The sequence below is a fragment of the Ruegeria sp. YTSA064 genome (genome assembly GCF_059610325.1).
This window is the reverse complement of the sequence record NZ_JBXWNK010000010.1, coordinates 56,126-113,486: the sequence shown is the minus strand read 5'-3', so window position 1 is coordinate 113,486 and position 57,361 is coordinate 56,126. Positions and strand designations below refer to the sequence as shown.

Below are 57,361 nucleotides of genomic sequence, written 5' to 3'. Positions count from 1 at the left end.
TCAGCCGCGATGAACTATGACGACCCGCACCAAGTCGAAGAGGTGCTTGAAAAACGGATGGAGGCAAATTTCCATCATGCCATGCACTCGAGCCATGCCTTGCAAACCGTTGCCGACGGCCTGCCCGCCCTTGGTATCGTTGCTGCGGTTCTGGGCGTTATCAAAACCATGGGTTCGATCGACCAGCCGCCAGAGGTGCTGGGAAAACTCATCGGCGGAGCGTTGGTCGGCACTTTTCTGGGCGTTTTCCTCGCTTATGGTTTGGTCGGTCCATTTGCTGGCAAACTGAAAGCTGTGGTTGAAGAAGACAACCATTTTTATCAACTCATCAAGGAGGTTCTGGTCGCGAATCTGCACAATCACAACGCTGCGATGTGCATCGAGGTCGGACGCCAAAACACGCCAACCCACAACCGCCCCAATTTTTCAGAGCTTGAAGAGGCCTTGAAAGAAATCAAACAGGCGGTCGCATGATACGGGCTTTGACATTAATTTTATTGGCCCTTGGCACCAGTGTGTCAGCGCAGGTTCTGCGTGTTCGCTCGGGCGAACACGATGGATACACGCGTCTGGTGATACAAGTGCCCGCCGGCACCGATTGGGTTATGACTCCAAACGAACGCGGTGCTGATCTGAATATTGCTATCAAAGGCGCCACATTCGATACCGGAACCGTATTTGACCGGCTGACCAGCAAAAGACTTCAATCTCTAACTCAGGCTAGTTCAGGTGGAGCTCTGAAGATGGTCTTTGGATGTGAATGTGTCGCCACCGCATTTCTGCATCAACAAACTATGGTGGTCGTGGACATCTCGCCCGGTAAATTCATTCCGGTTGCAGTTCCGAAAATCGACGTGGTGACAGACCTTCACCCGGACATCGCAAAGCAAGCTCCGCCTCCAGTACAAATCCCTGCAACTGCGCTGGCGTTACCCTTGTTGCAAATGAGTCATCGAAACTTTGAGGACGAGCTGATATCCCGCATATTACAAAGCGCAGATCGTGAGGTTATTGACCTCACACTTGCTGGTGTTGGGCGCAGACAATCCGCTCGTTTTGGACCTTTAAGAACTTCAAGCGCACAAGCGCCCAACTTACGATTGTCTTCGGTTCTGGACGACGCCCGGGGTCTCGAAAATCTGGCACTTCCGGATTTCGATGCAAAATTTGAATGTATCACCGATGCTGAGATGGATTTCGACTCTTGGGCAGGCCCCGAACCATTTGTGGAGCAGGTAGCGCAACTGCGAACGGGGCTATTCCAGGAAATTGATCGACTCGATCAGGAAAAGGCCCTGAATCTGGCCAAGCTGTACACATATTATGGATTCGGAGCCGAAGCGCTGCAGGTGTTAGATCTGCTGCCAGGACCGACAGCAGAGCAACAACGTATTTCGGCGATGGCGTCTACTCTCGATGGTTTGACTGCGTCTGAACCGCACTCATTCGAAGGTCAACAAAGCTGCGAAAGCGCTGCAGCGCTATGGGCACTTCTGGCCGAGGAGAAATTGGCACCGGAGGCACAGCTGAACATAATCGAGCAAGCATTCAACCGGCTTCCCGAACACCTTAGGCGGCAACTCGGGTCGACTCTGGCAGACTTGCTGGCAACAACCGGGCGGCTGGAAGCAGCGCGGCGTATTTTGCGTTCGGTCGACAGAGTGATGACCGCTGAAACGGCCGACGTGACCCTGACCAAGGCCACGATCGCCGATGCCGAAGGCAATGCACATACCGCGAGTGCTCACTTGACTGAAGTCATAGCCACCCCAAGTGCTTCTAGGGAAGCGCCTCTGGCGCTGGCGCGTTTGATCGAAAAAAGATGGGCCGATCGGGGTTCGATACCACCCAAAGATCTCGATTTAGCGGCAGGTTACGCACGTGAATTCAGAAACTCTGAACTCGGGCCCATGATGGCGCGCACTCATGTGCTTGCGTTGTCGATGTCGCAGGAGTTCGATGGTGCCATGCATCATATCCAAAAAGCACCTGACGATAAGGATTGGCGCCGCACGCGAGATCAGGTGCTGCAACTGCTTGCTGAGCGGGCGGATGACATCACCTTCCTGCGCTACATATTCGGACTGAAGGAGAAAACTCGCATTAACCTGAGCCTGGATACGGCCACATCAGTGGCGCAAAGGTTGATCAATCTTGGATTTGCGAGCGCTGCCCGGGAATGGACAGACCCATTGGGCGATCAGAACCATGCTATCGAGCGTGCCCGGATTAGGGCACGTTCAGCTCTACTAAGCGACCATCCTCGCCAAGCTTTGCTGGAATTGTCTGAAGATCCCTCAGACGACGCGCGAGTATTGCGGGCTCAAGCTTTGGCGCGGGTGCAAAACTTCTACGCCGCGGCGGAATTGTTGAGAGAAACTGGTCAGATCGAGGCTGCCGACCGCCTATCCTGGTTGGCGGGCACGAATGAGATTGATGCCGAGGATTCGAATGTCTTCAGCGATCTAAATCGAATCAAAATATCGTTAGATCAACCGATTGAACGGCAATCTGACAAACCTCTGGCAGATGCCAAAACGCTTATTAAGGAGAGCGCCAATGCCCGCGCGCAAATTTCTGATATGCTTGAAATCGTGCAAACAGGCGGATTGAATTGATCGGACCCGCAGTGCCCAGTGGTTATGCTGTTTCAGAGTTGGTCATTCGCTTAACACCTTGGATCAGTCTCTAACATGGCGAATCTCGATCATTTATTTAATTCGGCGTGGCGCCGTATCAACGTGCGGGTGGGTCGTATATCAGGGCAGACAGATTGGAAAAGCTTGACCCGGGTTGGGTCAACTTCAATGTGGCCGCAAGGATCTGGGCGGCCCGATTGCGCCCCACAGCTGGCGCTGCAAATTCGGTGAATTTATCGGTGATCTCCTGTTTGCTCAGGGGATTTTCCTGACCACCGCGCGCGTTGATATCACCTGAATGATAAACAGATCCGTCCAAGGTTTCGATCTCGACATCTGCCCATCGTCCTGCTGGGAAACGGGCAGAGTGACGTGGGCTCTCTTTGACCTTAATCAGCTTTGTAATCTCTGCGACCGTTGGATCAGACAGGCCTTTGCCCAAGATATGTTCTACACCAATGCGACCGTGAACTGCCTGAACCGCTACAGCAAATGGCAACGAGTATTGAGCCTGTGAGGTAGTCAGAGGGTGGTCAGAATACAGACAAGCTGCTTCTTTAAAGCTGTTGATGCGGATGGCTGCGATCTGTTGATGTGTCAGCTTGTGTACCTGCATCAGCATCCGAACACCGTCGATTGATGCATGTGCCCAACGGCAGATTGGATAGGGTTTGATATATTGCTGCTCAACTTGCCAGACCCGGCCAAGATCGTCCCAGAATGGAACAGCCTCTTTCGCCTCGATCGTGATTGCAGGTGCTCCGGTAAATCCGCGCTCGGCCAGGATGGCAGATGACAGCCCCACCAGGGCACCCCAACCGGAACCGTCGTGCAACATTGTTGGATTTGCAATCTCGCGCATCATTTGGCTGCGTGGCCCGTGGAATTCCGCAATCCCCAACGCCTGTCGCAGTTGATCTGGGGCATGACGGCGTAAACGCGCCGCCAAAGCAGCCACGCCCAACGCATTCCAGGCACCGGAAGTGTGATAATCACTGACCGTTGCGTGTAGGGTCAGGCCAGCCCGACCCGCGATTTCATACCCGATGATCATAGCCGCCAGAGCCTCACGACCCGACAGATCCGGGCATTGTTCGGCCAACGCAGCAAGCGCCGGAACAATGGCAACTCCGATGTGGCCTTTGACGGGATTGAACCCGTCATGGGCATCCAGATTATCGGTTTGGCTGGCAGTTGCATAAGCTGCACCTGCAAGACTGGCGCGCCGCCCGTCGAACAGCAACCGAGCGCTAAAATCAGGCTCTGAACTTGCAAAAAGCAACGCTGCTGTATCCCGGGCGATCCCACCGGCCTGCATCGATCCTGCAGCGATCAGAACACCCATCGTATCCAGCAACAAATACGCAGCTGTCTCGCGGGCTGTGTCGGGAATGTCTTCGGCGGTACAGTTCAGAGCAAACTCGGCAACCCGGTCAAAAACGTTGGTCATTTCACTGGCTCCGCAACGGTTTTCGTATCGCGTAATCTGTTTCCGGCGGGGTCGAACGGCGGCTTTGAAAGGAATTTGGCTTTGTGTGGTTTTCCGAGGATGAAGATGTCGACCGTGTCGCCAGGTTTTGCGGCTTTGGGGTTGGCGTAGCCCAGGGCCAGGGATTTGCCGACCGTATACCCATATGCGCCTGAAGTTACCCGGCCAACCGGGGTACCGTCGGGGGTGAAGATCGGTTCACCGCCAGTGGCGTCGGCTTCGTCCGCATCGACCTCGAATATCGAGAGTACCTCGCGCGGGGCGTTATCCTTGACCCGTAGATAAGCATCTTTGTGCAGAAATTCTTTGTCCAACTTGATCAGACCTGACAGGCCAACCTCTTGTGGCCAGTATTCCTGAGAATACTCTCGCCCCCACGAGCCATACCCCTTTTCGATGCGCAACGATCCCAACGCGCGACCGCCAACCGGGCCACCGCCTAGGTCTTTTGCAGCCTCTAATAGCGCTGAATAGAGGCTGGTTTGATCTGATTCCGCGCAATGCAGCTCCCACCCCAGATCGCCAGTAAAGCTGACACGGATGGCCAGGCAAGCGATACCGGCCACCTTGATTGTGCGCGAGCGCATAAAGCGGAACGTGTCGTTTGAAAGGTTCGCATTGGTCAGACGCTGTAACAATTCGCGCGACTTGGGCCCAGCCACGTTGAAGCCTGCGATGCGATCGGTGGCGACCTCGAACGTGGTGCCTTCGGGCAAGTCGATCATGTTGAAAAACCGCTGATGATAACGCTCGGCCATACCCGAGCCGATCATCATATATTCTTCATCAGCTATCTTGGTGATGGTAAAGTCACCAGCCACGCCACCGCGAACCGAAATCAGGGGCGTCAGACACGAACGACCAACCTCGGCCGGGACCTTGTTGGCCACCAGACGATCCAGCCAGTCATAAGCACCTGGACCTTTCACGACGTAATTGGCGAAGTTGGAGATGTCGATCACACCCACATGATCGCGCAGCATCTGCACCTCGCGGCCCACCGGTTCCCACCAGTTCTGACGAGTGAACCCATTGGTTTCCTGCAAACCGGGCTGATCTGCAAACCACAGCGGATGTTCCCAGCCGCAGTTCAAGCCAAAGACCGCACCCATATCCTTTTGCATTTCATAGGTGAGGCGGACACGCGCGGGGCGTCCCGCGCTGCGCTCCTCATTGGGGAAATGGATGGCGAAACGGTGAGTATATACATCCTCAACCCGCGCCTTGGTAAAGGCCTTGTCGGCCCAGTCACCGAACCGAGCTAGATCCCAGGCGAACATGTCGTATTGCGGCTCGCCTTCTATCATCCATTGCGCAGACAGCAGACCCAGCCCGCCCGATTGCGAGAAGCCGGGAATGATGCCGGTGCAGCAGAAATAGTTCTGCAGCTCGGGCACGGGGCCCCAGATTGCGTTTGAATCAGGAGACCAGATCATCGGCCCGTTGATCACCCGTTTGACACCCGCCGTGGCAGCGACCGGTACCCGTTCTGTGGCGCGGATGACATTTTCCATGATCCGGTCCAGATCGTCTGGGAACAGGTCATGGGCAAAATCCAGCGGCGTGCCGCTTTCGGCCCAAAACCGCATGTCTTTCTCGTAGGCGCCGATCAGAAGGCCGTTGCCTTCCTGGCGGAAGTAATATTCTCCATCCCGGTCAGCGATCGACGGTAGGCGGCGCCCCAGATTAGCCACTTCGTCGATGGCTTCAGTGACGAAATACTGATGCTCGGTCGGTTGCAGTGGCAGTTCGATGCCCGCCATTGCAGCCACTTCGCGCCCCCACAGGCCCCCCGCATTCACAACCCATCGAGTGTGAATGTCCCCCTTATCCGTGCGCACGATCCAAGAGCCATCGGATTGCTGTTCAGTCCCTATTACAGGGCAAAACCGCTCAATTGTGGCCCCCATTGCCCGCGCACCCGCAGCGTAGGCGTGGGTAACCCCGGACGGATCGACATTGCCGCCATCGGGTTCGAACATGATGCAACGGATGTCGTCAAACTGCGCCAACGGGTGAAGTTCACTCGCCTGTTCGCGGCTGATCTCATAAAAGTTCAAACCGTAGAACCGGGCTTTTGCCTCCTGCAGACGTAGCTGATGTTCGCGATCTTCGGTTTGCGCCAGATACAACGAACCAGATTGGAAAACCCCGCAGCCCTGCCCGGTTTCCTTCTCCAGCTCTTTGTACAGGTTCATCGTATAGTGCTGGATGCGGGTGATGTTGTTGTTGTCATGCAGGCCGTGGATGTTCGCTGCCGCATGCCAAGTCGAGCCCGAGGTCAGCTCATCGCGTTCCAACAGAACCACGTCGGTCCAACCAAGCTTGGCCAAATGATAGAGGATTGAGCAGCCAACCAATCCTCCTCCGATCACGACGGCCTGAGCGTGGGTCTTCATGGTCTGATCTCCTGTCTGCGAACCTAGTGCTCTCAGGAAAGTCAGCCACAGCCATATGTCAGGTTATGCTCTGTTCCCGACGCGAAATGTCGGGAACAGAACCTGAATGACCGGTTTTGATCAATAAGGGGCCTCGACATCGTTCATCGAAACGTAAACTGTCTTCATCTCGCTGAAGTGATTGATCGCCAGTTTCGAGTTCTCGCGCCCCACGCCCGACATCTTGGACCCACCGAACGGAGCCTCAACCGGGGCGAGGTTATAGGTGTTGATATAGCAAGTGCCAGCTTCGAACCCCGCCACAATTCTATGGGCGCGGGTCAGGTCATTGGTGAAGACACCGGCAGCCAGACCGAATTCGGTATCATTGGCACGCGCCAGCACCTCTTCTTCGGTTTCAAAATCCAGCACCGACATCACAGGTCCAAAAATCTCTTCTCGTGCGATTGTCATATCGTCGGTGACGTCGGCAAAAACTGTGGGCTGCATGTAGAACCCGTCACCTGCGATCCTGACGCCGCCGTAGACCAACCTCGCACCCTCGGCTTTACCTTTTTCGACATAGCCCAGCGCAATATTCATCTGGTTTTCGCTGACCATCGGGCCAAAATTGACCTCCTCATCCAGCGGATCACCAATTTTCGCGGTGGCCAGACGATCGGACAAACGCGAAAGAAATGCTTCCTTGATACCCTTTTGTACAAAGACGCGCGTGCCGTTGGAACAAACCTGCCCCGAAGAATAGAAATTGCCCAAGATCGCACCCGAGACCGCATTGTCGAGATCTGCATCATCGAAAACGATCATCGGGGACTTCCCGCCCAGCTCCATGGTGACGTGTTTCATGCCATCGGCTGCCGCCGCATAGACTTTGCGGCCTGTTGGAACCGACCCTGTCAACGAGACCTTGGCTACGCGCGGATCGGTAACCAGGCTGGCCCCGACATCTCCATAGCCTTGCACCACGTTGTAGATACCTTTTGGCGCGCCCGCCTCGATCAAGATTTCGGCCACCTGTAAGGCCGACAGAGGCGTGGTCTCGGACGGTTTGAAAACCATCGCATTGCCACAAGCCAGCGCTGGGGCACCTTTCCAACAGGCGATCTGGGTCGGGTAGTTCCATGCGCCAATGCCGACACAGACACCCAATGCCTCGCGGATCGTATAAACGAAATCCCCACCCCCTAGTGGGATATGTTCGCCGGTCAGAGACGCTGCCAAGCTACCGAAATATTCCAAAGCATCTGCGCCGCTGGTCGCGTCCGCCACAAGTGTTTCCTGCAGTGGTTTGCCGGTGTCGTGGGTTTCGAGAATAGAAAGCGCCCGATTGCGATCCCGCATGATGTCTGACGCACGCCGTAGGACCCGGCCCCGTTCCGTGCCCGACATGGCGGCCCAGCTTGCCTGAGCCGATTTTGCACTGTTTAGAGCCTGTTCTACGATTTCAGGTGTTGCAGAATGCAACCGCGCGATAACTTCACCGGTGGCTGGATAGATAACGTCGATTGGGGTGCCTCTGGTATCTTCAACATATTCGCCGTTGATGAAATGGCTGGCCTTGGGCTGAAATTTCATGCCGAATCCTTCTCTTTTCGGATCACCCCTGTGCAAGGGGAGGTGTGTGTTGCCGACAGAATTAGCTTTCATTGATTGACCAGTCAATAAATCCAGTGATTGGCAGGTTCTCGCCGAATCCAAATGGCCTTCTCTTGAAATGAAAGGCTAATGTTCTATTTATGTTCTACACAGTCAGAGGATAACCCCGATGGCCCAGAACATGCGAAAAGCCGCACTTGGCGGCACGTCAAACGATTATCACCTGTTGCCTGTGACAGATCGGCAGATGCGCTATGCCCGCGCGATTGCACAAAAGTCCGCGCTTGAGATTCCTGTCGAAGCGCAACACGACCGTAAATCACTATCAGACTGGATATCGGCCCATAAGCCGCATGACCCGTCGCCTTTCGCAAACTACCCAACGGGCAAGCAGGTTGCGTTTGCGGAGCGTATTTCGCGCACTAAACAGCGTCCGATCCCATCCGAGTGTTTCCGCGACAGACAATTGATGTCTCGATGGATCGATCACAACAAATAAGCTGGTCTACTTGCTATGGCTGCGCGCGTATAGCGCCACGGCTGCGGCTACAAACATGCCCAACAGGATATAGCCCGTAACCGCCTCGGCCACGGCCAACCCACGGCATAGGCCTGTTGGGGACATGTCGCCATATCCGACCGTGGTGAAGGTAACGTACGAAAAATACAGAATATCTGCCGGTCCTTTGGCGCCGACAACACAATGATCCTCATAGCCAAAGGCACCGTAGACCGCGGCAAATAGGAACGGCACGACCTGAATGAAGGACACCCCCATCAAAAACAGTATCCTGCGCGGGGATTTCACCTGGGTTATGTAGTAGTAGGATTGAGAAACCATCCAGACCACTAGCCCAACCGATGCAATCGTACCGATCGTGTCACCTGCGGTGGTTTCATTCAGACGCGACAAACCGTACCAAGCGAGGAAACTAGCCAGAACCAACCCTAAGGCTGCCAATAGGGTGGATTTCCATTCTTCCAGGGTTCTGGGTTCGTGAGTCACATTCCGCTCCATCAGGCAGGCCCAAAGGCATCATCCGTTTTTCGACATAGCCTGCAAGATGAATTCAATCTGACCCCAGATGTTCCTCACCTCGCGTGCGGGCCAGCTGGATTTGTCTCTGCCGTTCGCGAAACCGTGCCTTGTCCTGTTGGGACGTCTCATCGACACACCGGTGGCAAGAGACACCATGTTCGTATTCAGGGCGCTTTACATCTTCAGGCAGGATTGGGCGGCGGCAGCCATGGCAAAGCTTGTGTGGGCCTTCGACCAGCCCATGACCAACTGAAACGCGATTGTCGAAGACAAAACACTCACCCTGCCACGTGCTGTCTTCGCGTGGCATCTCCTCGAGATAGCGCAAGATGCCACCTTTCAGGTGGTAGACATCCTCGACGCCCTGTCCCAGCAGATAATTAGTGGACTTCTCACATCGAATTCCGCCGGTGCAGAACATGGCGACACGCTTGTTGTGAAATCTCTCTTTGTTTTCTTCCCACCAAGCTGGGAAATCGCGGAAACTTGCCGTGTTTGGATCTATTGCGCCTTCGAACGTGCCGATTGCAACTTCATAGTCATTGCGCGTATCGATCACCACCACATCGTCCGAGCGGATCAGATCGTTCCAGTCCTCGGGCTCAACATAGTTTCCGACACTGGCACGTGGGTCGACATCGGGCTGCCCCATCGTCACGATCTCTTTTTTCAGACGCACCTTCATCTTACCAAATGGTGGGTGGTCCGCGGTTGCCTCTTTCCATTCCAGATTGTTGCAACCCGGAAGCGCGCGGATATGCGCCAGCACCGCATCAATCCCAGCGCGGGGGCCGGCTATGGTGCCGTTAATCCCCTCTTGCGCCAGCAACAGGGTACCTTTGACCGATTGCGCTCGGCAAAGCTCGTGCAAGGCAGGGCGCAACGCGTCAGGATCAGGGAAGCGTGTGAAATGGTATAGGGCAGCGATTGTGTACATGTGCGCGATCTAATGCGCCTGATGAAAACACACAAGAGACAGCATTGACGATCCCTGCTGCGCGCCATACCGATTATGTAACTGAAGGAGACCAACATGTCCCACGCGCTGCTCGTTATCGATGTTCAGAATGATTTCTGCCCGGGAGGTGCACTCGCCGTTGCGGGTGGCGATGAAATCGTCGCTCCGATCAACGCGATCATGGACGATTTCGATGCGGTGATCCTGACGCAAGATTGGCATCCGGCGGGGCATTCGTCTTTCGCCAGCTCACATGACGACAAATCCCTGTTCGAAATGATCCAGATGCCCTACGGCGCACAAGTCCTGTGGCCTGATCACTGCGTTCAAGGCTCGGATGGCGCGGCCTTTCACCCGGACCTGCGTACCGATGGCGACCTGATCATCCGAAAAGGCTTTCGCCGCGACATCGACAGTTATTCGGCATTCTTCGAAAATGATCATTCCACTCCGACTGGTCTGAAAGGCTATCTTGAGACGCGCGGGATCGAACAGTTGACGATGGTTGGACTGGCGACAGATTTCTGCGTCCATTATTCGGCGGTAGATGCGGCACATCTTGGATTTGACGTTACTATCAGAACCGGTCTGTGCCGTGCGATAGATATGGATGGATCATTATCAGCCGCCGAGAAATCAATGCGCGAAGCGGGTGTCAACTTGGCCTGAGGATCAATTCGCTGCGCCGTACTCCGCCAGGAGCTTCAGCAACACAAACAAAATCACAGCCAGCCCCAACGCAAATCCCAATCGCCCAACCAGGGTGCGCCGTTCCGGTCGTACCGACTCGGGGCTTTGGGCTTGTAAAGGTCGCGCAGGTGCCGGGCGGAGAACATGACCGGGCTTAGCTGCTCTGATGTGCGCCAGGAAGTGATGAAAATCAAACTCGCCGCAATATTCGCCCTGAACACCCATGTTCCGAATGTTTGCAAAAAGCCGTTTCAGAATTACGACGCGATTCTCGGAATCCTCGGGCCGGTAATATCCGGTGGACCGGTTGTCACTCACCGTATCCAGACTGAAGCCAGATTCCAGAAATATGCGACGTATTTTAGGTGAAGCCGCCCGCAAGGCATCTGCAGTCTTGATATTCCTGAACTGCGCGCGCACCGGGGGTCGCCCTGTTACCGCTGTGTGTCCATGTTCCGGATCAACCTCATCCGGAGCAATCGCTACTATGTCAAAGTCGTACTCGAGACTCATTCACCAAATTCAACCTCTCAACCATCCCCACCCCCTCACTAAAGCGTGAGGGATACTCACAATATGCCCGCAATGTGACTTGTCATGGGCATTGTTACCAATCCAGCGACTCTTGCCAATCAGCGCGCTGATTGATCTAACAACGGAAATCGCAGGAGGTCCCCATGGTCGACATCGCGACGCGGGTCTACAATCACAAATGGAAAATCGACCCAATTGTGCGGTCATTAATAGACACAGACTTCTACAAACTGCTGATGTGCCAGTCAGTGTTTCGTAATAAGCCCCAAACAGACGTGGTTTTTTCGCTCATTAACCGGTCGAATCACATTCCATTGGCCAAATTGATCGATGAAGGTGAGTTGCGTGAACAGCTGGATCATATCCGTTCCCTCAGTCTCAGCCGGGGCGAAAGCACCTGGCTGCGCGGCAATACGTTCTATGGCAAACGGCAGATGTTCCGCCCTGATTTCATGGAGTGGTTCGAAAATCTGCGTCTGCCGCCTTATCATCTGGAACGCAAAGGCGATCAGTATGAACTGACCTTCGAAGGCAAGTGGCACGAGGTCATGTTGTGGGAAATCCCAGCATTGGCTGTGCTGATGGAGCTCCGCTCGCGCGCAGTTCTAAACGGGATGCGCCGGTTCGAGCTTCAGGTGCTGTATGCCCGCGCAATGACACGCGTTTGGGAAAAAATCGCCCAGCTTCGCAACATTGAGGGGCTGGGAATTGCGGATTTCGGTACACGACGGCGGCATTCGTTTCTGTGGCAGGACTGGTGCGTGCAGGCGATGATCGAAGGTTTGGGACCATCCTTCACCGGTACGTCCAACTGCCTGATTGCAATGCGCCGCGAAGTAGAGGCTATCGGCACCAATGCACATGAATTACCAATGGTCTATTCGGCTCTGGCTGAAGATAACGCTGCGCTCGCCCAAGCGCCATATGATGTGCTTAGCGACTGGCATGAAGAACATGACGGTAATCTGCGTATTATTCTACCTGATACCTATGGCACCAAAGGGTTTTTGGACCGCGCTCCCGACTGGCTGGCAGGCTGGACAGGAATACGTATCGACAGCGGCGATCCTGCAACCGGTGCCGAGATTGCAATTGATTGGTGGAAATCTCGAGATGAAGACCCCACTCAGAAACGCATTATATTCTCGGACGGATTGGACGTGGACAAGATTCGCGAGCTGCACGCCCAGTTTGCTGATCAGACTAACGTATCGTTTGGCTGGGGCACTCTGCTGACCAACGATTTTCGCGGGCTTGTTCCAAATGACGCGCTGGCCCCCTTCTCGTTGGTCTGTAAGGCAGTGTCCGCCAATGGCAGACCAACCGTGAAGCTGTCTGACAACCCGGAAAAGGCAATGGGGCCAACAGATCAGATTGAGCGGTACAAGCGGGTTTTTGGCGTCGGAGCGCAGAAAGCGATCGAGGTGATCGTTTAGCCGTGATAGGCGGCAACCGTCTTGAGCTGTGAGAACCCGTACAGCGCCTCGAAGCCTTTTTCGCGGCCGTGGCCGGATTTACCGACACCTCCAAAAGGCAGCTCAACACCGCCACCCGCACCATAGTTGTTGATGAAGACTTGCCCCGACTGCAGCCCCTTGGCCAGTCGCATCTGGCGTGCCCCATCCCGCGTCCAGACGCTGGCGACAAGGCCATAGTCGGTGCTATTCGCTATGCTTAGAGCCTCTTCCGCAGTTTCAAACGGTATCAAAACCTGAACCGGGCCAAATATTTCATCGCGCGCAAGCACATGGTCCGGAGGGACGTCAGCAAAGAGTGTGGGCAGGACATAAGCCCCATTTTCTGGGGCGTTCTCCACGATTTGCCCCTGTCCGGCGACGGTCAAATCTGCGCCCTTCTCAAGAAAACCGTTTACGATCTGTTTTTGCCGTTCCGAGATCAACGGCCCGACGCGCGGATCGTTCATCGCCGGTCCCACGGATAGCTCGCTATATGCCTCCGACATACGGGACTTGATCTGTTGATAAACGCCCCGCTGAACCAGAATGCGAGACGAGGCCGAGCAGGTTTGGCCCGCATTCTGAATGCCCGCATTCACCAGAAACGGAAGGGCCGCATCCAGATCGGCATCATCGAAGACCAGTTGCGGAGACTTGCCGCCCAATTCCAGCGTCACCGGCACCACGTTCCTTCCCGCCGCTTGCTGCACTAACGCGCCCGTCGCGACCGAACCTGTGAATGAGATGTGATCCACACCCGGATGCGCCGAAAGGGCCTCGCCCGCCTCGCCTCCCAGTCCGGGCACCACATTCAAGGCCCCGGGCGGCAAGCCCGCTTGAATAGCCAGATGAGCGAAGGCCAACGCGGTCAGGCAGGCTTCTTCCGCCGGTTTCAGAACGCAGGCGTTGCCCATCGCCAGCGCCGCCCCGACCGAGCGGCCAATGATCTGCATCGGATAGTTCCACGGCACGATATGGCCGGTCACACCATGCGGTTCACGAAGCGTATAGACCGTATAGCCATCAAGATAGGGAATGGTCTCGCCCATCACTTTATCAGCAGCACCGCCGTAAAACTCGCAATACCGCGCCAAGGCAACGGCATCCGCCCGCGCCTGGGTCAGCGGTTTGCCGACATCCATCGCCTCAAGCTGTGCCAGATCATCGACCCGTTCCAGAACCAGTTGCCCCAACCGGGTGAGAACACGCCCCCTTTCCAGCGCGGTCATGCGACCCCATTCATCATCGCGCGCAGATCGGGCGGCCTGCACCGCAGAATCTATATCGCGTTCGTTACCCCTTGCGATCTGGCAGATTTCAGAACCGTCCGAGGGATTAACAAGCGTCAAGCATTGCCCTGACGCAGGTTTTTTCCATTCACCACCAATCAGACACAGGCTGGGATCGAACCAGAGGGGGTTAGACATCAGAAACTCCTAAAGTAGGCTCTAATAAGGCGCTTATGGATCATGCAGCCCCCTGTCCGATCTCTGGCAGACTGGGCGCTGCATCGATTAGCGTTCGCGTGGAGGGGTGCTGTGGCTGGGTAAAGACCTGCTCGGTTTCACCCTGCTCGACAATCTTGCCGGCCTGCATCACCAGCACGCGGTCGGTGATCGTGCGAACCACACTCAGATCATGGCTGATGAACAGATAGGTCAGATCGTAGGTCTCACAAAGCTCGACCAGAAGATCGAGGATCTGGGCGCGTACCGAGACATCGAGGGCCGAGACAGCCTCATCGAACAGGATCAGCTCGGGCTGGATGATCAGCGCACGGGCGATGGCGATCCGTTGGCGTTGCCCGCCCGAAAACTCGTGGATATACCTGCTTGAGTCATCCGGGCTGAGGCCAACCGCAGTAAGCAGTTCGGCAATGCGATCCTGCCGTTCGGACCCGGTTGGCGGGGTTTCGAGCAGGTGAAATGGTTCGGTGATCAGGCGCGCAACCCTGTGGCGCGGATTGAAACTGCCGTAGGGGTCCTGAAACACCACCTGCATCTTGCGACGTACTGCCAGATTGGGTTTATGGCCTGTAAATACAGGCTGACCATCCAGAGATATTCGGCCTTGTTGCACCTCTTCGAGACCCAATATAGCCCGTGTTAGGGTCGATTTTCCGCAGCCGGACTCACCAACCAACCCCAATCGTTCCCCTCGGTTCAGCGTAAAGCTAACCTGATCGACGGCCCGGTGATGGCCAGGTGCATCGAACAAGCGCTTTCTGGGCAGGCGGTAATCGCGCACAACATTCTCGACTTCCAGCAATGGCCGTGGCTCTGGGGCTACCGGCAGGTTGACCTGATGCCCCGAAGCCTCGAACAGCATGCGGGTATAGGGGTGTTGCATATGGCGTAGCAGATGTTCGGTTGCGCCGGTTTCGACCACCTCGCCATGCCGCATAACCACGATCTGATCCGCCATGCCAGCAACCACTGCCAAATCATGGGTGATCATCAGCAGCCCCATGCCGTATTCCGTCACCAGCCCTTTGAGCAAGTCGAGGATTTGTGCCTGCGTCGTCACGTCCAGCGCCGTTGTCGGCTCATCTGCGATCAGTAGCCGGGGGCGCAACGCAATCGCCATGGCGATAACCACACGCTGACGCTGTCCACCCGACAGCTCGTGCGGAAAGCGTGTCATAGGGAACCGGTCGGTGGGCAATCCGACCCGCGCCAAAACCTCTTCGGCTCGTGCGCGCGCCTGGGCGGGGGGCACGGCCCTGTGGATCAGGATGGTCTCCATCACCTGATCGCCGATGGTTTTCACAGGGTTTAGGGCGGTCATCGGTTCTTGGAACACCATTCCGATCGCGGCACCCCGCAGGGCGCACATCTCTGCTTCTGACTGATTCAGCAGGTTCTGACCGTCAAGCTGCAGCAGCCCTTCCGCATCGGCCCCGTTGGGTAGCAACTGCATCACGGCAAGGGCGGTCATAGACTTGCCTGAACCGCTCTCGCCCGTCACAGCCACAATCTTCCCCGGCGCAAGTGATAGGTTGATCCGTTTCAGGATTTGAGTGCCGTGAATGGTTAGCGAAAGGTCCTTGATCTCAAGTAAGCTCATGCGCGGGCCACCCGTATCCGAGGGTCTAACCAGTCGCGCAAGCCATCACCCAGAAGGTTCAGACCTAGAACCGTCACGATGATCGCCAAACCTGGAATCAGAGCCAAATGCGGGGCAAAACTGACCATTGTTTGCGCGTCGGCCAGCATTCTGCCCCAGCTTGGTGTGGGCGGTTGCGCGCCCAGGCCGACATAAGACAGCCCGGCCTCGGCCAGAATACCCAGAGAGAATTGAATCGTTCCCTGAACGATCAGCAGATTGGCGACATTGGGCAGGATGTGTTCAGCCGATATGCGTGCCGCCCCTTTGCCTGACACGCGGGCGGCGAGGATGAACTCGCGCTCCCACAGCGACAGGGCCGCACCTCGGGTGATGCGCGCAAAGACAGGGATGTTGAAGATACCAATGGCGATGATCGCGTTGATGGCCCCGGCACCAAAGACAGCGGTGATCAGAATGGCGATGACAAGAGAGGGAAATGCAAAGACCAGATCATTGCCGCGCATGATGACTTCGTCCAGCCACGATCCTTTGCGCGCGGCAGCGGTCAGGCCCAAGGGGACGCCCAGCGCCATGCCGATCCCGACGGCCACCAACGCCACCGCAATCGAGGTACGCGCGCCGACCATGATCATCGAGAACATGTCGCGCCCGAAATGATCGGTGCCGAACCAGTGTTGTGTGTTTGGCGGTTGCAGCTTGGCCGGAATATTGAGCGCGGCATGGTCATATGGCGTCCAGACAAACGATACGAGCGCTGCCAAAAGCACCAGTGAGGACAGCGCGGCACCGAGGATTAGGTTGCGGCTCATGTCCTGCTCCTCAGTCTTGGATCGACAGCGGCATAGGCCAAATCGACCAAAAAGTTCACCATGATGACGGCGAAGACCAGCAACATGACGACCGATTCCACTACGATCAGGTCACGTGCAGAAATCGCCTGAAACACCAGCCGTCCGAGGCCTGGCAGATAGAAAACCTGTTCGATGATGATTGAGCCTGCCAGCAGGAAGGAAAATTGGAGCCCGATGATCGTCAGCACAGGAATCAGAGCATTCCGCACCCCGTGTCGCCACAGTGCCTGACGGCGTGACAGGCCCTTGGCGCGGGCAGTACGCATAAAATCCTCGGCCAGAATGTCCAGCAATGCCGATCGCATGACCCGCGCAAGAATAGCCGCCTGCGGCAGGGCTAGGGCGATCGCAGGCAGGGTCAGAGAATGCAGGCCGGTCCAGAAGCCGTTTTCCCAACCCGCGAACCCGCCGGCATTGAACCAGCGCAGATTGATCGCAAAGATCAGCACCAGCATCATTGCAAACCAGAAGTTCGGCACTGCTATCCCGAGTTGCGTTGCGCCCATTACAGCCAAGTCACCCGGTTTGCCACGCCGTGCCGCTGCATAGATACCAGCGGGAAACGCAATAAGCGTGGACAGGGTCAGTGCGTACAACGCCAGCGGCAACGACACCCATAGTCGATCCGTAATCATCTGCGACACCGGCGTGCGATAAGTGTAGGATGTGCCGAAATCCCCAACCAGCATCCCGCCGACCCAGTTGAAATACCGTTCGACTTTGGAGACATCGAGACCCAATTCAGCCCGCAGGGCGGCCAAAGTGTCTGCCTGCGCGTTCACACCCAGCATGAACGACGCCGGATCACCGGGCGCAATCTCGATCACCGCGAAGATGACAACCGATGCGACGGCCAGACTCAGGATCAGCGACAACAGGCGTTTGAGGGCATAACGTAGCATTGGTAACAGGTTAAGTGTCTGGATTGCGCGGGTCCAGCACCTACTCGTAGGCCTGTCGTTCGTCATTGACCAGTTTGATCGCACAGGCCGAGAGATTGGCGGCGGGCTCGGTCTCTGACAGCCATTCAAGATTGGTTTCAGTGCGAGCCAGCGCCGCGCGTCGCAGGACCATCAGCCGGGCGCGCGGGCTATCCAGAAATTCATTTTGCGGGATCACCGTTTCAAGCGGGCTGTCGATACGGATGACCTCGAAGTACCCGCCCGTCAGTGCCAAAAACGCAAAAGCGCAGGCCGGTGCGTCATCGGCACATTGCTGATTGCAAAGTTGCGCAATGGGGTGTGTTGCTTCAGAAGACATCAGCCAGTTCTCTACCGATTGACGCCACGGGTTGTCCGGGGAGATATCGCCGTACCCTAACCCAAGCGCCAGCAGACCCGCCATACCCAGCGCCTGGTCCGAACTTGCGTCGACCGGATCAGGTTGAATGTGGCGCAATGCGGCCAGCCCGTCTCCGCGTGGTTCTGGAGTTTGGGACAGATAGGCCAAGTAGGGTTTCAAGGCCTGCATGACTTGATCGTTGGCCTGCAGCGTCTCACGCATGCTGGCGCTACCATACAGAGCCACGATGCGTGTTGGATAATCCGTGGCCTGATGCTCACCAAGCGCGTTGAGTTTTGCGATCAGGTCAAGATTGGGGTTCGGATGCTTGGCCTGGAGTAAAGTTTGCGCCAACTCGTTTCCAGCGCGTGCCTCGACCGTTAACCACGACTGCCCAAAAGCCGACCAATCTTTCTGGCGAAAAAGCTTTCGCGACTGTTTGGGTCCCAGCGATTGACGATATGGCGACGGCCCCAGATCCGATGTTTCGATCCGACCCAGTAACAGGCGCGCTTCTACGTCACCTTCAACGGCAAGCTCTGCCAACATGGGCAGGGCCTGCTCATCGTCGCCTTGCAGCCACAACTCAACCGCCTGGCTAAGCGATGATTCGGCCCGAGCAACAGATGTAATAGCGATCTGCGCCGCGACGGTAAGAGCGACGAAGATTGACTTGACCATGCACGGACCTCCCTAGGGTCTATTCGTCCCAGCTGATGGCAGTCAGGTCGATCGCTGCGGTGGGCGCGTTTTCCCACAGACCCTGAACACCCGCCTTGGCAACCCCGAGCTTGGCAAGCTGAAACAGATACCCGTTGACGTAATCGGTTGCGATCAGGCGCTGCGCCTCTCCCAACAGACGAGTGCGTTCATCAGGGTCGGTGGTAGAATTCAGAGTTTCCATCAAAGCCTGAAAATCGGTGCTGTCATATTGGAAGTAATATTCAGGACGCGCATAGATACCGATATCCATCGGCTCGGTGTGACTGACGATGGTCAGGCCGAACTCCTTGCCTTTGAACACGCTTTCCAGCCATTGCGCCCATTCCACATTAATGATCTCGGCTTTGATGCCAATCTCGGCCAGCTGAGCAGCGATGATCTCACCCCCGCGCCGAGCGTAAGAGGGCGGCGGCAGGTGCAGAGTGGTCTCAAACCCGTCGGGATATCCGGCCTCGGCGAGAAGTGCCTTAGCTTTCTCAGGGTCGTAGGCCGAATTACCAATCAGATCGACATAAGCCGGGTTGTGCGGCGCGAAATGAGTGCCGATGGGCGTGCCATAACCGAACATCGCGCCGTCGATGATGGCTTGCCGGTCGATGGCATGGGCTAGGGCCTGCCGCACGAGTACATCGTCGAAGGGTTCTTGTTTATTGTTGGTCGATAGGATTGTCTCACCCTCAGTCGAGCCGACAAGAACCTGAAAGCGCGGATCGGCCTCGAACTGAGGCAGGTTCTCGGGAGCAGGGAAATTGTCGAACACGTCCACATCCTCGGCCATCATGGCAGCGAAGGCGGCGGTCGGGTCCGAAATAAATTTGAACGTTGCAGTCTCTAACGCGGGCTGATCGCCCCAATAGTCGGGATTTCGATTCAGGGTGATGCTGTCTCCTTGCACCCAATCGGCAAAGGTGAACGCACCCGTGCCAACCGGGTTGGTCTTAATATTCTCGATACTTTCCGGCGCAACGATGACCGCGTCACCCCAGGCAAGGTTGAAGAGGAAATTACCGTTCGGTTCCTTCAACGTCACCTGAACGGTCAGAGGATCTACAACTTCGACAGTCTCAATCCCAGCAAACAGAGCCTTTTGTGCATTGGCGCTGTCTTCTGCTGTCGCCCGGTCGAGGCTGAATTTGACGTCCTCGGCATCCATCGTAGTGCCGTCATGAAAAGTCACGCCATCGCGCAGTTTGAATGTGTAAACGGTGCCGTCATCCGAAATCTCCCAGCTTTCAGCCAACCCGGGAACAACCGATCCATCGCCCATAAAGCGGGTCAGACCTTCGAAGATGTTGGTGTAGACAACCGAATCGATTGCCTGAGCGGCGGCGCTGGTTGGGTCCAGATGCGGCGGCTCTAGTTGCATGGCGATGGTGATGTCGGATTTAGCCAGAGCCTGCGTGGCAAACAGGCTGGAACCTAGGGCCAAGGCCGACGCGAATGAGCGAAAGCGCTGCTTTGTCATGAAAATCTCTCCCCACATTATACGACTATTCCGCTGACTACGGATCGTTCTGAGACCGATCCTGCCAGAAACCCCGGGTCAATCAAGGGATTGTTGGCGCAACCGGGGTTTCTTTGCATCTGCCGCATCTGCTATGCCGCACTGCAACATGAACCCTGCGAGGAGTGATCATGAGCGCCACCGCCCGCAAGAAAGCCCCGAACGCCGAGGATATCCGCGCCCGGAAAGGCACTGAACCTCTGGTCTCGCTGACTGCCTACACGACGCCGATGGCGCGGTTGATGGACGCGCATTGTGATTTCGTCCTGGTCGGTGACAGCGTCGGAATGGTGCTGCACGGGCTGACCTCGACCCTCGGGGTGACGATGGACATGATGATCATGCACGGTCAGGCCGTCGCCCGCGGGCTGGACAGAGCCATGATGGTGATCGACATGCCCTTCGCAAGTTACGAGCACGACCCGGCACAGGCCTTCCGAAACGCGGCCCGCTTAATGTCCGAAACCGGTGCAGGCGCGGTCAAGCTGGAAGGCGGTGTGGAGATGGCCGAAACCATTCGTTTTCTCGTCAAACGCGGCATCCCGGTGATGGCGCATATCGGTTTGACACCGCAATCAATCAACACGCTGGGCGGCTACAAGGTACAGGGGCGCGACAAACAGGCCGATGCCGTACTGGCCGACGCCCGTGCCGTTGCCGAGGCCGGTGCGTTTTCCGTCGTGTTAGAGAAGGTTCCGCAAAGCTTGGCTGACCGGATCACGTCCCAGATTGCGATCCCCACCATCGGCATTGGTGCTTCGGCCGGGTGTGATGGGCAAATTCTAGTGGTAGACGACATGCTGGGCTTTTTCACTGCTTTCAAACCAAAATTCGTTAAACGCTATGCCGACCTTGGCCCGCTGGCCGAAGCAGCAATTGCAGAATACGCAACCGAGGTTCGAGCTCGAAGCTTTCCGGCAGACGAACATGTCTTTGCAGATCAGACCCCTTCAAATCAGACCCCTTCAAAAGGGTCCAAGTCATGACCGCGCCTATTCTGCGTCGGTTGGCGGATTTGCAGGCACTGACCCGTGAATGGCGCCAAAAGGGCGAGGTGATCGGAGTCGTCCCGACCATGGGCGCGCTGCATCAAGGACATCTGTCACTGGCCGCAGCCGCCAAGGCGGATTGCGACCGGGTGGTCGTGACAATCTTCGTGAACCCCAAACAGTTCAACAACCCAGAAGACCTTGCCAACTATCCACGCACCGAACAGGAAGACGCCGAGAAGCTGGCCCCTTATGACGTTGATGCGATTTACGTACCCGAACCTCAAGAGATCTATCCCGAGGGGTTCGCCACCACAGTATCGGTTTCGGGCCTGACTGACACAATGGAGGGTGAATTTCGCCCGGGCCATTTCAATGGCGTGGCGACCGTTGTCGCCAAACTGTTCCTGCAATCGCAGGCGGATCGAGCCTATTTCGGGGAAAAAGACTATCAGCAGCTTATGATCGTCCGACGGATGGCCCGCGATCTGGATATTCCGATCGAGGTGATTGGTTGTCCGACGGTACGAGAGCCCTCGGGTCTTGCCATGTCTTCGCGCAACCAGAGGCTATCGGATCAGGGTCTGGTAATTGCGGCTAAAAAACACCGCATCATGCGCGCACTTGTTCAGGCCCAGGAGAATGGTGAGGCGTTCAACTCGCTGGTGACGCAAGCGCAGGCTGAACTGCTGACCGCCGGTTTCGCTGAGGTGGAATATCTCCAACTCCGCTGTGCCGAAACGCTGGACCCGCTAACCTACGCCGACCGCCCGGCGCGCTTGTTCGCGGCGACCATGCTTGAAGGCGTGCGGCTGATCGATAATCTGCCGGTGTCAAAGGTCTGATTTCCCCTCTGGCACGTTTAGCATTGTTTGCGCTAAAGTCCCGCAAAACCATAGCGGGAGGGGCGCAGGCATGACCTATATTCTGGCAATCGATCAGGGCACTACATCGTCTCGTGCGATCCTTTTTGACGCGCAAATGCGGCGCGTGGGCACTGCGCAGCACGAGTTTACGCAGCATTTCCCGCAGGAAGGCTGGGTCGAACATGATGCGGAAGAAATATGGGACAGCGTCCTGACCGTTTGCCGGGAAGTGTTGGAAACCGTCGGCGTTGCTGCCAACCAAATCGCCGGAATTGGGATCACCAATCAACGCGAAACCACAGTTATCTGGGATCGCGCCACCGGTGCCCCGATTCACAACGCGATTGTCTGGCAAGATCGGCGCACTGCTGAAATTTGCGAACGTCTTCGCAAAGCGGGTTGCGAAGATGACGTGACCGCCCAGACGGGGCTGCTGCTGGACCCTTATTTCTCGGGCACAAAGGTCAAATGGCTTCTGGATACCGTGCCAGGCGCGCGCGACCGCGCCGCCGCTGGAGAGTTGCTGTTCGGCACTATCGATACCTTCCTGATCTGGCGCCTTACTGAAGGACGTGTGCACGCCACCGACGCCACCAATGCGGCCCGTACATTGCTGTTCGACATACATAAAGGGGAATGGAGCAGCGAGATTTGTGACTTGCTGGACATCCCCCAGGCCTTGTTGCCCGATGTGCGGGATTGTGCCGCAGATTTCGGATCAACATCCCTGTTTGGCAGTAAAATCCCGATTCTCGGCGTGGCAGGAGATCAACAGGCTGCCACCATCGGGCAGGCCTGTTTCCAGCCGGGCATGATGAAATCCACCTACGGCACGGGTTGTTTCGCGCTACTTAATACCGGCGCACAGCCGGTTGAATCGAAGAACCGCCTGCTGACCACCATTGCCTATCAGCTGGACGGGCAGAAAACTTATGCGCTTGAGGGCTCGATCTTCATCGCCGGTGCGGCAGTGCAATGGCTGCGCGATGCGTTGCAAATCATCGAAGCCGCACCGCAAAGCGGTGAACTGGCCGCGCAAGCTGATCCAAACCAACATGTTGTCCTTGTGCCTGCCTTTACCGGGCTCGGTGCGCCCTATTGGAAACCCGATTGCCGCGGCGCAATCTTTGGCCTGACCCGCAATTCCGGCCGCGCCGAAATCACGCGCGCCACGTTGGAAAGCATCGCGTTCCAAACCCGCGACCTATGGCACGCAATGCAGGGCGATTGGGGGGCCGAGGCTGACGTGATCCTGCGCGTCGATGGCGGGATGAGCGCATCGGACTGGGCCATGCAGGGGCTTTCGGACATTCTGGGCGCGCCCGTTGACCGCCCGGTGATGCAGGAAACCACCGCGCTGGGTGCCGCATGGCTGGCGGGAATGAAAGCAGGTGTCTACCCGGATCAGGCAGGATTCGCCGAAACCTGGGATCTTGACTGTCGGTTTGAACCCCAGAAGGCCGAGGCCGACCGAGACGCGGCCTATGCGCGCTGGCAGCGGGCCGTTCAGGCTACCATGGCGTTCTAGCTGTGGTCCTTCATCAGACGCTGTTTCTGGCGTGACCAGTCGCGCTTGGCCTGTGTTTCGCGCTTATCGTGTAGCTTCTTACCCTTGGCGATGCCGATCTTCAGCTTCGCCCGGCCTTTGTGGTTGAAGTACAGCACCAACGGCACCAGCGTCATACCCTTGCGCTGAGTCGCGTTCCACAGGTTTGCCAACTCTTTGCGCGACACCAGCAGCTTACGGCGGCGGCGCTCTTCGTGCTTGAAAACCTTGGCCTGCTCGTATGGCGCAATATAGCTGTTTATCAGCCACAACTCTCCGCCATCGACTGACGCATAGCTTTCAGCAATGTTCGACCCGCTTGCGCGCAGAGATTTGACCTCGGACCCTTCCAGAACAATGCCGCACTCGATATCGTCTTCGATCGCGTAATCGAAGCGCGCACGCCGGTTTTCGGCGATCACTTTGTAATTCGAGTCAGTTTTCTGCTTCTGCTTGGCCATGACGCGTTGATGTATTCCGCTTGCGAGCGCCTTGCAAGACAGCGTTACGATTTGGCTGAGATAATCAAGTCAGGCCCAAAGATCGTATCCGCGTGGTTGTGCAGATAAATCTTGAGCCATGGCGTAAAACGGTCCGGGTGCCGTTTCACCTCAGCCAGCAGATCGTGATAGTCGACCCAACGAATATCCATCACTTCGTCAGGATTAGGCTCTATTTTCAATGGTCCACGCACGTGCGCCAGAAAGACATCGACCACCTCGTTCTCAACCATGCCGTTGCCAACGTCGGCGTGATATTCAAGCTTGTGGCGATACTCAGGATATAGTCCGGTAATCCCCAGCTCCTCGCGCAAACGACGTACCGCGCAATGCGAGGCGCTTTCTTCCCAATCTGGATGTGTGCAGCAGGTATTCGCCCAAAGACCCGGTGTGTGATATTTGCCCATCGCCCTGCGCTGCAGCAAAATCTCGGTTCCGCGCACAACGAAGACCGATACGGCCTTGTGCTTGAGGCCTTTTTCGTGTGCCTCAAGCTTGTCAACGGGGGTCAGTTCGCCTTCAACCCAGGCCGGGATCATGATTCCCATCTGTCGTCTCCTGTTGGCGAATCCCGGCGCTCAAAGTCATACCGGTTTTTATCCAAAGTGACGCCGATGGAGGCATCATTCAATCGCACGAAAGGCCGCAGGGGCTGCGGCCTTTTGCACCATTATACATGATCTAGGCGAACCTGGTTATTCGCCCGAAACGCTCACGATATAAGCGTAAACGTCTTCAGCGCCCTTTTTCAGTTTAAAGGTCATTTTTGACTTGGCCGAGGTTTCACCCAGATAATCTTTCAGAAACGCTTTGGGGTCCTGGGCGTAAGAAACAAAAGTCTCTTCATCCCAGACCAAGCCGTTTTCACCCGCTTCAACAATGCTGTCGCCGTATTTGAACCCTTCGACAGTGCCAGCGGTGCGACCCGCAACACCATAGAGGTTCGGTCCGGTCTTGCCGCCTTTGACGATCACTTCACCGGCGGGATCAGCGATCAGGTGACAGGATTTGCATTTGTTAAAGGCTTTCTTGCCAGCTTCGGCGTCACCTTCAGCATAGGCGGGAAGGGCCAGCAGACCAGCAATTGCGGTGGCAAGGATACGATTCATAGCTTTTGCTCCGATACGAATTGGCTGCACAGAAAGGACCTTTGGCGCAGCAGAGAGTCAACGCGCAGATTGCCGCGCGAGGGCACTGTGTCACAGCAGAGACTAGTTCGTCCTTAACTTAAGTCATGTACGGCAGACCAGCAGGGCAGAAGATCGCCTGCACTGGGTGACGCCAAATAGACCGCGCGCGCAATCGCCCGCGCCAGACAGATTGAGGCCGCGTGGCCGATCATCGCCATTGCTTCGACCTCAACTTCACGGGCAGCTGTGCTGAGGCCAAATACAAGATCTCCATCGCCGGGCGTGTGCGCGGGAACAATGGCGCGGGCGATGCCATCATGGGCAGCCACCGCGATTCGCTGACATTGCGGTTTAGTCAGTGCAGCGTCGGTCGCAACGATAGCAATGGTTGTGTTTGTCCGATCTGGTTGGGCTGGTTTCATGGCTTCCGCCTTGCGGCTAGTGTGGATGCGGCCAAGACCCGAGGCCGGATCTGGACCATGCCCGCCAAACTCGGAACCGATCTCGAATGGAGCCGCCCAAAAATGGCGATCTCCCGGCGTACTCACACTGCCCAGCGGGTTGGCTGCAACCAGTGCGCCAACAGTTGTTCCATCCTCAAGTACTAGCGAGGCCGAGCCCAGTCCTCCCTTATGCATTGCCGCCAATGCGCCGGTTCCGGCCCCGGCAGTCCCCAGTTCAAATTGTGGTGAGGCGTTTAGATATGCGGCTTTCCCCAGCGCGCGATAGGGGTTTTCGACCCAGTCTTTATCTCCGCCATTAAGCAAATCGAACAGAATCGCCCCCGGCACAATCGGGACGATGGCCGAACCAGCTACAAAACCGCGCCCCTCTGCGCGCAAGGCATCGGATACACCCGAACAGGCATCCAGCCCAAAGGCCGATCCACCGGAAAGCGCAATCGCATCAACCCGGTCAACGGACTTGTCGGCCGCCAAGAGATCGGTTTCACGCGTGCCCGGCGCCCCACCCATAACATGCACCGAAGCCGTGAAAGGGTGATCCGCAGTCAAGACGGTTGTGCCCGATTTCAACGCATCATCCTGCGCATTGCCGACCTTCAGGCCCGGGACATCGGTGATCAGGTTTTTGGGGCCGGGTGTCATCGAAACCTCTAATTTTGGGCAGATAAGCGCGCCGCGGCGCGCTGCCTCCGGCGGGGATATTTATGGCCAAATGAAGAGCGGATCAGATGCATCGGCCCCCATCCACCTCAAGCGCGGTGCCCGTGATCATGCTGGCCTCGTCCGAGCACAGGAAACAGGCGGCGTTGGCCATGTCTTCAGGGGTCGAAAAGCGGCCCAGCGGGATGGTCGAGAGGAACTTGGCGCGAATTTCCGGTGTGTCTTCGCCCATGAAGGATTTCAGCAGAGGCGTTTCTCCTGCCACCGGACAGATCGCATTGACACGTACGCCCGATGGGGCGAGTTCCACCGCCATCGTTTTTGTTGCCGTGATCATCCAACCTTTGGACGCGTTATACCAATTCAGATTGGGGCGCGGCGACAGACCTGCTGTTGAGGCCACGTTCAGGATCGCGCCCATACCGCGCGCCTTCATGCCCGGCACAAAAGCGCGCGCTGTTAGGTAGACAGATTTCATGTTCACTGCAAAAACCCGGTCGAAGTCAGCTTCACTGACCTCTTCCAGTGGCGTTGGCATATGAGTCACGCCCGCATTGTTCACCAGAACATCAAGCGATCCGAAAACACTTTGTACGACATCAGCCATGGCCTGAACGGAGTCCTCATCCGAGACGTCAACTTGCTGAGAAATGGCATCCTGGCCCAATGCAGCGGCCATATCGCGGGCGGCATCGCCATTGATATCGGCAATCATAACGCGGGCACCTTCGGAAAGGAACTTTTGCACAATTCCCGCACCGAACCCGGATGCACCACCGGTCACGATTGCGGTTTTACCCTCCAGCCTCATGTTGTTGCCCTCCTGCCCTTGTTGCGGGTCAGACTATCAACCAAGAGCCGAGATGCCAGTTCATTCTTCGGACACTTTGCCCCGCAGCGCCTTTACATCGCCGCGTGCTTTTTTGGCTGCCAATCGACGCTTGACCGAGCCATAGGTCGGTTTCGTTGCAATCCTACGCTTGGGTTTGACCAAGGCGCGGGCAATCAGTTCCCCCAGCCGGGCGCGCGCAATCTCGCGGTTGCGGGCCTGGGAACGGGTTTCTTCGCATTGGATGACAATCGCTCCGTCCTTAGTCCATCGCCGACCAGCAATACGTTTCAATCGATTTTTGACCGGGTCGGGCAAGGAGGGTGAGCGCGCTGCTTCGAACCGCAATTCAACTGCTGTCGATACCTTGTTCACGTTCTGCCCACCCGGACCAGAAGACCGCACAAAGCTTTCCGTCATTTCCCAGTCTTGCAGGGTGATATCGTCGTTGATGCGCAACATGGGTCAGACCATACTAGGCACAGGTGAAAACAGAAAGGGCCGCCCCGGTGGGACGGCCCTTCGAAAGTCCAGGAGGTGGGGTCGGTTAGATCAATCGACCAGCCGGAGCGAGCGCTCCGCCAAGGGCTGCCTTAACAGGCGATCCCCCCGGTTGTTCCGACACCTCTCTCCAATCTCTTTCTCGACACTGGATCACCTCCTTTTCTATCTGTTGCGGTTAGAAAGGAGCGTGACACAACTTGTGCCAATCTCAAAGAACTTTTTTACGCAGGCTGTGCAGCGGTCAAGCGGGCAACGATCACTTTGAACGGAATCAACGCGATCAAAGCCAGTGACAGTTTCACAAGCCAATCTGCGAAAGCCAGTGTCACCCAGAGCGGCGCCATCGGGCCAGACAACATGAACGGCACAGGCTCCCACGCCCAACTGATAGCAGCGTCAGCATTGGCACCAAAGAAGGTGACCGAAGCCGAGAAGGCGATGGTGAAGAACAGCGCGGTGTCCAGTGCGGACCCAACCAGCGTCGAGACCAGCGGTGCGCGCCACCAGCGTCCGCCACGCAGTGAATTGAACACGGTGACATCGGTCAGTTGTGCGATCAGAAACGCGGTGCCCGAGGCGACGGCAATCCGCAGCGGTACGGCGGCATAGGTGAAGCCGTCACCCTGCAGCATGATCTGGCTGCCGATCAGCGAGCAGATGATACCGGTGACAAAACCGGCGAACACGACCTTGCGGGCCGGACCTACGCCATAGACGCGATTCATGATGTCCGTGACCAGGAAGGCCAGCGGATAAGTGAAAGCACCCCAGGTCAACAGCCCATCAAAGATGAGGAACTGGACCAGGATGTTTGAGGCCACGACAATGGCGGCCATGGCAATGATGCCGGGAATAAAGCTGCGTTGCATTTTCAGATGCCCGTTTTGACAAGGTAGCGGCGACTTGGCCCCAGGTTCATCCCAAGGCAGGCCGTGCGTTTAGACCTTTGATAACGACCTGTCAATCGGGCAACAGGTATTCAACCACTTCTGTCCGTTGCAGTGCCAGAAAGTTGTCGTCCGAGATCATTGTAGCGCGCAAACGCATCTGACCGTCGCGCCAGATCGACAATCCTTCGAGGTTGTCGTGAAGTCCGGAGCCGGTTTCAAGTAACACTTCTTCGGACTGAGGGGCATCATTGACAATCTCCCATCGACGCAGGCGCGTTCGAAAGCCTATGAATGCAACGGCACGCTCAAGTACATAAAACCTCCCGTCAGGACCGAATTCAGCGGCAACTGGTAGGAACTTTCCGCGCGCGGGCAGAACAAAGGGCGTTGACCAGCGGCTGCCATCCCAACGATAGATCGGGATATCCCCGCGAAGGGTTCTGCTTTTTTCAGTCAGTGTGTAAAGCCGTCCCCGATTGTCGATCGCCAGCGCCTCGAATGACCCGTTGCGGTCCAAATTCAGAAACTCTCGTGGACGCGGCAGAACCCGTGTATTTGTGTTGTGCGCCGTATAATGTGCGATGCGGTGAACACCTTCGAACGAGATGTAGATGCTTTCATCCGAGGCAACCGCAATCCCTTCGGAATCCCCTGCCCGTCCCTTCAGGGCGCGCCCGTTGCTGGACAGGATTGGCCATTGCCCGAGAATTTCGATACCGATGATCTTATCACCGTCCCGATTGATCCGCGCTGTGATCAGCCTTGACCGGTCACTGATCGCGATCAAACGTTCGCCGCCTTCTGCGATGTGAATCGCCGAAAATCCACCAAACCAATCAGAAGTGTTGCGCCAGACGTAAATGTCGAGCAACGAATCCCGCTTTAGCTCGACTGCCCAAACCTGCCCGGTTAGCAGCAGCGCTGATATCAGTTGGCTTGCAAAACAGCGGTACATTGCTGGGGCAAGTCAGCCAGACGGTATTCTCGTCGTTTCTTTGGTGGAGGCGCATTTGGATCGGGTGGAGGCGGGTTGAGGATATTGCGGACCCACTGTTCCGCTTCTGCACAGCCATCGCCCTTGGGAGGTGGATCCTGATTGACGCAGCCTTTCGATCCCCTTGGGCATTTCAGACGCACATGAAAATGATAGTGGTGCCCCCACCACGGCCGGATTTTACGCAGATAGGCTTTGTTGCCCTTCTCGTCATTGCACATCTGCACCTTGGCACCAGGGAACACAAAGATCCGGGCAACGCGCTTGTCCTTGGCGGCTTCGCGCAACACCGCATGATGCTGCTTGGTCCAGTTGCCGTTCACATAGGCGCCGTTCGCGCGGCGTAAGGATATGGACGAGATATTCTCGCGCGCCTTTCGGCTAAGGCGCATGTTGTCGCCCGGCAGCATCCATATGTCGATATCCAGCCCTAATTGGTGAGAGCGATGGCCAGAGGTCATTGGCCCGCCCCGTGGTTGGCTGATATCGCCAATATAAAGACCGTTCCACCCCGGTTGCTTGGCTGCAAACCGACTGAGATCCTGAACATAGTCGATCGCCTGCGGATGCCCCCAGTTGCGATTGCGCGACAGGCGCATCGCCTGCCATGTTGGCCCAGTTTCGGGCAATTGCACCGACCCTGCAGCGCACCCGCGCGAATAACTGCCGAAAGCCGCTGATTTTTGCTGAGACCCCACCTTCTGAGCCCCGAACAATTGCTTGGCCAGCGGTTGCGCCCCTGCCGCGCCTGCAAGTGTCATCACCGTTAAGACAGCTAAAAAACGTAATAAAATCATCTGCTCTGATCCCCTTCCGGTTTCACCCAGCGCATCAGGACTAGTCCTAGAATAAACAACAGTATGATCGGTGACACCCCTAGTCTTGCACTACCGGTCACTGCCGTTGCTATCCCGATCAAAAGTGGCGCTGCAAAGGCGGTTGCCCGACCCGAAAGCCCATAAAGCCCAAAACTTTCAACCGGGGTGGCGGGATCAGTATGGCGCACCATCATAGATCGGCTAGCCGATTGCAGGATACCTCCCATACCGCCAATCAGAATTCCGCACCCGAAGAACGCCATATCCGGCAGGCCAGAGCCTTCGGGCAATGAAATTCCGTAAATCTGTGTTCGATCCATCGACACAACCGTCAGGCAGACAAAGATCAAAACCCATATGGCGACCAGTATCACTGGTTTAGGGCCGTATTTCCGATCCATCTTACCGCCGACCCATGCGAAGATGGCCGAAGCCAGTACGCTGACGATCCCGAACACACCGATCTTGACGATATCCCATTCCAGGACCAGCGCAGCGTATGTTCCACCAAAGGTATATAGCCCGTTCAGAGCGTCGCGGTAGAACATCGACGACCCAAGATATGTCGCCAGGCTCACCCGATGACGCAAGGCAGCGACGGATTTTCCCAGCAACCGCAAGGCTTCGCCCACGCTGCCTTGTTTATCAGTGTTCGTGTCGTCCCTGACCCAAAGAAAATACGGCACCATGAACAGGATGAACCACCCGGCTGTGAAGGGCCCGACAAACCGAGTACCTTCCTGCGTTGCCGCATCCAGACCGAACATCGGGTCCATCCCGATCAGGGTTTTGCCATTGGGCTGCTCGACGAACAGTGCCAGCATAATCGCCAGCGACAGCAGTCCTCCGAAATAGCCAAACGCAAAACCTGATCCCGAGATCTCACCGACCTCACTGTCATCCCCCAAATCGGGCAGCTGAGAATTGATGAAGATTAGCGCATATTCGGCCCCCACAAAGCCCAGCCCAAAGGCCGAAATCATCAGCCACATATTCGAGCCATCAGGCATCGTGTACCAAAGCGCCGAGGATCCCACCGCGTACATCAGCGAAAAACCAAATATCCAAGGGATACGCCGACCTGAGACATCTGCCATCGCGCCCAGCAATGGCGCACCAAAGGCAATGATCAGCCCGATAATGGTCATGCCGTTCGCCCAGACAACCTGCGCCTGCGCCTTGGCAGCCTCCTCCACCAGACCTGATGTCAGATAATACTGTGCAGCAACACTTACAAAATATGGGCCAAATACAAAGGTCACCAGCAAGGTGTGATAGGGCTGCGAAGCCCAGTCGAAAAACCACCAGCCCCAGATGCGCTTGCGCTTGGAAATTTCCGCCATTTCTGCCCCTGTTTTTGTTGAATTCATAAGAAGGGGCTTTGTGGTAATTCGCAAGCGTTGTGTTGCTGCAGGCTTGCTCTTTGGCGCAGGCGCGCTTAGGTCTCTGGGCAATTGACGAACGGAGTGCCCATGCTGTCGCTGATCCAAATCCTGCTTTTGATCCTAGACATTGTCTGGTTCATCATTCTTGCCCATGTGATCATGAGTTGGCTGATCAACTTTCAGGTTCTTAACCTGCACCAGCAACTGGTGGCGCAAATCTGGTACGGGCTGAACCGTATATTAGAACCGATTTATAGCCCCATCCGTCGCATCCTGCCCAACATGGGCGGTCTGGATCTGACGCCTCTTGTCGTGCTGATCGGGGTCTATGCCCTGCGGATCATCCTGATCAACAATGCGGTCTATTTCTACTGACCTCTTGTTCACCGAATCTTAGTATGTGATGGTCCTGTCTTAAGAGCAGAAAAACCTTAATACAGGACCCTCCGGCGCATGTTCGACTCCGCACCCTTGTTGCGAGACGTCTTTGGATTCGACGACTTCCGCCCCGGGCAGGAAGAGATTGTCGATGCCGTGACCGCGGGCGAAAACGTGCTGGCTATCATGCCCACGGGTGGTGGTAAATCCCTTTGTTTTCAATTGCCTGCACTGTTGCGCGACGGGGTAACTGTGGTGATATCTCCGCTCATCGCCCTGATGCGCGATCAGGTACGTGGGCTGCAAGAGGCCGGTGTCGAGGCAGGCGCGCTCACCTCGGGCAATACACCTGAAGAAACTGATGCCGTTTGGGATGCTATCGAGGGTGGTCGGCTCAAGCTGCTTTATATGGCGCCGGAACGGCTGGCTGCAGGGTCTGCACCGGGAATGCTGCGTAGGATCAACGTCAATCTGATCGCGGTGGATGAGGCGCATTGCGTCAGCCAATGGGGCCACGATTTCCGCCCTGATTATCTGCGGATCGGAGAGCTGCGCCGCGCTTTGAACGTGCCCCTCGCCGCGTTTACCGCAACCGCAGATGCGGAAACGCAGGAAGAGATCGTCGAAAAGCTGTTCGACGGTGTTGAGCCGCGTAAATTCCTGCGCGGGTTTGACAGACCCAATATCCATCTGGCCTTTGCCGCCAAGGATGGACCGCGCAAACAAGTCCTCGATTTCGCTGCCGCCCGAAAGTCCCAATCCGGCATCGTCTATTGCGGCACCCGCAACAAGACCGAAGTGCTGGCGCAAGCCCTGCGCGCCGAAGGTCACACGGCCTGCCACTATCACGGCGGGATGGAGGCCGAAGATCGCCGCATCGTCGAGACCCGCTTTGCGCGCGAGGATGGGCTGATCGTCGTCGCCACTGTCGCGTTTGGCATGGGCATCGATAAGCCCGACATCCGCTGGGTTGCTCATGCGGACCTGCCTAAATCGATCGAAGCTTACTATCAGGAAATCGGCCGCGCCGGGCGCGATGGTGGTCCTGCCGAAACCCTTACTTTGTTTGGCCCTGACGATATCCGACTGCGACGCTCTCAGATCGACGAAGGACTGGCCCCACCTGAGCGGCGGATGGCGGATCATGCACGCCTGAATGCGTTGCTTGGATTGGCCGAGGCACTGAAATGCCGCCGCCAGACCTTGCTCGGGTATTTCGGAGAACAGATCGAACCTTGCGGCAAATGCGATCTTTGCGACAGCCCTCCTGAAGTGTTCGATGGCACGACGCCGGTTCGCATGGCCCTGTCCGCTATTCTGCGCACAGAAGAATGGTTCGGCGCGGGTCATCTGATCGACATCCTGTTGGCCAATGAGACCGACAAAATACGAGCACGTCGGCACGACAATCTATCCACATATGGCATTGGCAAAGACTGGTCACGCCCGCAATGGCAGGCGATCTTTCGGCAGATGATGGGCCGCGATTTGGTCCGTCCCGATCCTGAACGCCTCGGTGCGTTGCGCATGACCGAAACCGCCAAACCGATCCTGAAAGGTGAGGCACAGATCGACCTACGCAAGGATACCATCCGCAAAGCCACCCGGCGACCCGCGGTCAAGGCGATGGTGTCCGAGGAAGACGCGCCGCTGCTCTCGGCGCTCAAGGCCAAGCGGCGCGCACTGGCCGAGGCCGCGCGGGTTCCGGCCTATGTCATCTTTCCAGATCGCACACTGATCGAGATGGCGGAAACTCGGCCCGCAAATCTGGACGATATGGCCCGGATCAGCGGTATAGGGGCAAAAAAGCTGGAACGCTACGGTGCGACCTTCCTTGAAGTGCTGACCGGCGCGGTGGAAGAGCTGCACCCCGCAAGGCGCAAACTTGCCGGCCGCAATCAGGGCAACATTTACGATCAGTTGCTTGAGGTTCAATCACAATTGTCGCGTGGCCCCGACGGGATCGACAAACCGCTGAGCTGTACCGCATCACAACTGGCGAAGGTGGCACAGCTGCGCCCGGATGATCCACGAGCGATGGAGCAAGTTTTGGGCGACCGTCGTCACGAAAGGTTTGGCGCGGCGTTTCTGGACGTGCTGCAGCAAGCGGGCTAGATACAGCCCAATAGGCAAGGAACGAGGGTGGATATGCTGGTAGTGATTTCCCCGGCCAAGCGGCTGGATTGGGCAGAACGAAACGTCGAAGTGACCCAACCCGATTTTCAGAATGACGCGATCCGCTTGTCGAAGACCGCCCGCAACCTGACCTTGGGCGATCTGAAAAAGCTGATGGACCTGAGCGACGACTTGGCCCGCCTGAATCGGGACAGGTACCGTGTATTTTCAGACGCGCCGGAAGCAGATGCAACGCGCCCTGCCGCTTTGGCCTTTGCAGGCGATACCTATCAGGGGCTTGAGGCCGCATCGCTGGACGCCGACGAAATGGCCTGGGCTCAGGATCATTTGCGCATCCTGTCTGGGCTTTATGGTGTATTGCGCCCACTGGATGCCATTCAGGCCTATCGGCTTGAGATGGGCAGCAAACTGAAAACCCGACGTGGCAAAAACCTTTATGAATACTGGCGCGATCAGCTGAGCAAGGCGTTGAACGCCCAAGCTGCTGAGGCTGGCAGCAAAGTTCTGGTAAACTGCGCCAGCCAGGAATATTTCGGCGCAGTCGACCTGAAAGCGCTGAAGCTGCCCGTTGTGACCCCGGTATTCATGGAGGACAAGGGCGGCACCCCCAAGATCGTCAGCTTCTTTGCAAAGAAGGCGCGTGGTGCGATGGCCCGGTACATCATTCAACATCGACTGACCGACCCCAAAGGCCTGCTGGATTTTGATAGCGGCGGGTACGAATACCGGGCCGATCTGTCGGAAGACGACAAACCCGTGTTTGTACGCCCCTATCAGGCCTGATCAAGCATCGAAGGATCGTAAGCCACAAGTTCCACCGTGTTCCCCTCGGGGTCTTGGGTGAAGATGCCGCGCCAGCCGATCCAGCCGAAATGCTCAACCCGATAGGGCTGCCCGATTTGGTCGTACCAGCGCATGACCGCGTCCTGCTCGGCAAAGGGCACCGACAGCGCGATATGGTGCAGGGCCGAAGCGCCCCCTGTTACCGGCACTGTCTCGCCGGTCTGCTCTGGTCCACGCTCAGAGCCAACTGATTGGTGAAACAGGGCCAGCACCTGTGTATGCCCGCCGAACCCTTCGGCGATCCGAAAAAAGGTGATGGCGCTGTTATGGTCGCCTTGCAGCCGCTGTAACCCGATCACCTTCTCATAGAATTGCACCATTGCCGCCATATCGGCGCAGCGAATTGCAATCTCGCCCAATCCTCGGGGACGAAAACCGCGCTCATCTGACATCAATCGATCCTATTTCCTGCCTTCACCGTCTGCACCGACCGCACGAGCCTCGGCAGGCCGATGTTCCAGTATCATCTTGTGGATCAGTTTCTTGTGCAATGGTTTGGTCAGGTAATGATCAAGCCCCGCCGCCAGTATGCCCTGGTCATCCCCTGTCATGGCATGGGCCGTCAGGGCCACAATAGGGACATGGCGATCTGTTCCAATTTCGCGTCGCCGGATTTCACCTGTCGCCTCTTTGCCATCCATCTTCGGCATCGAGATATCCATGAAGATCAGATCCGGATCAAAGCGGGCGAAGGTTTCGACCGCCTCCAACCCGTTGGAGACAAATTTCAAATCGATGTTCAGCTCCTTAGTCATCTTTCGAAGGATCAACTGATTGGTTCGATTGTCTTCGGCTGCCAGAACCCGCATCAGCCTCTGTTCCTGCGGAACTTGTACATGAGTCTCGGGATCAGAGGCGTCGTTGTCACTGCGATCCGGCTTGAATACAGGTGCGCCCAGCGCCATCAGCCGCGAATACAGCTCGGCGCGCGGGATGGGTTTTTGCAACACGCCATTAATGAGCCGATGGGCCGGATCGGCGTGGATCACACCTGGATTGGCCGACATCACCACGATTGGCAGATCACCCCATCCTTTGTCACGCAGAGTGGTGGCAAGCTCCAACCCATCCATGTCTGGCAGATCGTGATCGCACAGGACCAGATCAATGGTTTTGTCCATTGCAGACAGCGCCTCGGCCCCCGTCGAACAGGTCATTGCCTGAGACCCGAGGCGGTCTAGTTGCTTGGTCAGGATGGCGCGGTTGACGGCCATATCTTCAACCACCAAAACACGCCCCAATTGCCCAGCCAAATCGGGTGGAACAGGTTGCGGACCTTCAGCAGTGGGCAACGATATGCGGAAACCGAAGCAAGATCCTTTGCCCGCATCGCTTTCGACCCAGACGGCACCGCCCATCATCGAGATCAGACGCTTGGTGATTGCCAGCCCCAGGCCTGTGCCTTCGAATTGGCGGTTTTGCGCATCCTCGACCTGATTGAATTCACCAAAGATGTGCGGGACCTTGTCGGCCTCAATCCCGATGCCCGTATCCTCGATGGCCACGTGGATATCGCAGCTTTCTGTGGTCATGTCTGGTACGCCTGTCACACGGATCAAGACGTGGCCCTGCGCGGTAAACTTCACCGCATTGCCAACGAGGTTGGTCAATATCTGACGAACCCGCCCGGGATCTCCTACAAATAGCGTGGGCAGGAACAAGTCATAATCCACCAGCAATGTCAGGCCCTTGTCGCGCACGCTGGGCTGCAACAGCATCGCAACCTCTAGGATACAACGCTCAAGATCGAACTGCTCAGGGTGCAGTGTCAGTTTGTCGGCCTCGATCTTTGAATAGTCCAGAACATCGTTGATGATGACCAGCAGCGCCTCGCCCGAGTTACGAATTGTGCTGACATAGAGCCTTTGTTCTTCGTTCATCGGGGTTTCGGTCAGCAGTTCGGTCATGCCAACGATGCCATTCATTGGTGTGCGAATCTCATGGCTCATATTGGCCAGAAACGCGGATTTGGCACGATTGGCCGCCTCGGCGCGTTCACGCGCGGCGTTCAGTTCAGCCTCATGCCGGACAGACGCGGTGATGTTCAGCGCAAGGCTCAGCACGTCGCCGCCGTGGCCCCGCTGATCGATCAGCCGAATATACTGGCCGTTCCACAGCTGGATCACCTCGGGTTCGGGGTGCGGTTGCGCCCAGCGTGCGAGCATACGGGCCTGCCAGTCCGCGATCTTTTCCGCGCCGATATCCACGATCCCCTCATGGGTCAGAATTTCAAGAATACGCGGATAGGTAATCCCCGGCGCGACCTCTTCCAGCCCATCGAAAACGCTTAGGTAAGCTGCGTTGGCACCGATCAATGTGTTGTTGTCGTCGAAAAAGGCAAACCCGTCAGGGATGGTCTGAATCGAGTGCCACAGACGGCGTTCAGCGACTTCGATCTTGGCATTGGCCACGGTCAGATCGGATTTGACCTTTTCGTTTTCATCGCGAACCGTCGCAACCTCGGCCTGAGTCTCATCGATCTGACGTGTCAGAGCGATGGCATGACGCCCCAGTTTGCGGTTGGCAGCAGACAGTTCGGCCTGTTTCAGATGCAACAGCCGCTCGGCCGCCAATCGCGCGCGCCGTTCCTGCGCCAGTTTCTCAGCAAGACTCATGTAAAAATTTCCCGCGATAATCTGCCCAGAGCATCGCGGGAGAGCGTGAAAAAGTGCTTAAACCGCGCTAGTGACGCCCCTCGCGCAACCAACCGGCCAAGAGGAACCCACCGGCCAGCAGCAACACCAGCCAGGGGGGAAGCAACCCGGCCTGTGTAACATCGCGGGTTTCGTAGGCGTCGCGCGGTGTCAGCCCAATCCAGCCCCGTCCTGCTGCCGGTCGGCCCACACGGACGTTCCGGATTGAGGGCAGGCCCTCTTCCACCCGAATCGAACCGCCGCGCAGGCTGGCCAGAACCGGGCTTAGGATTTCATCGGTTGCGATCGTGCGTTCGAATTCCTTGGGTGCGGCAGGGCCCAGGCCGATCACGGCGGAATGCTCACCCTCTTCCAGTCGGTAAAGGCCAATTTCGGGGCCGAAATACTGCGCCTCGAACCGACCAGGCGAAACCTCGTTCAGCGTGATATCCAAGGTGTCGCCGTTAGGGCGGGTAACGGTCACGGGGCCAACCTCATCCTCCAGCGTCTGGCGGATGATACGCATCGACTGGCCATTCGCTTCGGCCCACAGCGCCTCTTCCTCAAGCTCGGGTTCTTTCATCATCCAGTGGGCCAGCCTGCGGAGTAGCTCCAACTGGGGGCCACCGCCCTCAAAACCGCGGCTCCACAGCCAAGCGTGATCAGAGGCCATCAGCGCCACACGTCCTTCGCCGACGCGATCCAGTACCAGCAACGGACGGTCATCCACGCCGGTCATGAGCATGTCGCCGGATAGCTGGCTGACATCAATCTGGCGCAACCACGCGCCCCATGATTCAGAATCGCCCAGGTCAGTAGTCACCGGGTGGCGCTGGCCCAGATCGGTAACCATAGGCACATACCGTTCCTCATAGACCCGTGCGCTGGGTTTTGCGGGCAGGACTGGCCCAAGCGGAGAGCGGAAAAGACTGTCCGCGGTGGCAAAATCGGGGCCCGCAGCAACCAGCACCGCGCCGCCATTGACGATATAGTCTCCCACGTTGTCCAGATAGATCGCAGGCAGGATGCCACGCCGCTTATAGCGGTCAAAGATGATCAGGTCGAAGTCATTGATCTTTTCCAGAAACAGCTCGCGCGTTGGGAAGGCAATCAATGAGAGTTCATCTACCGGCACGCCGTCCTGCTTTTCCGGTGGCCGCAGGATGGTGAAATGGACCAGATCAACCGAGCTGTCGGATTTCAGCAGATTGCGCCACGTGCGCCCGCCAGGATGCGGCTCGCCCGATACCAGCAAGACGCGCAAACGATCCCGCACGCCGTTCATCTGGATAAGGGCGGTGTTGTTGCGTTCGGTCAACTCGCCTTCGGCCTGCGGAACCGAGAACTGGATGACGTTTCGCCCACCATGCGGCAAGGTAATCGGCAACTCTACGTCCACACCGATGGGAATGGTGAAGCGCTCGGGCTCAGCACCGTCGACCGAGATCTCAAGCGGGGCGTTTGTGACACCGACAGGCGCTACGCCGGTATCCTCGACGCGTAGGGTAAGCGTTACAGGCTCTCCGATTATGGCGAATGCAGGTGCATTGCGCACGATCAGCCGACGATCCCAATCACTCGCACGCCCTGTCTGTAACAAATGCATCGGCGCAGGTAGGTCAGGAGCTTGGTCTGCGTCGTGCACTATACCGTCTGAGACCACGATGATGCCTGCAATCCGCGCCCGGGGTTCTTCGGCGAGGGCCGCGTTCAGAGCGGCCATGACCTGCGTGCCTTCATCCCCGTCGCCGTCACCAACCTGAATGCGGCGTAGCTCGGTATTGTCGCGGCCTTCGATTTCAGCCGCAAGCTCGTTTGCGGCCTGAATGGTCTGTTCGGCACGATCCGACAGGGTTTGGCTGGCGCTTTCATCTTCGATCATCAGCACGATATCGGTGAGCGGCGCACGATCTTCGACCTGATATACTGGACCGCTAAGTGCGGAGAGGACAACCAAAGCAGCCAAACCACGCAACGCCCAACCCGACAAGCCACGACAGAGCGCCAGCACTACCCCGGCAAGCGCGATGGCGGCGACAACGGCCAAAACGGGCCATGGGATCAGCGGATCAAAGATGACGGTACCGGTCATTGCCCCAACCTATCCAAAAGGGCGGGCACGTGGACCTGATCGGATTTGTAGTTTCCGGTCAGTACATGCATCACCAGATTAACGCCAAAGCGATGGGCCAGTTCACGTTGCCGTTCGCCAGCATAGCCGCGACCCACAGGCAAAAGGGACTGACCGTTGCGATCCACCGCCCAGGCCCCGGCCCAGTCATTGCCCCCGATCACTACCGGGGTCACGTTGTCATTGAGATTGCGGAACGGCATCCCCTCGATCTGCTCGGCATTCGGCGGCGCGGCTTCGACCCAGACTTCGGTGCCGGAATAGCGACCCGGGAAATCCTGCAGCAGATAAAAGGCGCGAGTGAGAACATGATCACGCGGAACCGGCTCTAATGAGGGAATATTTAGCGGCGCAGCCAATTGTTGCAGCTTGCGCCCATTGGGGCTGGATGCCCCGAAGCCGGCGATGTCGGCATCGCGCGTGTCAAACAGGATCATCCCGCCTGATCGCAGATAGGCGTTGAGCTTGGCATAGGCCTCGGCCGAAGGTTGCGGCTGATCGGTTGTGATCGGCCAATAAAGTAGCGGAAAGAACGCAAGCTCATCGCGTTCCAGATCGACCCCGATGGGCTCAGCAGGCTCGACCGAGGTGCGATAATGCAGCGTTTGCACGAGCCCGCGCAGCCCAGCCAGCGCGATATCATCTACTTGCGCATCGCCCGTCAGCACATGCGCCAATACGAGTTCCTGCGTCGCATTCAGCGCGAAGTCGGTATCATCCGGCGTCTGCGCCTGCGCATCCGGAACAACCAGCAATGCGCCCAGCATCACGGCCGCCGCGCGCGCCAGACCCAAGCGTCCGGAAAGAGCCAATGACGCGATCACGTCAATCGTCAACAGCACGAGCGCAAGGCTGAGCAACAGACCCGCCAACGGCGTCTCTGTTGTGATATCCAGTCCCCGGATCGGGACATCGGCAGGCCAAACGGCTGGCGTCAGCACCGCATCCTCGGCCAACACATTCCGTGCAAGTTTCTGCTTGCCGCTTTCATAAAGGCCCGGGCGCAAGTCTGGTCCGATCTGGCCCGAGACCAGCTCGACCCCATCGACCCCGGCCAACGTTCCGGCATCGGTCAGAGTGCCAAAACCATCCAGTATCTGAACCGGCTCCCAAACTGTTCCCTGCATCTGCGCCTCTTGCCGAGATTTGGCGGCAGAAGCGACGGCCAACCGGTCCAACATCTCCACAAATAGGCCAGATAGTGGCAGGCTTGACCATTCCGCATCCGCCGTAACATGGAACAGCACCACCTGCCCCAATCCTAAGGGTTTGCGGGTAACCAAAGGCGTACCATCGGAGAGTGACGCAATCACCCGATCGGCCAGATTAGGGTCTGGTTGTGCCATCACCTGAGTTGTTACCGTGACATCCTCGGGTATGGTTAGCCCGTAGAATGGCGAGTTTTCTGAGAACGGCGCTAAACCCTTGGCCTCGCCCCAACTCATCGCGCCGCCGACGGAACGGCCACCGCTACGCAGACGCACCGGCAACAAATCATCTTCTTCATCTCGACCCAGATCGCTTGCGGCCATACGCGGTCCAGCAAAGCGCAGCAGAAGGCCGCCTTGTTCAACCCACTCAATGACCTCAGCCTGTTCTGAATCAGAAAGCCTCGCTACATCCGCGAGCACGATCACATCCGGGTTGGCGGGGAGGACTTCAGTCAAACCTCCTTCAACAAAATCAGCGGTTGGGATCAACACCTGTGTCAGATAGTGGAGCGGTGAAAGCAGCTCTAACCCTTCACGGTTGAGCGTGCCTGCGATCAGCGCCACTTCGCGCCGCCTCAGGCTGTCATCTGTTAGGGTCACCGCACCGGCAGAGCGCTGGCCCTGAAGCTCGAACCGTGTAATTCGAGCGCGCAATTCCGAGGGCAGAGCGAGATCGATTTGCGCCTGTGTAGAGCCGCTTTCAAACTCCAGTGACGTGGATTGCAGCAGGCGCATCGCGCCCGCTGGATCGCGCCCTTGCGCCAGCACAGTAACGCTTTCGGCTGGGCCCGGATTGGCACGTAGAACACGAAGCTGGATCGCTCCGTCCTGATACGTTGCAGGCAGGATCGCGGTCGCGGATGCGGGGGATTGATAAACGATCACTTCGCCCCGCCCTTGCAAGGCCGAAACCAGACGATCATGACCTTCAAACGCCAACTGATCAGAGAACCAGTGGGTGTCAAAACCACCTTCTACCTGTTCCAGTGCGGCCAAAGTTTGGGGAATCTGTGCTTCGGTAGGTTGCCAAGGCATCGGTGTAAGACCTGGCAATCGCCCGCGCCAAGCTTCGGCGGCCTGAAACACAGGGGGCTCAGGTTCGGTCAGGCGCAAGATCGAGACCGGGCGACCAGCACGGCCGGCTTCGGTCAGCTGTGCATCGATCTGATCCAGCGTCGATGACCAGCGCGTCGCACCTGCCCAGCTGGCATCCAGCACCAGCAGCAACGGCCCGGATCCCGTCTCATCGCGCGAAGGATTCAGTACCGGCCCTGCCAGCCCGATGATGATTGCCGCTGCCGCCAACATTCTGAGCAGCAACAGCCACCACGGCGTGCGGTCCGAGACACTTTCGTCATCCTTCAGGCCCAACAACAACGTCACAGCCGGGAACAGGCGACGGATGGGCGCTGGTGGGACAGCGCGCAGGATCAACCAAAGGATCGGCAGGGTCAGAAGCCCCAGCAGCACCCAAGGCGCGGTAAAGCCAATGCCCGCCAGAACTGTCATTGCGCACTCCCATCCAAGGCGCGATAGAGCCACAATAGAGCCGATTGTGCACTGTCACCCGTATGGTGTAGCCCCATCTGCCAGCCGGTCGCACGGCAAAGATGCGTCAATGCGTCTTTACGCCGTGCAAGGCGATCCAGATAGCGATCTCGTAGGTCTGCAGCTTTCAAAGTCTCATGCCGGGCAGTGCCGCCGACGCTTTCAAAGATGGTACGCCCGGAATAGGGAAAGGACTCCTCGCTGGGATCCAGAAGCTGCATTAGAACGCCGCGAACACCTCGGTCGGCTGCTTTGGTAAGCGCCAACTCAACCTCATCCAGCGGCCCCAGGAAATCCGAGATGAACACCGCGCGCGCATGCGGGATCATGGCGCGGTGTTCGGGTGGAGCATAATCGGTTTGCGAATCCTCAGACCAGGCCTGCGCCAATCTTATGATCTGAGCATTACCCCTGCGTGGGGGCAGGGTTGTTCCCGTCAAACCAACGCGTTCACCGCCACGCACTAGCAGGATGGCCGTTGCGAGCCCCAGCAGGCGGGCGCGGTCGATCTTGGTTGGCAAGGTCTTGTCTGAAGCAAACCGCATCGACGCACCCTGATCGACCCAAAGCATGATCGACTGCGCAATCTGCCATTCACGTTCGCGCACAAACTGCTGGTCGCCACGGGCCGAGCGCCTATGGTCAATCATCCGGCGACTGTCGCCGATTTGCGCTGGACGGTATTGCCAGAAATCATCCCCCAGACCCGAACGTCTGCGACCGTGATCTCCTAATAACACGGTTCCGGCCAGATGTTCGGCGCGCGCCAAAAGGGGGGGCAGCCGGGACGCCTCAGCCTCGGATCGTTCGCGTAGAGTCTGGGCGGCGTTCACGCCGCAGCCTCGGTGCGAACCAGACCGGCAGCGGTGGACTCGATCAGGTCAGACAGGCTGTCGCCCCGTGCTCGGGCTGCAAAGTTCAGCGCCATGCGGTGGCTGAGAACCGGACGCGCCATGGTCAGCACATCCTCGGCATTGGGGGCCAGTCGACCTTCCAGCATCGCATTGGCACGTACGGTCATCATCAGCGCCTGCGCAGCACGCGGGCCCGGGCCCCAAGCGACGGTTTCCCTCACCCGCTCGGACGCGCCTGCCTCATCCGGGCGGAAGGCACGGACCAGATCGAGGATCAGTTCGACAACCGACTCTCCAACCGGCATCCGGCGCAACAGAACCTGTGCGGCCAGTAATTCTTCCTTAGTGAAAATCTGATGCGCCTCTGCTTCTTCGACACCGGTTGTGGCCAGCAGAATGTCGCGTTCGGTCTGGCGATCCGGATATTCCACATCAACCTGCACAAGGAAACGGTCCAGTTGAGCTTCGGGCAAAGGATAGGTCCCCTCCTGCTCAATCGGGTTCTGCGTGGCCAGCACATGGAATGGCACGCCCAAGTCCCTATCCTCTCCTGCAACAGTCACCGTGCGTTCCTGCATCGCCTGCAGCAGCGCCGATTGGGTTCGGGGGCTGGCGCGGTTGATCTCATCCGCCATCAGCAGCTGGCAGAAGATCGGGCCGGAAATGAACCGGAAATGGCGGCTGCCATCCTCGGCTGTGTCCAATACTTCGGATCCCAGAATATCCGCTGGCATAAGGTCCGGGGTGAACTGGATGCGATTGCCATGAAGGCCCATGACCGTCGACAGCGTCTCGACCAGCCGTGTCTTGCCAAGCCCCGGCAATCCGATCAACAACGCGTGACCGCCGCACAACAAGGCGGTCAAGGTCAGATCGACGACCTTTTCCTGCCCGATAAAGCGGCGGGTGATCGAGGCTTTGGCCTCTTGCAGCTTGTTTTCCAGCGCTTCGATCTCGGACACGAGGTCGGCAGGTTCGGACATGAGGTTCCCTTCCGTGGACTGTTATGATTGAAGTGTATCGCGCTGAGAGGAAATGGCAAAAGCAATGAGCGGACAAAAACCCGTGACCCCTTCGCCAGACGGCCTGGCGGCTTCGGTCAAAGCGGCCAAAACACGGGGTTTACCGCCCGTTCACCTATGGAATCCTCCGTTTTGCGGCGATCTGGACATCCGGATCGCAAAAGATGGCTCTTGGAGTTATCTAGGGTCACCCATCACCCGGTTCGAGCTTGTGAAGCTATTTTCCTCAATTCTTAAGAAAGAAGAGGGCAAATATTTTCTGGTTACCCCGGTCGAAAAGGTGGGAATCACCGTCGAGGATGCGCCGTTCATCGCCGTCGATTTCGATCAGGATGGTAAGAGCGACTCCCAGCGCCTGACGTTTACCACGCAGGTGGGCGATACAGCCACTGCTGGGCCTAATCACCCAATCCGCATTGTATTTGATGCGGAAACAGATGAGCCGTCACCCTACATTTTGGTTCGCGACAACCTAGAGGCGCGCATCGATCGCAAGAGCTTTTACCGATTGGTTGAGATCGGCAACCATCATGACGGTTGGTTCGGTGTCTGGTCTGAAGGTCAGTTTTTTCCGCTGATCGCCTCTGCTGCACTTGAAGATTGAACCGGTCGCGGCTTTCGGTCTTGTGCCAACACCACCGCCAGCGCCACGATCGCCGCACCCAGCGCACGGGTCCAGTTCCACTCCTCTCCCAACGCCATCATGATCACCATCACGTAAAATGGCGCGATGTTGATATGGAATGAGGCCAGCGCCACTCCCAATTTCCCAACAGATGCGATGAAGAAAAATTGGCTCAGGCCCAGTGAGAACAGTGCATAGAAAACCAACATTCCCAACTGTGCTGCGTCGACCGACCGTGTGGGCATGACTTCAAACCCCAGAAAACCGGCTACCGGCAACAGTACGACCGCGGTCAGCAACCCTCCGACAAGCGTTATTGTGCAACGGCCCAGCTGGCTGAGCTCGGGGAAATCGCGCGCCGTTGCCATGCTGGCCCAACAGAACAGCGCGGTCGACACCACTGCGCAAACCGCACCGATCCCCAACTGCGCAGGCGCGACGGCACTGGTCGCAATCAATCCGCCTACGATCGAAATTCCCATACCTATCGCAAACTTCCACCTCAATCGTCGTGTCCCTGCTGCCAGTTCCAACAGCGTCGCGATCAGAGGTGCGCAAGAGGCGATGATTGCAACCGTGACCGGGTCGGTCAGCTTTTGCGCGACAAGGATTAGAAACATCCCTGTTCCAATTCCCAAGCCGCCAACAAAAAAAGCATGCCCCCAGCGGGCGCGCAGAACGCGCGCTGGCTCATCCAACAGTATCCAGATCGGCACCATCACCAGAACCGCAAGCATCATACGCGCCGCAAACAGCGCTATTGGCGGCCAGGTTTGCAGCAAAACTTCGGCGGCTGGAAAACCCGCAGCCCAGGTCAACATTGATGCTACCGCTAACGTGTTCCCGGTAAACGCGGCTTGACTGTTGTCGGATACAGCAAGGGTGTTCCCGCGCGCGGGTTCAGGGCTCATTGCCATCGTATTCAGACCTTTTGTTGACGCAGCCCCTGCACCGAGGCACCGCTTGAACCAAAGGTTTTCTGATTCGCAGCCATTGATCTGGCCGATTTTCGACAAACTGTCGTTTTCCGACTCTTTTAGCCGCCTAACTTGGTCGATATGCTCAGACACTCAGGAGACCGCGCACCCAATGCCCAAATTTGCCGCCAATCTTTCGCTGTTATTTACAGAGTTGCCCTATCTCGACCGGTTTTCAGCCGCCGCACAGTCCGGGTTTACGGCGGTTGAAATTCTGTTTCCTTACGATCTGGCAGCCAAGGAAACCCGCAGGGCGCTATTGGCAAACGGGCTTGATCTGGTGCTGATCAACGCTCCACCGCCAAACTATACTGGTGGCGAGCCGGGATATGCGGCCGTTCCCGGTGGCACAGCCCGGTTTCAATCCGACATCCGGCGCGTTCTGCGCTATGCTAAAGTTCTAATGCCTCAATATATCCATGTAATGGCGGGATACGCCTCGGGAGAAGAAGCACTTGCGTGCTTTGTTGAAAACCTGCGATGGGCCGCAGATTTCGCGCCCGACCAAATGTTCACGATCGAACCACTTAATCCCGTTTCACAGCCTCACTACTTCCTGAATGACTATGAGCTTGCCGCAGAAGTTCTCGATCACGTTGAACGGCCAAATGTTGGCCTGCAATATGACAGCTTTCACGCGCAAATGATCCACGGCGACGCGCTTACAATCTGGGACCGCTTCAAGGCTCAGATCGTCCACGCACAGATTGGGGCCGCGCCAGATCGCTCGGAACCCGGACGAGGTGAGATGGATTTCGCAGCCCTGTTCAAGGCGATGGATCAATCAGATTATCAGGGTTGGGTCAGCGCCGAATACACGCCCACAACTCGGCGAACCCAAGACACTTTGATCTGGTTACGTCAGTAAAGCCATGAAGAAGGCTGGATTTTCTTCCTGAAATGTCGCAATTAAAACGTCGACACCCAAGGACAGCACTCATGATCCCCGCCCGATTTGCCAATGCTTTGTTCGCCCTGATCATGTCGGGCCTGATGTCTTGCGTCGTCACGGGAATCGCGACGGTCAAAGCTATTGGCTTCGGTCCGTCGACTTTCGCCGATTGGATGGGTTCATGGGCATTTTGCTGGCCAATCGCCTTCACAGTAATCCTGACGCTGGGTCCATCCGTAAAACGACTAATCGCGCGCCTGGTCAGGCCCGAGGCCTGACCCGCAGCAAAGAGGGCCCGCAGGGCCTGATGAGCAGGCCGCCCTTAGTGCGCTTCGGCCCAGTTTGCACCCTGACCGGCGTCTACAGACAGTTTAACGTCCAGTTTGACAGCCGGGTCTGACGCCCCCTCCATCACATCGCGCGCGATTGAGATCGTTTGATCCACGGCATCCTCAGCCACCTCGAACAACAATTCGTCATGAACCTGCAGCAGCATTTTGGCAGGCAATCCCTCGATCGCGCCAGGCATCCGCACCATCGCGCGGCGGATCACGTCCGCTGCCGTACCCTGAATTGGAGCATTAATCGCGGCCCTTCTTGAGAAGCCTGCATGCGGGCCTTTTGCGTTTATTTCTGGCGTATGGATCTTCCGCCCAAACAGAGTCTGCACATAGCCATGCTCTTTGGCGAATGCGACAGTGTCGTCCATATAGGTCCGAATGCCTGGGAAACGTTCGAAATAGCGATCAATGAACCCCTGCGCCTCGGCGCGCGGTATGCGCAGATTACGGGCCAAGCCAAAACCCGAGATGCCATAGATCACACCAAAGTTGATCGCCTTTGCCTGACGGCGGATATCAGGCGTCATCTCATCCAAGGGCACATCGAACATCTCGGATGCGGTCATGGCATGAATATCCAAACCATCCGAAAACGCCTGCTTCAGGGTCGAAATATCAGCAATATGAGCCAATATCCTCAGCTCGATCTGGCTGTAGTCCAAACTGACCATTACATTGCCCGGCTCAGCAATAAACGCCTCACGAATGCGACGCCCTTCTTCCGTCCGTACCGGGATGTTCTGTAGGTTGGGATCAGTTGAGGCAAGACGGCCCGTGTTCGCCCCGGTGATCGAATAAGACGTATGCACACGGCCTGTATCCGGATTGATATGTGTTTGCAGCGCGTCGGTATAGGTTGATTTAAGCTTGGAGAGCTGCCTCCAGTCCAACACCCGACGGGGAAGTTCATGTTCGGTGGCAAGATCCTCCAAGATATCGGCCCCGGTCGAATATTTCCCGGTTTTGCCTTTCTTACCTCCCTCAAGCCCCATCTTGTCGAACAGGATCTCGCCCAGCTGCGCAGGCGAACCAACGTTAAAGCTCTCACCAGCCAATTCGTGAATTTCAGCCTCTAACCCGGCCATTTTCTGCGCAAATGCGTTTGACATCCGGCTGAGAACATCGCGGTCGACCTTGATGCCATGCATCTCCATTTCTTTGAGAACCGGCACCAATGGACGTTCGAGGGTTTCGTAAACCGTGGTAACCTGCACCTGATGCAGTTGAGGCTTGAACAGCTCCCACAGACGCAGGGTGATATCCGCGTCTTCGGCGGCATAGGCAGTAGCCTCGTCAATCGGAACCTTGTCGAAGGTGATCGCCGACTTGCCGGACCCCAGCAATGGCTTGATCGGGATCGGCGTGTGGCTCAGATAGCGTTCCGACAGCGTATCCATGCCATGGCCATGCTCACCGCCGTGCATGGCGTATGACATTAGCATCGTGTCATCGATGGGGGCGACGTCGACGCCGTATCGCTTGAAGATCTTGGCGTCGTATTTCATGTTCTGTCCGATCTTCAGGATCGATGGATCCTCAAAAATCGGTTTCAGCAGGTTTAAAGCCTCATCCATCGGCATCTGTCCATCGGCCATCGCGTCGGAGCCAAACAGATCATCGGTCGCGCTTTCGCGATGGGTCAACGGGATGTAGCAAGCCTCACCGGCCTCTACACATAGAGAGATACCCACCAGATCGGCGATCATTTCATTCAGGCCGGTGGTCTCTGTATCTACCGCGATCCAGCCACGTTCATAGGCCTGATCGATCCATTTCTGCAAAGCAGCAGCATCGCGCACGCATTCGTATTTCGAGGCGTCAAACGGCAGGGCCTCGGCCTCTTCCGCTTCAACAGGCGCTGGGGCATCTGCGATCACCGGGGCTTCGGCCCCCAGCTTGTCGGCGATGCGCTTGGTGAGGGTGCGGAACTCCATCTCAGCGAGAAAACCCAGCAGGGTCTCTGCATCGGGATCTTTCACCTCCAAATCATCCAGCGTGAAATCTAGTGGGGTGTTTTCGTCCAACTGCACCAGCTTCTTCGACAGCTCGATCTGGTCGCGCTTTTCGATCAGGGTCTGACGACGCTTGGGCTGTTTGATCTCTTCCGCGCGATCAAGCAGGGTTTCGAGATCGCCATATTCATTGATTAACAGCGCCGCCGTTTTCACACCAATGCCTGGGGCACCCGGCACGTTATCCACCGAATCCCCGGCCAAAGCCTGCACATCCACAACTCGTTCGGGCCCGACGCCAAACTTCTCGACGACTCCATCGCGATCAATGCGCTTGTTCTTCATCGCATCCAGCATCTCAACACCGCCGCCCACCAGCTGCATGAGATCCTTGTCAGAGCTGACAATGGTTACCCGCCCACCGGCCTCACGCGCCTGAACGGCGAGGGTGGCGATGATGTCATCGGCCTCGTACCCCTCAAGCTCTTTGCAGGCGATATTGAAGGCCTTCGTGGCTTCGCGAGTCAGGGGCATCTGCGGGCGCAAATCCTCGGGCATCGCATCACGATTGGCTTTGTAGAGGTCGTACAGATCGTTCCGGAACGTGTGCGAGCCTTTGTCAAAGATCACTGCCACATGAGTCGGCGCATCAGGACCGGAATTTCCTTCGACATATTTCTGCAGCATATTGCAGAATCCCGACACGGCCCCAATCGGCAACCCATCCGATTTCCGCGTCAAAGGCGGCAGCGCATGATAGGCGCGGAAGATAAAAGCTGATCCATCAATGAGATGCAGATGGCAGCCTTTTCCGAATTGGGTGCTAGTCATATGAGGCTCCTGCGCTGGGTTGCGCCAAGTTGTACAGAAGGGCTGAACGAAAGACGAGGCCGCTTGGCCAATTCGTTGCGACCTAATTTGCCCGAAATCTGGCCTTAGCTATTCGAAAAATTGCGCTTATCCGCATTCCACGTCAAACCCGCTTTTTGCGCAATCAACGCAAACTGTTTATTCAGCGAGCGATCATTAAGACGTCGGGACAGGCTACGCAGCGGGATGAGGTTCCGCTCTCCATATCCGTCGATCAGGAAACAGGCTGGGCCGGCGCCCCGCGTCCCGAATACGATATTCGAGCGTTTAATGTCGCGCGCGACAATATGAAGGTCGAACATCTGCCCGACAAAGACATTTAGCGCCTCCAACGCCGTGGCGTCCAACCCGCCGCGACTGACTTCACTAAGCTTAGGCGCAAGCCCGCCATCAAGGCCTGCGATGCGCTCCACAACCACGCCCGCCCCGCGCGTTGTCTGAACCACGCCCAACATTCTGGACAGGGGGGAGCGTTCAATATCCACCCCGAGTTTCAGCGACACGCGAAGCTCGCATTCCAGTTCTTTCAGGGTGCTGCGATATTGCGCCTCGGGGAAAAGTCTCCACACCAGTCGCTTGCCAAGCCTGTGCGAAACGCGGTCTTGAGATCGGGTGAAAACCTTGATCAGAAGGTTGGGTTGTCCGGGAAAATCAAAGACACTGCGTACGGTCCCGTTGGCAATTGGCTGGCTCTCGTAAAGGTCAATCGTTTTGGCTGTGAACAGCATCATCTATCCTCGCCAATTACGACCGCCTGCCGTCTGGCCGCCCTTAAGCGTCCTGGCCAGAGATCGCACCGCGCAGCAGGTATTTGCAATCGCAATAAGGGCACTCGACCCAACCAGTGTCTTCAGGAATCTGCAGCCAGACACGCGGATGGCCGAGCGCGCCCTCGCCGCCATCACAGGCGACGCGGGTGGTTTCCACGATTTTGGTTTCCGGCGCTTCGATGGTCACGGCTGGCGATCCTTCTTTGGTTGTCGGCCTCGCGGGCATGTATTAGGTGCGTTTATGGGCGATGAGCAAACCGGGGGCAAGGGCCACATGTCCGATGCGGCAATCACAATCAAATCACTGCGCAAGACCTATCGCGGCAGCAAGGGCCAGCCCGAGAAGCAGGCGCTGAAAGGTATCGATCTGACAGTGCCCCGGGGATCAGTGTTCGGCCTGCTTGGCCCTAACGGCGCCGGTAAATCGACTCTCATCAACATTCTGGCGGGGCTGGTGGTCAAAACCTCGGGCAGCGTCTCGATCTGGGGCTTTGATCAGGATCGGAACCCGCGCCAATCCCGCGCCGCCATCGGTGTAATGCCGCAAGAATTGAACCTTGATCCATTCTTCACGCCGCGCGGCGCATTGGAGGTTCAGGCCGGACTGTATGGTATTTCCAAGGCAGACCGGCGCAGCGACCAAATCCTCGACCTCGTAGGGCTTGCCGACAAGGCCGAGGCCTATGCCCGCACGCTGTCGGGAGGCATGCGGCGGCGTCTGCTGCTGGCGAAGGCGTTGGTGCATCATCCGAAAATCCTGGTGTTGGACGAGCCGACCGCGGGCGTGGATATCGAACTACGGCAGATGCTGTGGGCCAATGTGCGCAAGCTGAACGAACAGGGCATGACCATCATACTGACCACGCATTACCTGGAAGAAGCGCAGGAGATGTGTGACGAGATCGCCATCATCAATCACGGCGAAAAGATCGCTCAGGACAGCACCGCAAATCTGTTGGGCCGCATGGACAGCAGGACCATGGTGATTGTGCCGGATCGCCCTATTCAGGCTCTTCCAACGGCAGAAAACGTGACTGCGGCACAACGTGAGAATGGCGATCTTGTGCTACAGTATCACAGCAATCTGACCACGGCTGAGCAGGTACTGGAGGCAGTACGTCAGGCCGGTATCCGCATTCAGGATGTGCGAACTGAAGAGGCCGATCTTGAGGATGTGTTCCTCGCTCTCACGTCCAGCCGGGCCGACGACCTGCCAGTCGACGACCCGAACCAACCGCGTCGCGGGATGCACCGCGTCAAACTTTAGGCACGATCGATCCGCGTGTGATAGCAGTTGTTCAGCGCTGATCGGACATGGATGTATGCAACGTCGGCACGGTCAAATATGTTCGCGACCGCTTCCTGAAACTGCGCTTGAGGCGCAATGATGCCGGTACCATAGACGATACGATCGTCCGATCCATACCCTTTGATCAAGTAGTTCGGCGAGCTGATCAGCGTTTCGGGAACCCCATCTTCATCCTCGTGGCGCGCGCAAGGTTCGGCACATAGAAAGATCGGGCCGGTTTCCGCATAGGGCTGAGTTTCCGCAAAGGGCCTATGCGCTAGTACTAGCATCTCTTTGCCCTCCGGTATGTATTTCAAGCAATGACGGCAAGGATTTCCCCCACCGTCAGAAATTGCGCGCTCTGGCGGGTTTCCATAACCATCAGGCCTGCCGAAACGGTAGGCTTGAACCTGTTCGGTCGGTAACGCTGAAATCCTGTACATGATGTATCTCCTTGATTTTGAGAGATCATGACCATCGCTTACCGCTGGTTCGACCCGTTTCCTGCGCATTGCAAATTTTGCAATGCAGCTTGCCAAGAGATGTTAGCGGTAAAATTAGGGCTACCCGTCGCGGCAAATTGAGTCTAAGCAACCAACAAACACCCCAAACGAATTCTTCCGTGATTGAGGCCTCTGACATGAGCGCTCAGAACTCCACCCTTCGTGGGCTAGCCTTTGCGTTCCTGGGCTTTGCCGTCTTTGCCACCCATGATGTGTTCATCAAAGTGTTGGGCGGTACCTATTCGGTATTGCAGATTATTTTCTTTGCCACTTTGTTTTCGTTCGTTCCGATGGCAGTGACTATTCTGGCTGACAGAACAACTGGCAACTTCTTGCCGCACCACCCTTGGCTGGTGTTGCTGCGATCCGCCTTGATGGTCACTGCGATGTCCTGCGCGTTCTACGCCTTTTCGGTCCTGCCGTTGGCCGAGGTCTATTCGCTGCTGTTTTCCTTCCCTCTGATCGTTACCGTCCTCTCGATCCCAATTCTTGGCGAAGTGGTCCGCGCTCAGAGATGGGCTGCAGTCGGTGTCGGCCTGATCGGTGTCCTGATCGTCCTGCGCCCAGGCGCAACCGATATTACATTGGGCCATCTGGCAGCCCTGTCCGCAGCCTTCTGCAGCGCGTTCGCCTCGGTTCTGGTCCGCAAGATCGGCAATGAAGAGCGGTCGGCTGTTCTGATCCTCTACCCGATGCTGCTCGCCATTGTGGTCATGAGCATCGCCCAACCAGCAGTGTATCAACCACCCTCACTGCTGCATCTGGCGATGATGGCATTGGTCGGCGTGCTCTCAGTGATTGCACAACACCTGATCATCCTCGCCTACCGAGCCGCTCCGGCAGGGGCCGTTGCCCCCAGTCAGTACAGCCAAATCATCTGGGCTACGATTTTCGGCGTAATATTCTTTGGCGAACACCCGGATATCTGGGTCGCGGTCGGCGCAAGCATCATCATCGCTTCTGGTGTTTTTGTGGTTTGGCGTGAAAGCCGGGCGAACACGACTTCGGCCAATACGCCGGTATTGCGCGTGCGATCCCCACGCTCGGACACAGGCGCAACACGACCGGGAGAATGAAAGCGGCGCGCGCCCGAAAGCGCGCCGCATCTGCTTGTTCGATTGGTTTAGAGCCTTAGTAAACGACGACCGATCGGATGCTCTCACCCTTATGCATCAGGTCAAAGCCGTGGTTGATGTCATCCAGGCCCATGGTGTGTGTGATCATTGGATCAATCTCGATTTTTCCGTCCATGTACCAATCGACGATCTTCGGAACGTCGGTCCGGCCACGCGCGCCGCCAAATGCGGTACCACGCCAAGAACGACCGGTGACCAGTTGGAACGGACGGGTCGAGATTTCGGCACCTGCAGGCGCCACGCCGATGATGATCGATTCACCCCAGCCTTTGTGGGCCGACTCAAGTGCAGCGCGCATCACGCCAACATTACCGGTGGCGTCAAAGGTATAATCCGCGCCGCCCTTGGTTAGGTTAACCAGATAAGGCACCAGATCGCCTTCCACTTCAGACGGATTCACGAAATCAGTCATGCCAAACTTGGTGGCCATTTCCACCTTGGCCGGGTTGAGGTCGACACCGACGATCTGATCAGCTCCGGCAAGACGCAGACCCTGAATGACGTTCAGGCCGATACCGCCCAGACCGAACACGATGGCCCGGCTGCCGATTTCCACCTTGGCGGTATTGATCACCGCACCGATGCCGGTCGTCACACCGCAGCCGATATAGCAAATCTTGTCGAAAGGCGCGTCCTCGCGCACTTTGGCCAGCGCGATTTCCGGAAGAACCGTGTGGTTCGAGAAGGTCGAGCAACCCATGTAGTGCAGGATCGGATCGCCATCCAGAGTCGAAAAACGCGAAGTGCCATCGGGCATGAGGCCTTGGCCCTGCGTCTCACGGATTGCCTGGCACAGGTTGGTCTTTGGGTGCAGGCAGTATTCACACTCACGACATTCAGGAGTGTAAAGCGGAATGACGTGATCACCCGGCTTTAGGCTGGTCACGCCCGGACCAACCTCGACCACCACACCTGCACCTTCGTGGCCCAGAATGGCGGGAAACAGGCCCTCAGGATCCGCCCCAGACAGGGTGAATTCATCGGTGTGACAGATGCCTGTCGCCTTGATCTCGACCAGAACCTCACCCGCTTTGGGGCCTTCAAGGTTCACGTCCATCACTTCCAAAGGTTTGCCTGCCTGAACGGCAACGGCTGCACGGGTTCGCATGGTGCATATCTCCCTGTCTATTTTGCCCGACCCTGCGTCAATTGCAGGGTTTTTTCAACTGCACTTTCGTGACAGGTTGGCTAAATCTTTGATATTTCAGAAACGACACCACCAGAAAGTCCTGCGCCAATGTACCGTTTTTTTCCGATCCTGATCCTATTAACCGCATGTACCGAAGGCTCTGTCCCGCAAAATGATACGCTTGCAGCGGAAGATGTGGCTGTCGATTTGGCCTTCTGTAAGGGTGAACCTTTTGCTGATGCAATCGGCCAGCCGGTCTCAACCATACAGGCGCAGCTTCCCGAACGGTCACGCGTTCTGGGCCCGGATGATATCGCCACTCAGGATTATCGCATCGATCGGCTAAACGTCTATGTGAATGGCTCAGGCACCATTCAAAGACTTACCTGCGGATGAAATCACTTGCCCCGATAGACCAGAATGTCAGGCACGTAGTCGATCAGGCGAATAATCCAAGAAAATGGGGCCGGAAAATCGGTACGGAATCGGCGTTGGGACATCGCCCGGACCACCCGATCAGCAGCATCTTCGGGCGTCATTAACATGGGCATGTTGAAACTGTTCTTGTTGGTTAGACGGGTTTTGATGAATCCCGGATTGACGATCCGGACAGTGACGCCTGTACCTGCCAAATCATGGCGCATCGTCTCGGCCAGCGAGATCAGGGCAGCTTTGCTGGAGCCGTAAGAGATCGCATTGGGAAGCCCATGATACCCGGCTAGCGATCCGATCAGGGTGATGTCTCCATTTCCCTTCTGAATTAAGTCAGGCACCGTTTCGCCCAGAACACGCAATGCGCCGAAATAATTAACGTCACTGATCACCAAGGCAGCTTCGGTGTTCCAATCGGCCGTATTGATCGGATCATAGGTGCCCGCATTGTAAACAAGCCCATCAAATGCGCCGACCTCAACCACAGCACGGCAGACAGCATCAAGATCGGTCACATCAAATGGGACAGCACGTGTATTGGGCAACTTCTCACAAATCTCGGCCAGTCGTGATGCATTGCGCGCCGACAAGATAAGATGCGCACCTTGACGGCTAAGCGCCTCGGCCAGCGCTTTGCCTAGCCCTTCGCTGGCACCGATGATCCAATAGGTCTTTCCGTCAAATTTGCTCATTTAAGGGCCTTTTCGCACCGCTAAGTTCAATACGGCGCGATGATTACTTTGGATCACGCGTAGTGTTCTGAGCATAGGGCAGTCATCATTACGTAGTACGATGGAAAAAAACTTCTACTCCGGTTGATCCAGTGCACCATTCCCAGCGTATCCTATTGTAAAAGCCAAATAACGAGGATGGAATGTTCGACGAAACCCGGTGCGTACGCAAGAAAATAGCAGTTATTGGTGCAGGCATTTCAGGTCTCTCCGCAGCTTATTACCTTTCTGAAAATCACGATGTCACCGTGTTCGAGGCTGAACCTCGACTTGGTGGCCATGCCCGTACGGTAATGGCCGGTAAGAATGGTGATCAGCCGGTCGATACCGGTTTTATCGTCTTTAACTACGTCACCTACCCTTATCTGACGCGATTGTTCGATAAATTGAACGTGCCCGTCACAAAAAGCGAAATGAGCTTTGGCGCCACCATCGACAATGGCCGCATCGAATACGGGCTGAACAACCTGCGCACACTGACGGCGCAGAAACGCAATCTTGCGCGTCCGGCCTATTACAAGATGATCGCCGACATCCTGCGCTTTGGAAAAGAAGCCCCCGAAGCCGCGCAGGACGATGACACCACTATCGGAGAGCTGGTGGATCAGCTGCGCCTCGGCCACTGGTTCCGGCACAATTACCTGATGCCGATGTGCGGCGCGATCTGGTCAACACCGGTTGAGTTTGTCGATCAATTCCCCGCCCGCTCTCTGGTCCAGTTCTTCCGCAACCATGCTCTGCTGGCTTCCGGCCGCGCCAATCAGCATCAGTGGTACACCGTGAAAGGCGGCAGCATCGAATATGTCCGTCGGATCGAGGCAGCTTTGCGCAAGCGAGGCAGCGATATTCGTCTAGCTTCACCCGTACAAGGGATTGAACGGCATGATCTGGGCGTCACCGTACATGCAGGCGGCGAGACTGATTTGTTTGATGAGATCATTATGGCCACCCATTCAGACCAGTCCCTTGCCATTTTAGGTGATGCGGCGACAAAGGCGGAAAAACATGCTCTCGGTGCGATCAAGTATCAACCGAACAAAGCCATTCTTCACTGTGATCCCCGCCAGATGCCACGTCGGCGTGCCTGCTGGTCCAGTTGGACCTACCGGTCGCAAAAAGGCAATGTTGGGGTCACATATTGGATGAACCGGCTAC

General features: G+C 56.9%; 53 protein-coding genes (2 of these 53 cut by a window edge). 18 read left to right on the top strand and 35 right to left on the bottom strand.

The window, feature by feature from the left end:
• Positions 1-474, top strand: partial view of a flagellar motor stator protein MotA gene (gene motA, locus AC2FI7_RS15915; protein ID WP_010438486.1) — the 3' portion only. It extends 396 nt beyond the left edge of the window; only the last 474 of its 870 coding nucleotides appear in the window; its start codon lies off the left edge, out of view; the stop codon is at positions 472-474.
• A 23-nt stretch (positions 475-497) separates the two neighbouring features.
• Complete coding sequence (locus AC2FI7_RS15910) at positions 498-2,618, top strand: hypothetical protein (RefSeq protein ID WP_496833501.1); 2,121 nt, start codon at positions 498-500, stop codon at positions 2,616-2,618.
• A gap of 118 nt (positions 2,619-2,736) precedes the next feature.
• Here the strand turns inward: AC2FI7_RS15910 and AC2FI7_RS15905 are convergent, their stop codons facing one another.
• The 3 genes from AC2FI7_RS15905 to betB all read right to left on the bottom strand — a co-directional run bounded on the left by AC2FI7_RS15905 (position 2,737) and on the right by betB (position 8,102).
• Positions 2,737-4,089: an MmgE/PrpD family protein gene (locus tag AC2FI7_RS15905; protein WP_496815745.1), complete on the bottom strand. Its 1,353-nt coding sequence runs from the start codon at positions 4,087-4,089 to the stop codon at positions 2,737-2,739.
• Positions 4,086-6,527, bottom strand: a complete 2,442-nt coding sequence (locus AC2FI7_RS15900) for a GcvT family protein (protein ID WP_496815744.1) — start codon at positions 6,525-6,527, stop codon at positions 4,086-4,088. The genes AC2FI7_RS15905 and AC2FI7_RS15900 overlap by 4 nt, the downstream gene beginning before the upstream one ends.
• A 120-nt stretch (positions 6,528-6,647) precedes the next feature.
• Positions 6,648-8,102, bottom strand: coding sequence for a betaine-aldehyde dehydrogenase (gene betB, locus AC2FI7_RS15895; protein WP_010438474.1), 1,455 nt, complete (start codon positions 8,100-8,102; stop codon positions 6,648-6,650).
• Between the two features lie 190 nt (positions 8,103-8,292).
• On the opposite strand from betB, the gene AC2FI7_RS15890 reads away from it, so the two are divergent.
• Positions 8,293-8,622: a hypothetical protein gene (locus AC2FI7_RS15890; protein WP_010438472.1), complete on the top strand. Its 330-nt coding sequence runs from the start codon at positions 8,293-8,295 to the stop codon at positions 8,620-8,622.
• A gap of 6 nt (positions 8,623-8,628) precedes the next feature.
• Here the strand turns inward: AC2FI7_RS15890 and AC2FI7_RS15885 are convergent, their stop codons facing one another.
• Positions 8,629-9,129, bottom strand: coding sequence for a potassium channel family protein (locus AC2FI7_RS15885; protein WP_120981283.1), 501 nt, complete (start codon positions 9,127-9,129; stop codon positions 8,629-8,631).
• Positions 9,130-9,193: 64 nt separating this feature from the next.
• On the bottom strand, positions 9,194-10,099 hold the full coding sequence (trhO, locus tag AC2FI7_RS15880) for an oxygen-dependent tRNA uridine(34) hydroxylase TrhO (protein WP_010438469.1): 906 nt from the start codon (positions 10,097-10,099) through the stop codon (positions 9,194-9,196).
• Positions 10,100-10,195: 96 nt separating this feature from the next.
• Here trhO and pncA point away from each other — a divergent pair, with 96 nt between their 5' ends.
• The gene (gene pncA / locus AC2FI7_RS15875; protein ID WP_010438467.1) at positions 10,196-10,789 is read left to right on the top strand and encodes a bifunctional nicotinamidase/pyrazinamidase; all 594 of its coding nucleotides are present in this window, start codon (positions 10,196-10,198) and stop codon (positions 10,787-10,789) included.
• A 3-nt stretch (positions 10,790-10,792) separates the two neighbouring features.
• Here the strand turns inward: pncA and AC2FI7_RS15870 are convergent, their stop codons facing one another.
• On the bottom strand, positions 10,793-11,323 hold the full coding sequence (locus AC2FI7_RS15870; protein WP_010438464.1) for a hypothetical protein: 531 nt from the start codon (positions 11,321-11,323) through the stop codon (positions 10,793-10,795).
• Positions 11,324-11,487: 164 nt separating this feature from the next.
• Here AC2FI7_RS15870 and pncB point away from each other — a divergent pair, with 164 nt between their 5' ends.
• Complete coding sequence (gene pncB, locus AC2FI7_RS15865) at positions 11,488-12,780, top strand: nicotinate phosphoribosyltransferase (RefSeq protein WP_010438461.1); 1,293 nt, start codon at positions 11,488-11,490, stop codon at positions 12,778-12,780.
• Here pncB and AC2FI7_RS15860 read toward each other — a convergent pair.
• From AC2FI7_RS15860 to AC2FI7_RS15835, 6 genes are read right to left on the bottom strand one after another with little or no spacing between them, the layout of a single operon-like run.
• Positions 12,777-14,228 carry an aldehyde dehydrogenase family protein gene (locus AC2FI7_RS15860; protein ID WP_010438458.1) on the bottom strand — a complete coding sequence of 484 codons (1,452 nt, stop codon included), beginning with the start codon at positions 14,226-14,228 and terminating at the stop codon, positions 12,777-12,779. The two genes, pncB and AC2FI7_RS15860, sit on opposite strands and share 4 nt — an antisense overlap.
• A 40-nt stretch (positions 14,229-14,268) precedes the next feature.
• Positions 14,269-15,867 carry an ABC transporter ATP-binding protein gene (locus AC2FI7_RS15855; RefSeq protein ID WP_496815742.1) on the bottom strand — a complete coding sequence of 533 codons (1,599 nt, stop codon included), beginning with the start codon at positions 15,865-15,867 and terminating at the stop codon, positions 14,269-14,271.
• Positions 15,864-16,679 (bottom strand): ABC transporter permease, encoded by an 816-nt coding sequence (locus tag AC2FI7_RS15850; RefSeq protein WP_010438454.1) that lies wholly within the window; start codon positions 16,677-16,679, stop codon positions 15,864-15,866. Before AC2FI7_RS15850 ends, AC2FI7_RS15855 begins: the two co-directional genes overlap by 4 nt.
• Positions 16,676-17,623, bottom strand: coding sequence for an ABC transporter permease (locus AC2FI7_RS15845; RefSeq protein ID WP_010438452.1), 948 nt, complete (start codon positions 17,621-17,623; stop codon positions 16,676-16,678). The genes AC2FI7_RS15850 and AC2FI7_RS15845 overlap by 4 nt, the downstream gene beginning before the upstream one ends.
• Positions 17,624-17,663: 40 nt before the next feature.
• Positions 17,664-18,683 carry a hypothetical protein gene (locus AC2FI7_RS15840; RefSeq protein ID WP_496815741.1) on the bottom strand — a complete coding sequence of 340 codons (1,020 nt, stop codon included), beginning with the start codon at positions 18,681-18,683 and terminating at the stop codon, positions 17,664-17,666.
• 19 nt (positions 18,684-18,702) lie between these two features.
• A complete protein-coding gene (locus AC2FI7_RS15835; protein WP_480873152.1) occupies positions 18,703-20,190 on the bottom strand; it encodes an ABC transporter substrate-binding protein in 1,488 nt (495 codons plus the stop codon).
• A 170-nt stretch (positions 20,191-20,360) separates the two neighbouring features.
• Here AC2FI7_RS15835 and panB point away from each other — a divergent pair, with 170 nt between their 5' ends.
• From panB to glpK, 3 genes are all read left to right on the top strand, one after another.
• Positions 20,361-21,215: a 3-methyl-2-oxobutanoate hydroxymethyltransferase gene (panB, locus tag AC2FI7_RS15830; RefSeq protein WP_496815740.1), complete on the top strand. Its 855-nt coding sequence runs from the start codon at positions 20,361-20,363 to the stop codon at positions 21,213-21,215.
• Positions 21,212-22,063: a pantoate--beta-alanine ligase gene (gene panC / locus AC2FI7_RS15825; protein WP_496815739.1), complete on the top strand. Its 852-nt coding sequence runs from the start codon at positions 21,212-21,214 to the stop codon at positions 22,061-22,063. The genes panB and panC overlap by 4 nt, the downstream gene beginning before the upstream one ends.
• A gap of 70 nt (positions 22,064-22,133) precedes the next feature.
• Positions 22,134-23,612, top strand: a complete 1,479-nt coding sequence (gene glpK, locus AC2FI7_RS15820; protein WP_496833499.1) for a glycerol kinase GlpK — start codon at positions 22,134-22,136, stop codon at positions 23,610-23,612.
• Here glpK and smpB read toward each other — a convergent pair.
• The 10 genes from smpB to AC2FI7_RS15770 all read right to left on the bottom strand — a co-directional run bounded on the left by smpB (position 23,609) and on the right by AC2FI7_RS15770 (position 31,762).
• Positions 23,609-24,091 (bottom strand): SsrA-binding protein SmpB, encoded by a 483-nt coding sequence (gene smpB / locus AC2FI7_RS15815; protein ID WP_010438434.1) that lies wholly within the window; start codon positions 24,089-24,091, stop codon positions 23,609-23,611. The genes glpK and smpB overlap by 4 nt on opposite strands.
• Before the next feature lie 44 nt (positions 24,092-24,135).
• Positions 24,136-24,678, bottom strand: coding sequence for an isopentenyl-diphosphate Delta-isomerase (gene idi / locus AC2FI7_RS15810; RefSeq protein WP_010438432.1), 543 nt, complete (start codon positions 24,676-24,678; stop codon positions 24,136-24,138).
• Between the two features lie 147 nt (positions 24,679-24,825).
• A complete protein-coding gene (locus AC2FI7_RS15805; protein ID WP_010438429.1) occupies positions 24,826-25,239 on the bottom strand; it encodes a c-type cytochrome in 414 nt (137 codons plus the stop codon).
• 113 nt (positions 25,240-25,352) lie between these two features.
• Positions 25,353-26,366: a P1 family peptidase gene (locus AC2FI7_RS15800; protein ID WP_010438427.1), complete on the bottom strand. Its 1,014-nt coding sequence runs from the start codon at positions 26,364-26,366 to the stop codon at positions 25,353-25,355.
• 82 nt (positions 26,367-26,448) lie between these two features.
• On the bottom strand, positions 26,449-27,195 hold the full coding sequence (locus tag AC2FI7_RS15795; RefSeq protein WP_010438425.1) for an SDR family oxidoreductase: 747 nt from the start codon (positions 27,193-27,195) through the stop codon (positions 26,449-26,451).
• Positions 27,196-27,255: 60 nt separating this feature from the next.
• The gene (gene arfB / locus AC2FI7_RS15790; protein WP_170471545.1) at positions 27,256-27,675 is read right to left on the bottom strand and encodes an alternative ribosome rescue aminoacyl-tRNA hydrolase ArfB; all 420 of its coding nucleotides are present in this window, start codon (positions 27,673-27,675) and stop codon (positions 27,256-27,258) included.
• A gap of 263 nt (positions 27,676-27,938) precedes the next feature.
• The gene (locus AC2FI7_RS15785; protein WP_010438419.1) at positions 27,939-28,586 is read right to left on the bottom strand and encodes a queuosine precursor transporter; all 648 of its coding nucleotides are present in this window, start codon (positions 28,584-28,586) and stop codon (positions 27,939-27,941) included.
• A gap of 91 nt (positions 28,587-28,677) precedes the next feature.
• Entirely contained in the window at positions 28,678-29,562 is an 885-nt protein-coding gene (locus AC2FI7_RS15780; RefSeq protein WP_010438418.1) for an esterase-like activity of phytase family protein, read from the bottom strand.
• Positions 29,535-30,398 (bottom strand): penicillin-insensitive murein endopeptidase, encoded by an 864-nt coding sequence (gene mepA, locus AC2FI7_RS15775; RefSeq protein ID WP_010438417.1) that lies wholly within the window; start codon positions 30,396-30,398, stop codon positions 29,535-29,537. The genes AC2FI7_RS15780 and mepA overlap by 28 nt, the downstream gene beginning before the upstream one ends.
• Entirely contained in the window at positions 30,395-31,762 is a 1,368-nt protein-coding gene (locus tag AC2FI7_RS15770) for an MFS transporter (RefSeq protein ID WP_029621698.1), read from the bottom strand. Before AC2FI7_RS15770 ends, mepA begins: the two co-directional genes overlap by 4 nt.
• Positions 31,763-31,891: 129 nt before the next feature.
• Between AC2FI7_RS15770 and AC2FI7_RS15765 the strand changes: the two genes are divergently transcribed.
• The 3 genes from AC2FI7_RS15765 to yaaA all read left to right on the top strand — a co-directional run bounded on the left by AC2FI7_RS15765 (position 31,892) and on the right by yaaA (position 35,101).
• On the top strand, positions 31,892-32,179 hold the full coding sequence (locus tag AC2FI7_RS15765) for a YggT family protein (protein WP_010438415.1): 288 nt from the start codon (positions 31,892-31,894) through the stop codon (positions 32,177-32,179).
• 78 nt (positions 32,180-32,257) lie between these two features.
• On the top strand, positions 32,258-34,297 hold the full coding sequence (recQ, locus tag AC2FI7_RS15760) for a DNA helicase RecQ (RefSeq protein WP_010438413.1): 2,040 nt from the start codon (positions 32,258-32,260) through the stop codon (positions 34,295-34,297).
• Between the two features lie 33 nt (positions 34,298-34,330).
• Positions 34,331-35,101, top strand: a complete 771-nt coding sequence (gene yaaA, locus AC2FI7_RS15755) for a peroxide stress protein YaaA (RefSeq protein WP_010438411.1) — start codon at positions 34,331-34,333, stop codon at positions 35,099-35,101.
• Here the strand turns inward: yaaA and AC2FI7_RS15750 are convergent.
• The 6 genes from AC2FI7_RS15750 to AC2FI7_RS15725 all read right to left on the bottom strand — a co-directional run bounded on the left by AC2FI7_RS15750 (position 35,092) and on the right by AC2FI7_RS15725 (position 44,521).
• Complete coding sequence (locus AC2FI7_RS15750; protein WP_010438409.1) at positions 35,092-35,553, bottom strand: VOC family protein; 462 nt, start codon at positions 35,551-35,553, stop codon at positions 35,092-35,094. The genes yaaA and AC2FI7_RS15750 overlap by 10 nt on opposite strands.
• A gap of 9 nt (positions 35,554-35,562) precedes the next feature.
• Positions 35,563-37,776, bottom strand: a complete 2,214-nt coding sequence (locus AC2FI7_RS15745) for a response regulator (RefSeq protein ID WP_010438407.1) — start codon at positions 37,774-37,776, stop codon at positions 35,563-35,565.
• A 67-nt stretch (positions 37,777-37,843) separates the two neighbouring features.
• Positions 37,844-39,886 (bottom strand): membrane protein, encoded by a 2,043-nt coding sequence (locus AC2FI7_RS15740; RefSeq protein WP_010438406.1) that lies wholly within the window; start codon positions 39,884-39,886, stop codon positions 37,844-37,846.
• Positions 39,883-42,645: a DUF4159 domain-containing protein gene (locus AC2FI7_RS15735; RefSeq protein WP_496815737.1), complete on the bottom strand. Its 2,763-nt coding sequence runs from the start codon at positions 42,643-42,645 to the stop codon at positions 39,883-39,885. Before AC2FI7_RS15735 ends, AC2FI7_RS15740 begins: the two co-directional genes overlap by 4 nt.
• Positions 42,642-43,517 carry a DUF58 domain-containing protein gene (locus AC2FI7_RS15730; RefSeq protein WP_170471527.1) on the bottom strand — a complete coding sequence of 292 codons (876 nt, stop codon included), beginning with the start codon at positions 43,515-43,517 and terminating at the stop codon, positions 42,642-42,644. The genes AC2FI7_RS15735 and AC2FI7_RS15730 overlap by 4 nt, the downstream gene beginning before the upstream one ends.
• Positions 43,514-44,521, bottom strand: coding sequence for an AAA family ATPase (locus AC2FI7_RS15725; protein WP_170774624.1), 1,008 nt, complete (start codon positions 44,519-44,521; stop codon positions 43,514-43,516). Before AC2FI7_RS15725 ends, AC2FI7_RS15730 begins: the two co-directional genes overlap by 4 nt.
• Before the next feature lie 64 nt (positions 44,522-44,585).
• Between AC2FI7_RS15725 and AC2FI7_RS15720 the strand changes: the two genes are divergently transcribed.
• Entirely contained in the window at positions 44,586-45,164 is a 579-nt protein-coding gene (locus AC2FI7_RS15720; protein ID WP_170780241.1) for a DUF1285 domain-containing protein, read from the top strand.
• On the opposite strand, the gene AC2FI7_RS15715 is transcribed toward AC2FI7_RS15720, so the two are convergent.
• Entirely contained in the window at positions 45,122-46,096 is a 975-nt protein-coding gene (locus AC2FI7_RS15715) for a DMT family transporter (protein ID WP_496833496.1), read from the bottom strand. The genes AC2FI7_RS15720 and AC2FI7_RS15715 overlap by 43 nt on opposite strands.
• Before the next feature lie 178 nt (positions 46,097-46,274).
• Here AC2FI7_RS15715 and AC2FI7_RS15710 point away from each other — a divergent pair, with 178 nt between their 5' ends.
• Complete coding sequence (locus AC2FI7_RS15710; protein ID WP_010438392.1) at positions 46,275-47,030, top strand: hydroxypyruvate isomerase family protein; 756 nt, start codon at positions 46,275-46,277, stop codon at positions 47,028-47,030.
• 71 nt (positions 47,031-47,101) lie between these two features.
• Entirely contained in the window at positions 47,102-47,332 is a 231-nt protein-coding gene (locus tag AC2FI7_RS15705; RefSeq protein WP_010438389.1) for a DUF2798 domain-containing protein, read from the top strand.
• 44 nt (positions 47,333-47,376) lie between these two features.
• On the opposite strand, the gene polA is transcribed toward AC2FI7_RS15705, so the two are convergent.
• The 3 genes from polA to AC2FI7_RS15690 all read right to left on the bottom strand — a co-directional run bounded on the left by polA (position 47,377) and on the right by AC2FI7_RS15690 (position 51,174).
• Positions 47,377-50,178, bottom strand: a complete 2,802-nt coding sequence (gene polA, locus AC2FI7_RS15700; protein ID WP_010438387.1) for a DNA polymerase I — start codon at positions 50,176-50,178, stop codon at positions 47,377-47,379.
• A 104-nt stretch (positions 50,179-50,282) separates the two neighbouring features.
• Positions 50,283-50,948, bottom strand: a complete 666-nt coding sequence (locus tag AC2FI7_RS15695; protein ID WP_010438386.1) for a YrbL family protein — start codon at positions 50,946-50,948, stop codon at positions 50,283-50,285.
• Between the two features lie 40 nt (positions 50,949-50,988).
• On the bottom strand, positions 50,989-51,174 hold the full coding sequence (locus tag AC2FI7_RS15690) for a zinc-finger domain-containing protein (RefSeq protein ID WP_010438384.1): 186 nt from the start codon (positions 51,172-51,174) through the stop codon (positions 50,989-50,991).
• Between the two features lie 87 nt (positions 51,175-51,261).
• Here AC2FI7_RS15690 and AC2FI7_RS15685 point away from each other — a divergent pair, with 87 nt between their 5' ends.
• Positions 51,262-52,254, top strand: a complete 993-nt coding sequence (locus AC2FI7_RS15685) for an ABC transporter ATP-binding protein (protein ID WP_037320699.1) — start codon at positions 51,262-51,264, stop codon at positions 52,252-52,254.
• On the opposite strand, the gene AC2FI7_RS15680 is transcribed toward AC2FI7_RS15685, so the two are convergent.
• Positions 52,251-52,718 (bottom strand): DUF1203 domain-containing protein, encoded by a 468-nt coding sequence (locus tag AC2FI7_RS15680; protein ID WP_029621695.1) that lies wholly within the window; start codon positions 52,716-52,718, stop codon positions 52,251-52,253. The genes AC2FI7_RS15685 and AC2FI7_RS15680 overlap by 4 nt on opposite strands.
• Positions 52,719-52,915: 197 nt before the next feature.
• Here AC2FI7_RS15680 and AC2FI7_RS15675 point away from each other — a divergent pair, with 197 nt between their 5' ends.
• Complete coding sequence (locus AC2FI7_RS15675) at positions 52,916-53,854, top strand: DMT family transporter (protein ID WP_010438376.1); 939 nt, start codon at positions 52,916-52,918, stop codon at positions 53,852-53,854.
• 55 nt (positions 53,855-53,909) lie between these two features.
• On the opposite strand, the gene AC2FI7_RS15670 is transcribed toward AC2FI7_RS15675, so the two are convergent.
• A complete protein-coding gene (locus tag AC2FI7_RS15670; RefSeq protein WP_010438374.1) occupies positions 53,910-55,022 on the bottom strand; it encodes an S-(hydroxymethyl)glutathione dehydrogenase/class III alcohol dehydrogenase in 1,113 nt (370 codons plus the stop codon).
• Between the two features lie 129 nt (positions 55,023-55,151).
• On the opposite strand from AC2FI7_RS15670, the gene AC2FI7_RS15665 reads away from it, so the two are divergent.
• Entirely contained in the window at positions 55,152-55,439 is a 288-nt protein-coding gene (locus AC2FI7_RS15665) for an I78 family peptidase inhibitor (protein ID WP_010438373.1), read from the top strand.
• Positions 55,440-55,441: 2 nt separating this feature from the next.
• Here AC2FI7_RS15665 and AC2FI7_RS15660 read toward each other — a convergent pair whose 3' ends face one another.
• On the bottom strand, positions 55,442-56,167 hold the full coding sequence (locus AC2FI7_RS15660; RefSeq protein WP_010438371.1) for an SDR family NAD(P)-dependent oxidoreductase: 726 nt from the start codon (positions 56,165-56,167) through the stop codon (positions 55,442-55,444).
• Positions 56,168-56,349: 182 nt separating this feature from the next.
• On the opposite strand from AC2FI7_RS15660, the gene AC2FI7_RS15655 reads away from it, so the two are divergent.
• On the top strand, positions 56,350-57,361 hold the 5' portion of the coding sequence (locus AC2FI7_RS15655; RefSeq protein WP_010438369.1) for an NAD(P)/FAD-dependent oxidoreductase. 317 nt of this gene lie beyond the right edge of the window; the window shows 1,012 of its 1,329 coding nt (coding positions 1-1,012); its start codon is at positions 56,350-56,352; its stop codon lies off the right edge, out of view.

Excerpts from the sequence above, each read along its gene's own strand:
- AC2FI7_RS15745 (WP_010438407.1), bottom strand. The coding sequence starts at position 37,776 with ATGAGTCTTGCTGAGAAACTGGCGCAGGAACGGCGCGCGCGATTGGCG.
- pncA (WP_010438467.1), top strand. The coding sequence starts at position 10,196 with ATGTCCCACGCGCTGCTCGTTATCGATGTTCAGAATGATTTCTGCCCG.
- AC2FI7_RS15785 (WP_010438419.1), bottom strand. The coding sequence starts at position 28,586 with ATGCAACGCAGCTTTATTCCCGGCATCATTGCCATGGCCGCCATTGTC.
- glpK (WP_496833499.1), top strand. The coding sequence starts at position 22,134 with ATGACCTATATTCTGGCAATCGATCAGGGCACTACATCGTCTCGTGCG.
- AC2FI7_RS15765 (WP_010438415.1), top strand. The coding sequence starts at position 31,892 with ATGCTGTCGCTGATCCAAATCCTGCTTTTGATCCTAGACATTGTCTGG.
- AC2FI7_RS15750 (WP_010438409.1), bottom strand. The coding sequence starts at position 35,553 with ATGTCAGATGAGCGCGGTTTTCGTCCCCGAGGATTGGGCGAGATTGCA.
- AC2FI7_RS15835 (WP_480873152.1), bottom strand. The coding sequence starts at position 20,190 with ATGACAAAGCAGCGCTTTCGCTCATTCGCGTCGGCCTTGGCCCTAGGT.
- AC2FI7_RS15715 (WP_496833496.1), bottom strand. The coding sequence starts at position 46,096 with ATGAGCCCTGAACCCGCGCGCGGGAACACCCTTGCTGTATCCGACAAC.
- AC2FI7_RS15780 (WP_010438418.1), bottom strand. The coding sequence starts at position 29,562 with ATGTACCGCTGTTTTGCAAGCCAACTGATATCAGCGCTGCTGCTAACC.
- AC2FI7_RS15850 (WP_010438454.1), bottom strand. The coding sequence starts at position 16,679 with ATGAGCCGCAACCTAATCCTCGGTGCCGCGCTGTCCTCACTGGTGCTT.
- AC2FI7_RS15710 (WP_010438392.1), top strand. The coding sequence starts at position 46,275 with ATGCCCAAATTTGCCGCCAATCTTTCGCTGTTATTTACAGAGTTGCCC.
- trhO (WP_010438469.1), bottom strand. The coding sequence starts at position 10,099 with ATGTACACAATCGCTGCCCTATACCATTTCACACGCTTCCCTGATCCT.
- AC2FI7_RS15720 (WP_170780241.1), top strand. The coding sequence starts at position 44,586 with ATGAGCGGACAAAAACCCGTGACCCCTTCGCCAGACGGCCTGGCGGCT.
- AC2FI7_RS15800 (WP_010438427.1), bottom strand. The coding sequence starts at position 26,366 with ATGACACCCGGCCCCAAAAACCTGATCACCGATGTCCCGGGCCTGAAG.
- panC (WP_496815739.1), top strand. The coding sequence starts at position 21,212 with ATGACCGCGCCTATTCTGCGTCGGTTGGCGGATTTGCAGGCACTGACC.
- AC2FI7_RS15870 (WP_010438464.1), bottom strand. The coding sequence starts at position 11,323 with ATGAGTCTCGAGTACGACTTTGACATAGTAGCGATTGCTCCGGATGAG.
- smpB (WP_010438434.1), bottom strand. The coding sequence starts at position 24,091 with ATGGCCAAGCAGAAGCAGAAAACTGACTCGAATTACAAAGTGATCGCC.
- AC2FI7_RS15855 (WP_496815742.1), bottom strand. The coding sequence starts at position 15,867 with ATGAGCTTACTTGAGATCAAGGACCTTTCGCTAACCATTCACGGCACT.
- AC2FI7_RS15670 (WP_010438374.1), bottom strand. The coding sequence starts at position 55,022 with ATGCGAACCCGTGCAGCCGTTGCCGTTCAGGCAGGCAAACCTTTGGAA.
- AC2FI7_RS15845 (WP_010438452.1), bottom strand. The coding sequence starts at position 17,623 with ATGCTACGTTATGCCCTCAAACGCCTGTTGTCGCTGATCCTGAGTCTG.
- AC2FI7_RS15805 (WP_010438429.1), bottom strand. The coding sequence starts at position 25,239 with ATGAATCGTATCCTTGCCACCGCAATTGCTGGTCTGCTGGCCCTTCCC.
- polA (WP_010438387.1), bottom strand. The coding sequence starts at position 50,178 with ATGACTAGCACCCAATTCGGAAAAGGCTGCCATCTGCATCTCATTGAT.
- AC2FI7_RS15705 (WP_010438389.1), top strand. The coding sequence starts at position 47,102 with ATGATCCCCGCCCGATTTGCCAATGCTTTGTTCGCCCTGATCATGTCG.
- arfB (WP_170471545.1), bottom strand. The coding sequence starts at position 27,675 with ATGTTGCGCATCAACGACGATATCACCCTGCAAGACTGGGAAATGACG.
- AC2FI7_RS15695 (WP_010438386.1), bottom strand. The coding sequence starts at position 50,948 with ATGATGCTGTTCACAGCCAAAACGATTGACCTTTACGAGAGCCAGCCA.
- yaaA (WP_010438411.1), top strand. The coding sequence starts at position 34,331 with ATGCTGGTAGTGATTTCCCCGGCCAAGCGGCTGGATTGGGCAGAACGA.
- AC2FI7_RS15665 (WP_010438373.1), top strand. The coding sequence starts at position 55,152 with ATGTACCGTTTTTTTCCGATCCTGATCCTATTAACCGCATGTACCGAA.
- AC2FI7_RS15660 (WP_010438371.1), bottom strand. The coding sequence starts at position 56,167 with ATGAGCAAATTTGACGGAAAGACCTATTGGATCATCGGTGCCAGCGAA.
- AC2FI7_RS15900 (WP_496815744.1), bottom strand. The coding sequence starts at position 6,527 with ATGAAGACCCACGCTCAGGCCGTCGTGATCGGAGGAGGATTGGTTGGC.
- betB (WP_010438474.1), bottom strand. The coding sequence starts at position 8,102 with ATGAAATTTCAGCCCAAGGCCAGCCATTTCATCAACGGCGAATATGTT.
- idi (WP_010438432.1), bottom strand. The coding sequence starts at position 24,678 with ATGGGAATCATGATCCCGGCCTGGGTTGAAGGCGAACTGACCCCCGTT.
- AC2FI7_RS15735 (WP_496815737.1), bottom strand. The coding sequence starts at position 42,645 with ATGACAGTTCTGGCGGGCATTGGCTTTACCGCGCCTTGGGTGCTGCTG.
- AC2FI7_RS15680 (WP_029621695.1), bottom strand. The coding sequence starts at position 52,718 with ATGTACAGGATTTCAGCGTTACCGACCGAACAGGTTCAAGCCTACCGT.
- AC2FI7_RS15905 (WP_496815745.1), bottom strand. The coding sequence starts at position 4,089 with ATGACCAACGTTTTTGACCGGGTTGCCGAGTTTGCTCTGAACTGTACC.
- AC2FI7_RS15740 (WP_010438406.1), bottom strand. The coding sequence starts at position 39,886 with ATGACCGGTACCGTCATCTTTGATCCGCTGATCCCATGGCCCGTTTTG.
- AC2FI7_RS15685 (WP_037320699.1), top strand. The coding sequence starts at position 51,262 with ATGTCCGATGCGGCAATCACAATCAAATCACTGCGCAAGACCTATCGC.
- pncB (WP_010438461.1), top strand. The coding sequence starts at position 11,488 with ATGGTCGACATCGCGACGCGGGTCTACAATCACAAATGGAAAATCGAC.
- AC2FI7_RS15725 (WP_170774624.1), bottom strand. The coding sequence starts at position 44,521 with ATGTCCGAACCTGCCGACCTCGTGTCCGAGATCGAAGCGCTGGAAAAC.
- AC2FI7_RS15675 (WP_010438376.1), top strand. The coding sequence starts at position 52,916 with ATGAGCGCTCAGAACTCCACCCTTCGTGGGCTAGCCTTTGCGTTCCTG.
- AC2FI7_RS15795 (WP_010438425.1), bottom strand. The coding sequence starts at position 27,195 with ATGAGGCTGGAGGGTAAAACCGCAATCGTGACCGGTGGTGCATCCGGG.
- recQ (WP_010438413.1), top strand. The coding sequence starts at position 32,258 with ATGTTCGACTCCGCACCCTTGTTGCGAGACGTCTTTGGATTCGACGAC.
- AC2FI7_RS15890 (WP_010438472.1), top strand. The coding sequence starts at position 8,293 with ATGGCCCAGAACATGCGAAAAGCCGCACTTGGCGGCACGTCAAACGAT.
- AC2FI7_RS15840 (WP_496815741.1), bottom strand. The coding sequence starts at position 18,683 with ATGGTCAAGTCAATCTTCGTCGCTCTTACCGTCGCGGCGCAGATCGCT.
- panB (WP_496815740.1), top strand. The coding sequence starts at position 20,361 with ATGAGCGCCACCGCCCGCAAGAAAGCCCCGAACGCCGAGGATATCCGC.
- mepA (WP_010438417.1), bottom strand. The coding sequence starts at position 30,398 with ATGATTTTATTACGTTTTTTAGCTGTCTTAACGGTGATGACACTTGCA.
- AC2FI7_RS15860 (WP_010438458.1), bottom strand. The coding sequence starts at position 14,228 with ATGTCTAACCCCCTCTGGTTCGATCCCAGCCTGTGTCTGATTGGTGGT.
- AC2FI7_RS15770 (WP_029621698.1), bottom strand. The coding sequence starts at position 31,762 with ATGGCGGAAATTTCCAAGCGCAAGCGCATCTGGGGCTGGTGGTTTTTC.